This window comes from Kitasatospora sp. NPDC127067, assembly GCF_042724755.1.
Taxonomy (GTDB): Bacteria; Actinomycetota; Actinomycetes; order Streptomycetales; family Streptomycetaceae; genus Kitasatospora; species Kitasatospora lactacystinica.
The window spans coordinates 1-55002 of the sequence record NZ_JBHXEM010000031.1; the positions used below are offsets into that span (position 1 = coordinate 1).

Below are 55002 nucleotides of genomic sequence, written 5' to 3' on the forward strand. Positions count from 1 at the left end.
AGATGGCGGAGCGTCACCTCCCGGTCTTCGTGGAGCCGTTCCTCAGCCGCCGCACGCCGGAGGGCAGGCTGGTCAACGACCTGAGCGCCGAGGCCGTCATCAAGTCCATCGCCATCGCCAGTGGCCTGGGCGGCAGTTCGGCGTACACCTGGCTGAAGGTCCCCGTCACCGACAACCCGGACGACATGGCGTGCCGCAGGTGGTGCCCAGGTGGTGGTCGGCGGGTGTGCAAGCCGTGTCGGAAGCCGCCCGCCGGGGCTGGGGGCGGGCGGCCGCGGTCAGTACGGCCGCCCGCCCGGGACTCAGGACAGCCGCCGCCCGAGCGGGATGCGGGAGCGGGTGAACAGCGCCGCGAGCAGCCCCGCGACCACCGGCAGCAGCAGCACGATCAGCAGCAGCTCGCCCCAGGGAGCGGTGATCAGCGCGGGCTTGGCCCCGAACCCGCCGGCCCGGGACTTCAGCAGCCCCACCGCCGGCACGAAGCCGTTGACCGCGCCGAGCAGTGCGCCCAGCAGGGCGATCAGCGTGCACTGGAGGCCCGCCATGCTCCGCCGGATCCGCGGTGGCGCGCCGACCGCGGCCAGGGTGGCCTGGTCCTGCCGGGAGTCGGCGGCCGCCAGACCGGTGGCGATCCCGGCCGCGCCGAGCACGACCAGTCCGGCGAAGCCGGTGAGCGCCAGGGTGAGCGCGTCGCTCTTCGGCTGGTAGCCGCGTTCCACCTCCAGCGTGGAGAAGCGGTCCAGCCGGGCGGCGGCCGCCTCGGCCCGTTGCTGCGCCTTGCGGTCGGGCGGGGTGGCGGGCAGCCAGACCGAGCCGGTCGGCCGGGCGGCGAGCCCGAGTCCGGGCAGCGCGGAGGGCAGTGCCAGGCCCTGGGCGAAGTCGGCGGCGGCCGGGTTGTCCACCAGCACCGCGTCGACCGGGACCTCCTGCAGGTCAGGCTTGGGTATCTCGCCGGGCTGCAGCGGAGCGCCGCCCCCGCCGCGCAGGATCATCACGGCCTTGCCGTCGGCGCCCACCAGGGCCCGGTCGAAGACCAGCAGCTTCCCTGCGGCCAGCGCCTGTTCGGCGGCCGGGTCATGGATGCCGAACAGGTTGTGCAGCACGGTCGCGTCACCGGTGGCGAGGTGCGGCGGTGCGCCCAGGCCGCGCCGCTCCGGCGGGCCCTTGAGCTGGACGGTGCTGGCGCAGTTGTCGCAGAAGCGGTACTCCACCTGGCCGAGGTCGCCGCGCGGGCCGAGCCCGGACAGCTGCTTCTCCAGCTCGGCGCGCTCCTCGGCGAGCCGGGGCCCGTCGACGTGGCTGGTCAACTGGACGGCGCCGTACGGGGCCTGGGGCCGGTAGTCGCGCCGGTTCTCGGCGTCGGTGCTGGTGGTGTAGACGCCGATGGCGACGGCCCCGGCCACCGCGGCCATCACCGCGGCCACCGCCGGAGCGGTGCGCGAGCGGTGCCGGGCGGAGTCGCGCAGAGCCAGCCGGGGGCCGAGCGGCAGCCGGCCGGCGGCCCGGCCGATCAGCGCGATCAGCATCGGGGTGCACAGCAGCAGGCCGAGTTCGGCGATCACCGAGCCGCCGAGCACGGTGAGGGTACGGGTGTCGTAGCCGCCGACGCCCGGCCGGTCGCGCTGCACCGAGGCCGCGCCGTACATCGCGAGCACCGCGCCGAGGGCGAGCAGCGCGACGCCGGACACGGTGACCAGGCGGTTGGGTCCGCGGACGGTGTCCCGGCCGGTCAGCCCGGCGGTGACGCTGCGCCGGGCGGCCTGCAGCGCGGGCAGCGCGGCCGCGAGCAGCGCGGTGGCCAGGCCGATGCCGGCGATGGCGATCAGGTCCACCGGCGGTACGGCGAAGTGGCCGAAGCGCGCGCCGCCGATCTGCTCGATCCACGGCCGCAGCACGGCGACCACCGCGGTGCCGAGCACCACGCCGACCACCGCCCCGGCCGCGCCGAGGACCAGGCCGCCGCCGAGCACCACCGCACCGACGTGGGCACGGCTCCCGCCGGCCGCGCCGAGCAGGGCGAGCTGGCGGCGCGAGCGGCGGGCGCCGACGGCGAACGCGGGCCCGGCGAGCAGGGCGACCTCCAGCAGCGCCAGGCCGGTGACGGTGGCGACGACCATCCTGGTGTTGTTGGCGGCCGTCGGGTCGCTGTAGCGGTGGGCGTCCCGGTAGTAGGGGACGGCCTGCTCCGGCGGCGGGGAGAGCGCCACCGAGCGTGCCGTGAGGGTGTAGCCGTGGGCGTTGAACCGCTGGACCTCGGCCCAGCCGAGCGGGGCGCCGGACGGCAGCCGGACCAGCCAGGCGGACCGGGCGGCCGAGGGCTTCTGCGCGGTGGCTCCGGCGCCGGCCAGCGCGGTGCTCAGCGGGGCGACCAACTCACCGGGCCGGGCGACGAGTTCGACCCGTCCCAGCTCGCCCGGGTGCTCCACGACACCGGTGATGGTGAAGGTGGTGCCCTCCAGGCCCTGGACGGTGGTGGTGGCGCCGGGCCGGAGCCCGGAGCGGTCCAGAAAGGCCCGGGTGACGGCCACCTCGTGCGGGGCGCCCGGGGCGCGGCCCTCGACCAGGTCGAGCCGGCCGCGCCAGACCGGGTCGCCGAGATCGGCCTCGGTGGTGAGGGTGCGGACCAGGCCCTCGGGCGAGGTCGCGCCCGCCTCCGGACCGGGCCGGGCCGGGGTGAGCACGCTGCCGGGCGGCAGCAGCGAGGCGACCAGGGCGGCCGGGTCGGTGCTCGCGCCCTTCTCCTGCTCGGCCGTCGGCTGCTCCCCGGGGCGGGGCTGGACGGAGAAGGCGCCGTCCTCGGCGATCGGGGCCTGCTCGACCGTCTGGCCCGGGTCGAGCGAGGTGACCAGGGCGTCCGCGCCGCCCACCACCCGCTCGACCCGTTCGGCCGGGGTCAGCTGCCCGCTGCGGTGGACCACGTCGGCCCCGGTGACGCCGAGGACGGGCAGCGCGATCATGGCGGCGATCAGCGCGCTGCGGCCCTTGGCCCGCAGGGCGTCGCGGCGGGCGATGCGCAGGGCGACCCGCCAGGCTCCGATCCTCACGGTGCCACCTCGCCGAGCACGCCGGTCGGGTGCACCGCGGCGAGGCGGGCGGAGGACCGGCGGCCGGGGGTCTCCGAGGCGACCGCGCCGTCCCGCAGGTGGACCACCCGGTCCGCCCAACTGGCGTGGGCCGCTTCGTGGGTGACCATCATCGCGGCGGCGCCGGCGTCGCAGCGGGCGCGCAGGACGGCGAGCACCGCCTCGCCGGTGGCGGAGTCGAGGGCGCCGGTCGGCTCGTCGGCGAGCACCAGCCGGCGCTCGCCGATCAGGGCCCGGGCGATGGCGACGCGCTGCTGCTGGCCGCCGGACATGTCGTCCGGGAAGCGGTCGGCGAGTTCCCCGATGCCCAGCTCCTCCAGCGCGGCCAGCGCCTCCCGGCGGGCCCGGCGTCCCGGGACGCCGTCGAGTTCGCGCGGCAGGGAGATGTTCTCGGCGGCGGTCAGGGCCGGGATCAGGTTGTAGTCCTGGAAGACGTACCCGATCGAGCGCCGCCGCAGGTCGGCGAGCCTGCCGCGGCCGAGGCCGCCGAGCGCGACCCCCTCCACCAGCACCTCGCCGTCGCTGGGCTGGTCCAGCCCGCCGGCCAGGGTCAGCAGGGTCGACTTCCCGGAGCCGGACGGGCCCATCACGGCGACGAACTCGCCCGGGTGGACGGCCAGGTCGATGCCGCGCAGGGCGTGCACCTCGGCGGCGCCCCGCCCGTGCACGCGGGTGACGCCCGCCAGGCGCAGGACGGGTGCGGGCCGGGTCGGATCGGTGTGGGACACACTTCCCCCTCGTGAGCTGCTCAACTGCATATGTCGGTGAACTATATATGCCGGAGGACGTGCTGCGCGGCGGGATGGTTCCCGGATGGCTTCCGGATGCTTCTCCGGCGGGGGTGATCGGATTCGGTCAAACTTCTACAAAGCTGTCGAGGATGTGGGCGGAAACCGGCCCGGGTCGTTCGGGGGCGGTCTATGCTCGGGGCGGCTCGCGGCTCGCGGTTCACCGCTCGGGGGGGCCGTGCCGTGCCGCGTCGCCGAGCGCGTCACCCGACGCGCGGTCGGCCCCGTGTGCGGCAACCGGCGGGGGGTCGGTACGACCGCCCTGCGCGCCTACCCGTCGGCCGCGGGGGCGATGGCCATCATCGAGGTCGTCAAGACCGCGCGCCGAACCGCCGGCCGTGCCGACCGCACGTCACCGCCCGCCCCGCACGGACGGTCGGTGGGCGGCGGCTCGCCACCCGTCCGTACCCTCCTCCCGTGAAGGAGGTGCCGTCGTGCACACCCTGACCACCGTCGACTTCCTCGTCCGGCTCGCCACCGGCGTCGCCTGCGGCGCGCTGATCGGCGTCGAGCGCCAGTGGCGGGCCCGGATGGCCGGCCTGCGCACCAACGCCCTGGTCGCCGCCGGCGCCACCCTCTTCGTGCTCTACAGCGAGGCCGTCGGCGACACCGGCAGTCCCACCAGGGTCGCGGCGTACGTCGTCTCCGGCATCGGCTTCCTCGGCGGTGGCGTCATCCTGCGCGACGGCGCCGGCGTGCGCGGCCTCAACACCGCGGCCACACTGTGGTGTTCGGCCGCCGTCGGGGTGCTGGCCGCCGCCGGCAAACTGCAGCTGGCCGTCCTCGGCACGCTCGCCGTGCTCGCCGTCCACCTGGTGCTGCGCCCGGCCGGCCGACTGCTCGACCGGGCCCCGCAGTCCGGCAGCGACCCGGACTCCACCAGCCGCGCCACCATCCACCTGGAGTGCGACCGCAAGTCCGAGACCCACATCCGGGCCCTGCTGCTCCAGGCCCTCGCCGCCTCCGGACTCGCCCCGACCGGTCTGCGGGCCCGCCGCACCGACAGCGGGGACGCCACCAGCCTGCGGGCCACCGTCGCGATCACCGGGTCGGTCGCCCCGGCGCTCGAACAGGTCGTCACCCGGCTGTCGTTGGAGCCGGGCGTGCGCGACCTGCACTGGCACCTGGAGGACGAACCGGAGGACCCCGGCAACCCGGCGCTCGCCTGAGGCCGCAGTGCCGCAGCGCCGCAGCGCCGTCGCCGTGCCGCCGTGCCGCCGTGCCGCCGTGGCGCCGAAGGCCCGGCACGCCCCGGAACCGCCGCCCGATCCCATCCGAACCGACTGGAGGCCCGATGCCGACCCCCGATCCCGAGCACGGGCCGCTGGTGCCGATGCTGCTGGTGCTGACCGTGGTCACCGGAGTGGTGGACGCGGTCAGCTACCTCGAACTCGGCCACGTCTTCGTCGCCAACATGACCGGCAACGTGGTGTTCCTCGGCTTCGCCCTGGCCGGCGCGGCCAACCTCTCCGCCACCGCCTCGCTGGCCGCCCTCGCCGCCTTCCTGCTCGGCGCGCTGGCCGGCGGTCACCTCGCCCGGCGCCTGCCCGGCCACCGCGGTCACCTGTTGACCGTCGCCGTCGCCGTCCAGTCGGCGCTGGTCGCGGCGGCCACCGTGCTGGCGGCCGTGGCCGGCCACACCGGCGACCCGGCCCGCTACACCCTGATCGGGCTGCTCGGCTTCGCCATGGGCGGCCAGAACGCGGTGGTCCGCGCCCTGAAGGTGCCCGACCTCACCACCACCGTGCTCACCATGACCATCACCGCCCTGGCCGCCGACCGCACCGGCCCCCGCCGTCTCGCCTCCGCCGTCTGGATGTTCGCCGGTGCCCTCCTCGGCGCCGTCCTCGTCCTTCGCGCGAACGTCCCCCTCGCCCTCGCCCTGGCCCTCGCGCTGCTCCTCGCCGTCGCCGCCCTCACCCACCGCGCGGCCGGGCCCACCCCCGCCCCGGTCTGGACCCGCCCCCGCTGACCGGCGACGACGGCCCCCGGAGCCGCAGTCCTCCCGGTACGCTGTCGTCCCGGCAGGCCGCGGCCTACGGATCGTCGTGAGGGACAGGTGAGTTGCATGGGCGCCGGCGCCTGGTCGTACGCGGTTCCCCACCGGGAGGACCTCCAGGCCGCCCTGGACGCGCTGAGGGAGAAGGTCTTCAGCGAGGACGAGTTCTACCGGGAGGAGGGGCTCGGATCGCTCGCGGAGCTCATGGTCTCCGGCCGGCTCGACGAGCAGGGAGCCCACTCCGTGCTCGACGTGGTCACCGTGGTCCACTGCGCCGTCGACGAGGAGGACCACGGCGACGTCCGGGTGGTGGAGGGTGCCGAGGTCGTGGAGCTGTTCGGCACCGGCCGGCCTTCGCTGGACATCGTCCGCGCCGCCGAGGAGAAGGGCGTGGGTGACATCGACTTCCCGCCCTCCTTCCGGGGCTCGGGCTGCTGCACGGTCACCTACGGGCCGGACGGCGCTCCTGACGGCCTCTACTTCTGGGGCGTCACCGGCGACTGACGGGCCGGGCCCCGGCCCCGGTCAGTCCTCGCTTCGGTGGCCGGCGCGGCCGCTCCAGCGGGGTTCGAGGCGGGCCCAGCCGGTGCTCCAGGCGGTCTCGGCGCGGCGGTCGAGGGCGTGGAGGCGCAGCCGGAGGGCGAGCGCGAGCAGGGCCAGGAGGGCGAGGAGGGCCCCGGCGCCCGTGCAGGCGGCGGAGACGGCGAGGGCGACGCGGTCGGCCGGGGGAGCGGAGACGGCGCCGGCCGGGTCGACCCAGACGGGGACGTGGCTGGCGGTGACGGCGGAGCGCGGGGCCTGGACGGTGCCGACGTGCCGGGTGCCGTCGGGGGCGGTCCAGGCCGCGTCGACGTCGATCCGGTTGCTGTAGCCGCCGGCGAAGCGGCTGCCGGCGGCGGTGGCGCGGTCCGGGACGCCGCGGACCACGGCGTCGACCTGCTGCAGCCGTGCGCGGTCGGTGTCGGCCAGGTGGGCGGTGGAGCGGTAGAGGAGCAGGGAGCCGCCCGCGGCGAGGGCGAGCGCGAGCACCGCGCCGAGCAGGGCGGACAGCCAGGCGCGGGCCCGGGAGCGGTCGAGGGGGCGGACGAGCGGCTCGTGCCGGGCACCGAGGGCCCGCCGCAGCTGTCGGCCGGCGCGTCGGGGGAGCGACGCGGGCCGGGCCGGACGGGGTGTGCTGGACACGGTGAGGGCTCCTCAGGGACGCGGGGGCGCGGGGTGGTTCCCGCCCCAATCTCCCCCCGACGGGCCTCCGCGCACAAGACTCGTGCGCGCCCGGAGGATCGCCAGGGCCGCTCGGCCCCGCGGTCGGGACGTTCGGCCCTCGGCATCCGCCGGGCGGTCCGGGCAGGCTGGGGAGCGGCGGCGCCCTCCCGGTGCTTGGGCGCGGCCGTGGCCCGGTTCGGCCGTGGGGGCGCCGGGTCGAGGTATGGGGCAGGGGGTGGTCGTGGGGTCACCCCCTGCCTGTGCCGTGCCCGGCACCTGCCCGCTCTCCGCCCCTGCCCCGCAGGGAAGCTGACGACGTCCCAGGTCATGGCCGTATTCTGCCCGGATATACACTCGGAGTATACGCCGGGTGTATGTTTCCCTCCATGAGTGTTCCTTTGACCCTCCTGGGGCTGCTGGAGCGTGAGCCCAGCCACGGCTACGACCTCAAACGCGACTACGACGCCCTCTTCGGCCTCGGCAAGCCCCTTCCGTACGGTCAGGTCTACGCGACCCTCGGCCGACTGGCCCGCGACGGCAAGGTGATGGCCGGCGAGGCGGAGCCCGGCGACGGGCCCGAGCGCAAGCGGTACGTCATCACCGAGACCGGGGCGACCGAGTTCGAGACCTGGCTGCGGGAACCGGTCGCACCCGAGCCCAACCTCCAGTCCGTGCTGTTCACCAAGGTGGTGCTGGCCCTGATGCTGGGCCGCGACGCCGAGCACTACCTGGACACCCAGCGCGCCGCCCACCTGCGCCGGATGCGCGAACTCACCGAACTGCGCCGCACCGGCGCCCTGGTGGACGCCCTGCTCGCCGACCACGGCCTGTTCCACCTGGAGGCCGACCTGCGCTGGATCGACCTCACCGCCGCCCGACTGGACGCGCTCGCCGCGGAGGTGAACGCATGACCGCGGTCATCGAGGCCCGGGACGTCGCCCTCGCCTTCGGCGAGACGCCGGCGCTGCGCGGGGCGAGCCTGTCCGTGGAGGCCGGCGAGGTGCTCGCCGTCATGGGCCCCAGCGGCTCGGGCAAGTCGACGTTGCTCCACTGCCTGGCCGGCATCCTGGTGCCCGACGCGGGCGAGGTGCTGTTCGGCGGGAAGCGACTGGACGCGATGCCGGAGGCGCAGCGCAGCGCCCTGCGCCGCGACAAGTTCGGCTTCGTGTTCCAGTTCGGCCAGCTGGTGCCGGAGTTGACGGCCGAGGAGAACGTCGCCCTGCCGCTGCTGTTGAACGGCGTGCGCCGTTCCGCCGCGCTGGCGGAGGCCCGCCCGTGGTTCGCCCGGCTCGGCCTGGACGGCCTGGAGAAGCGCCGATCCGGCGAGCTGTCGGGCGGTCAGGCGCAACGGGTCGCGCTGGCCCGCGGGTTGGTGGCCCGCCCACAGGTGCTGTTCGCCGACGAGCCGACCGGCGCGCTGGACTCGCTGACCGGCGAGCAGGTGATGGACCTGATGGTCGCCTCGGCCCGCGAGCAGGGCACCACCGTCGTCCTGGTGACCCACGAGCCCCGGGTCGCCGCCTTCGCCGACCGCGAGGCGATCGTCCGCGACGGCAAGGCCCGTGCGCTCTCGGCCGGAGCCGGAACGGTGGCCCCGTGATCGCCTTCTCGCTCCGCCTGGCCGTCAGCGGCGGCCGGGAGGCGGTGGCCCGGCTGCTGATGATCGCGGCGGCGGTCGCGATCGGCGTCGGGCTGCTGCTGTCCACGCTCGCCGGCATGAACGCGATCGAGCGGGCCAACCAGCGCCAGGTCTGGCTCGACACCGGTGCCGCGAGCCGGACCGGGACCGCACAGGTCGATCCGCTCTGGTGGCGGCCGCACCAGGACTACTACGACGGCTCGGACATCCGCGAGATCGACCTCGCCGCCACCGGGGCGACCTCGCCCGTCCCGCCGGGGCTCGACCGCCTGCCGGCCCCCGGGGAGTACTACGCCTCCCCGGCCCTGGCCGAGCTGCTGCGCAAGGTCCCGGCAGCCGAACTCGGTGACCGCATCCCGGGCCGGATGGTCGGCACGCTGAACGACTCGGCGATGCCGTCCCCGGACACCCTGGCCGTGCTCGTGGGTCGGACGGTCGACGAGGTCAAGGGCGCGCACGGGGCCGTCGCCGTCACCACCATCGCCACGATCCGACCCGAGTGCGGGAACGGTGACTGCCTGAGCCGGGGCATCCGGGGCGATGCGATGACGCTCATCCTGTCCGTCGTGGGCGGTGCGATGATCTTCCCGGTGCTGATCTTCATCGGCACCGCGACCCGCCTGTCCGCCGCCACCCGGGAGCAGCGGTTCGCCGCGATGCGGCTGGTCGGCGCCACCCCGCGGCAGATCGCGGTGATCGCCGCGGTCGAGTCCACCGTCGCCGCGGTGGCCGGTACGGTCGCCGGCTTCGGCCTCTACCTCGCGCTGCGCCCGCTGGCGGCCGACGTGCCCTTCACCGGCGGCCGCTTCCACCTCGACGACCTGACCCTGACCGGGCTCCAGATCCTGGGCACCGCCCTGGCCGTGCCGTTGGCCGCAGCGGTCGCGGCCCGGTTCGCGCTGCGCCGGGTCGCCATCTCCCCCCTGGGCGTCAGCCGGCGGGTCACCCCGCGGCCGCCCCGGGCCTGGCGGCTGATCCCGCTGCTGGCCGGGCTCGCGGAACTGGTGTACTTCGTCGGCCGCCGCCCGGCCACCGGCAACGGGCAGGCCGCGGCCTACCTGCCCGGGTTCCTGCTGGTGATGCTGGGCCTGGTGATCGCCGGGCCGTGGCTGACCATGGTCGCCGCCCGTACGGTCGCCCGCCGCACCGGCCGCCCGGCCACGCTGATCGCGGTGCGCCGGCTCGCGGACGACCCGAAGACCGGGTTCCGCGCGGTCAGCGGCCTGATCCTGGCGCTGTTCGTCACCACGTCGACGGTTTGCATCATCGGCACGATCAACGCCAACCGCGGTTCGCTGGGCGGCGATCCGATGTCCCGGGCGTCCGTGGTGCAGGGCGAGTTCCGGGACGGCCGGCCGCCGCTGGCGGGCTCGACGCCGGAGCGGGTGCTGGCCGAGGTGCGGGCGGTGCCGGGCTTCACGGGCGTCGCGGTGGTCCACAGCAATCCGGACGGGCTCGCGAAGCTCCCCGTGAACCCGCGCCCGGACGCCCCGCTCATGACCCCCGGCCTGGTATCCTGCGCGGACCTCGCCCGGATCCCCGTGGTCGGCCACTGCGCGGCCGGGGCGAGCGTCGCCGCCGTCCCTCCGCGCGACTTCCTCAACCTCACGTCGCACCCCGACACCGAGTGGCCCGCCGCCCCGATCTCCGCGGAGGAGGTCGCCGGGCTCCCGGTCCAGGCGCTCTACGCCACGACCGACGGATCGGCGGCGGCGAAGGAGCGGGTCCGGACGGTCTTCACCGCGGCATGGCCGGACCACGACGCGCACACGGTCGGCGACTGGGCCACCGAAGGGCAGCAACAGCTCGCCGGATGGCGGCAGTTGGCGAACGTCGTGCTGCTGACCACGCTTCCGATCGCCGGGTGCAGCCTCGCGGTCAGCGTGGTGGCCGGGCTCTCCGACCGCAGGCGGCCGTTCGCGATGCTGCGGCTCACGGGGTCGCCGCTGCGCCTGCTGCAGCGGGTGATCGCGCTGGAGAGCGTGCTGCCGCTGCTGGCGGTGGCGGTGATCTCGCTCGGCGCGGCCTTCGCCGCCGCGGCCCTGTTCCTCTCGTCCCAGATGGACTACGGCCTGGTGTCGCCCGGGGCGGTGTACTTCGGCGTCGTCGCCCTCGGCATCGTCGCCTCGGTCGGGATCATCGCCTCCACCCTGCCGCTGCTGAGGCGGATCACCGGGCCGGAGGCGGCCCGCAACGGCTGACCATCCCGGCCCGGAGGCCGCCCCGCCGCCCGCCCTCAGCGGGCGACGGGGTAGCCGTGCGTCCCGGCCCGCACCTGCGGGGACAGCCCCGGCAGCCAGCTGCCGAGGACCAGCGCGGACGGGTAGAACATCGGCTCCGGCAGCGCGTCCACCGGGAAGCGCTCCCAGCCGGCGCAGGCGTGCGGCTCGGTGACCACGGCCTCGGCCAGGCTGGGCGGCGCCAGCACGGCCGCGGTCAGCCGGGGCCGGCCGAGCTCGTGGTCGAGGTGGACGGCGAGCACCCGCATCTCCTCGGCGGGCAGCACGATGCCGGTCTCCTCGGCGAGTTCGCGGGCCGCGGTCCGCTCGAAGGACTCGCCGAGGTCGACCTTGCCGCCGGGCAGGCTCCAGGTGGGCGGCTCGCCGGCGGTGGTCCGGCGGCCGATCAGCACCCGGCCGTCCCCGGTGGGCACGATGATCCCCGCGCCGAGCAGCGGTGCGGTCGGTGCTGTGCTCAACTCGCCATCTCCTTCAGCAGGTCACCAGTTGGCGCGGTCGTAGTCCTTGAGGAAGCAGCCGTACAGGTCCTCGCCGGCCTCGCCGCGCACGATCGGGTCGTACACCCGCGCCGCGCCGTCGACCAGGTCGAGCGGGGCGTGGAAGCCCTCGTCGGCGAGCCGCATCTTGTCCGGGTGCGGCCGCTCGTCGGTGATCCAGCCGGTGTCCACGGCGGTCATCAGGATGCCGTCGGACTGGAACATCTCCTCCGCGCTGGTGCGGGTGAGCATGTTGAGCGCGGCCTTGGCCATGTTGGTGTGCGGGTGGCCGGCGCCCTTGTAGCCGCGCGCGAACACGCCCTCCATCGCGGAGACGTTGACCACGTACTTGCGGCGGGACGAGGAGGCGGCCATCGCCGGGCGCAGCCGGCTGATCAGGATGAACGGCGCGGTGGAGTTGCAGAGCTGGACCTCCAGCAGCTCCATCGGGCCGACCTCCGAGACGGTCTGCACCCAGCTGTTGGTGTCCGCGAGGTCGGGCACCAGGCCGCCGGCGTCGATCGCGGTGCCGGCCGCGATCCGGGCGGGCGTGGCGGAGCCGGTGACCAGGGCCAGCGAGGTGACGTCCTCGGCGGTGATCCGCTGCACGTCGCCGCCCGCCTGGTGGGGGAGTGCGGGCAGGTCGACGCTGCCGCTGCCGAAGCGGCCGATGGTGGTGGCCTGCGGCAGCTCGCCGGCCGGCAGCGGCGCGGACTCGGCGTTCACCAGCTCGCGGTAGGACTCCGGCGGACGGCGCACGGTCTGCGCGGCGTTGTTGATCAGGATGTCCAGCGGGCCGTCGGCGGCGACCTCGTCGGCCAGCGCCAGCACCTGGGCCGGGTCGCGCAGGTCGATGCCGACGATCTTGAGGCGGTGGATCCACTCGGCGCTGTCCGGCATCGCCTTGAAGCGGCGGATCGCGTCGTTGGGGAAGCGGGTGGTGATGGTGGTGTGGGCGCCGTCGCGCAGCAGCATCAGCGCGATGTACATCCCGATCTTGGCGCGGCCGCCGGTGAGCAGCGCGCGCTTGCCGGTGAGGTCGGCGCGGGCGTCCCGGCGGGCGCGGTTCTTGACCGCGCAGCTCTGGCAGAGGTTGTGGTAGAAGGCGTCGACCTCGACGTACCGCTGCTTGCAGGTGTAGCAGGAGCGCGGGCGCTCCAGGATGCCGGCGATCTCGGTGGTGGTGACGGTGGTCAGGCCGAAGGCGCCGGCCGTCTCGTCGTCGATCCGGCTCGGCGCACCGGTGGCGGTGCGGGCGGTGACCTCGCGGTCGTTGGCGGTCTTGCGGGCCCGGGTCTCCTGGCGGCGACGCTGCTTCAGGGTGCGGAATATGCCGCCGACGGCCTGGCGGACGGTGATCGCGTCCGGGTGGTCCACGTGCAGTTCGTCGAGCTCGGCGATCACCTCCAGGCAGAGCTTCAGCCGCTCGGGGTCGAGGCCGGGACCGTAGTCGACCTCCTCGGCGTCCCCGATCCCGTCCGGCGCGACGTCCGGCCGCGCGATGTCCGTCTGTTCGATGTCCGTCTGCCCGATGCTCACGCCTGCTGCCGCTTTCCCGTTCGCCACGCCCACACGCGTGAAGCCATGCCCGTTACCGCGTGAATGCTACGGGAGCGGTCCGGACCGGGGCGAAAACCGGACGTCGGAGGGGGTCTTTGGATGATCCTCCATGTCTACGCGCGGAGCATTGATCACGGTTTGTGGACAGCCCCAGCAAAGCTCCTCGAACTGGCTTTTGACCCCGCCCTCACGGAGAATCGAATGCTGGGTGCCGGGCGCCCGAGTGCGCTCCGGCGGCATCGCCGCAACCGCACCCGAGGTGTATCCCCCAGCCAGAGAGCCCTTCTTCATGCGCTTCCTGAACGACCTCAAGCCCTCGTACGACCTGACGTACGACGACGTCTTCATGGTCCCCAGCCGTTCCGCCGTGGGCTCCCGGCAGGGCGTGGACCTCTCCTCGAACGACGGCACCGGCACCACCATCCCGCTGGTCGTGGCCAACATGACCGCCATCGCCGGCCGCCGGATGGCCGAGACCGTCGCCCGCCGCGGCGGCCTGGTCGCCATCCCGCAGGACATCCCCACCGAGGTCATCGCCGAGGTCGTCTCCTGGGTCAAGCAGCGCCACCTGGTCTTCGACACCCCGATCACGCTCGCCCCGGGCGCCACCGTGGCCGAGGCCATCTCGCTGCTGCCCAAGCGCGCCCACGGCGCCCTCGTGGTGGTCGAGGACGGCAGGCCGGTCGGCGTGGTCACCGAGTCCGACTGCCAGGGCGTGGACCGCTTCACCAGCCTGGCCGACATCATGTCCCGCGAACTGCTGGTGCTGGACGAGGGCATCGACCCGCGGACCGCCTTCGACAGGCTCACCGAGGCGCACCGCAAGCTCGCCCCGGTCGTGGACGGCGAGGGCCGGCTGGTCGGCCTCCTCACCCGCAAGGGCGCGCTGCGCGCCACCCTCTACACCCCGGCCGTGGACGCGGCCGGCAAGCTGCGGATCGCCGCCACCGTCGGCATCAACGGCGACGTCGCGGGCAAGGCCGAGGCGCTGATCGAGGCCGGCGCCGACGTGCTGGTGGTCGACACCGCGCACGGCCACCAGGAGTCCATGATCAGCGCACTGCGCGCGGTGCGCGGACTGGACCCGCAGGTCCCGATCGTGGCCGGCAACGTGGTCTCCGCCGTCGGTGTCCGCGACCTGGTCGAGGCGGGCGCCGACATCCTCAAGGTCGGCGTCGGCCCCGGCGCCATGTGCACCACCCGGATGATGACCGGCGTCGGCCGGCCGCAGTTCTCCGCCGTCCTGGAGTGCGCCGCCGAGGCGCGCCGGCTCGGCAAGCACGTCTGGGCGGACGGCGGCGTGCGCCACCCGCGCGACGTCGCGATGGCGCTGGCCGCCGGCGCCTCCAACGTGATGATCGGCTCCTGGTTCGCCGGGACCTACGAGTCCCCGGGCGACCTCCAGACCGCCGCCGACGGCCGCCAGTACAAGGAGAGCTTCGGCATGGCCTCGGCCCGTGCGGTGAGCAACCGCACCGCCCAGGACTCCTCGTACGACCGGGCCCGCAAGGCGCTGTTCGAGGAGGGCATCTCGCACTCCCGGATGTTCCTCGACCCGGCCCGCCCGGGTGTGGAGGACCTGATCGACTCGATCATCGCGGGCGTCCGCAGCTCCTGCACCTACGCGGGCGCCGCCAGCCTGGAGGAGTTCCACGAGAAGGCGATCGTGGGCATCCAGAGCGCGGCCGGCTACGCCGAGGGCAAGCCGCTGCACTCCAGCTGGGCCTGATCGCCGCCGGCGCCCGCCGCGCCCGCGTCCGTACCGTCGGCCGTCCGGTTCCTCGCCTCGGGGAGCCGGGCGGCCGCGGCCGTCACGGGGGCCTGCCGCCCGGTGTCCGGCCCGGTGCCCGGCCCGGGTGGGAGCAGTGCTCCGAGCGGGAGCAGCAGGGCGCGGCCGAGCAGTCCGACCGAACCGTCCAGGGCGGCGGCGAAGGCCCGGGCCGCGCCCGGCAGGTACCGCAGCTCCCACAGCGCCTCCACGGCGCTCCAGGCGCCCTCCCGGGCGGCCCCGACCGACCAGACGCCGAGCAGGTGGGGGAGCGGCTCGGCGAGCTCCAGCAGGTCGGGGCCGGGCATCAGCTGCTCCCGGACGGCCGTCTCCACCTCGGCCAGCACCCGGTTGATCCGGTGGTAGTCCTCTTCGACGGCGGCGGGATCGCAGCCCCGGCGGCGGCAGGTGTCCACGACGGCCAGCGGCAGGTCGTGCTGGATGTGGGCGTTCATCCCGGCCAGTGCGAACTGCAGCGGGTGCACTCCCGGGTGGGCGCGCAGCGCGAACAGCGGCCGCCAGCAGGCGGGCGGCTCCCGTCCGGCCGCGTCGGCGGCCACGGCCCGCAGGTAGTACCCGGCGAACACCACGTCCAGCTCGGCCGTCGCCCGCGGGTCGACGAAGCACCCGCGGTCCAGCCGGTCGCGGACCGCCTGCGTCACGGTGAGGTAGATCCGGTTGAAGACCGCCACCCCGTCGGCCGGGGGCAGCTCCGCCCCGATCCGCCGCAGCCGGTCGATCACCCGCCCGACCGCGGCCGTCCTCGTGGCCGCCCGCGCCCCCGCTGCCGTCGTACGATCCACCGCCGTGTCGGGCATGCGCCACCCTCCGATGCCGATCGTGCACTGATCGCATCATCGTGACAGCGCGGGCGGGTGCCCGGTGGACGCAGCACGAGCCCGTCGAGCCGGTGTCACACGGTCAGGCTGATTCCGTCCGTGGCACGGCACGTATTCGGTCATGACGTTGCAGGGGCTTTGCCGTTCCCCCACCTCCTGCCATCATCCCTGCCGTGATCAACCGACGAACCCTCATCGCCGCGTTCGCCGCGGCCCCGGCCCTCGGCACCCTCGGTGCCGTCGTGGGAAGCACCCCCGCGAGCGCCGCCGCCGACCTGTACCCCTCCAACACGGCCCTCTACGCCAGCCCGACCGTGGTCGAGGGCGTGGACTACGGCCGCCGCTACCGCCGGCACCTGATGGACGACCAGAGCCTGCAGGGCCGCACGTCCGTCGTCCGGACGACCGTCATCGCCCCGCACGGCGGCGGCATCGAGGTCGGCACCTCCGAACTCTGCCTGGCCGTCGCCGGCTACCACCCGGCCGACCTCGCGCCGACCCCGGCCGCCGGGCCGACGCACGACTTCTGGATGTTCGAGGGCCTGCGCTCCTCCAACAACAGCGAGCTGCACGTCACCTCGACCCACTGCGACGACGGCGTGGCCCGGGCGATGTGCGGCGGCAGCCTCAACGTGGTGTCGTTGCACGGCTGCACCGCCGCCCAGGCCGGCCTGGAGGCCGGTGCCCAGGCCGTGCTGGTCGGCGGCCTGAACGCCACCCTCCGCCAGTACCTGATGGAGGAGTTCGCGGCGGCGGGCATCCGGGCGGTGACCGCCTCCGGCGAGGAGGAGATCGCGGGCATCTCCCCGGAGAACATCTGCAACCGCAGCCTGCTCGGGATGGGTGCCCAGCTGGAGATGACCACCGAGCTGCGGGCCGCGATGTTCGCCCCGGGCAAGAACACCCGCGCCGACCGGGCGACCAACACCCTGCCGCTGTTCTGGAGCTGTGCGACCGCGGTCCGGGCCGCGATCCGGCGGCTGGAAGCGGGCCAGCCCGTCCTCTGACGGGCCGGCAGCCGGACAGCCGGACAGCCGGACAGCCGGTCGCGGCGCGCGCGGCCGGCGTCAGCCCGGCTCGTACTCCAGGACGTGGCGTCAGCCCAGCTCGTACTCCAGGACGTAGGTGTGGGCGCCGGACCCGTCGACGGTCAGCCGGAACTCCCCGGTGATCCCGGCCAGCTCGCCCGCGCCCGTGCCCGGCACCACGCGTATCGTCGTGCCGGTGGTGTCCCAGGCCGTGTGCTGGAGCACGAACGAGCCTTCGCGCCCGTCCAGTTCACCCGTCACGTGCTCCACCGCGACGTACGAGGCCGGGCTGCCGGAGGGGCCCGTGACGGAGAGCATCCGCACCTCGCTCGCCCCGCTCAGCCCGCCCGTGAAGGTCTTGGCGATCCGGACCCGCCCGAAGGCCGCGCCCTCCCGCTCCTCCGTCTCCACCGGCTCGAACGCGGTGAGCTCGAACGACCCGCTCGCCCTGTTCCCCATGGCACCGTCCCCTCGTCGACCGTCCACTACTGGGCGGCCGGCTCCCCGCCGACCGCGAACCGAGCCTTGCACACCCCACTGACAACCGCGTCCGGGCCGCTCGCCGGAACCGCCGGAACCGCCGGAACCGCCGGAACCGCCGTGCCGCCGACGCGGCCCGGTCACGGCTCCCAGCGGATCGCCAGCACCGCCGCGTCGTCGGCCAGCCCGGTGGCCCCGACCCAGTCGCCGACGTCCTCCAGCACGGCGTCCAGCAGGTCCGCCGGCGAGCCGCCGTGCAGGCCGGGCAGCCGCTCCGCGATCGGGTAGAACCGGCCCCCGGCGTCCCGGGCCTCCGACACCCCGTCGGTGTGCAGGAGCAGGACGTCACCCGGCTCCGGCTCGAAGCGCCGGTCCGGGTACCCGCCGCCGGTGAGCCCGAGCAGCCCCAGCGGCGGCGCCGGGAACGGCGGCTCCAGCTCGCTCACCCGGCCCGCCCGGCGCAGCAGCGGGGGCGGGTGGCCGCAGTTCACCAGCCTCACCGGCCCCCGGTCCGCCGCCACGTCGAGCAGCAGTGCGGTGGCGAACCGCCCCTCGTCCGACGGCCGGGCGGCGAGCGCCGCGTCCAGCCGCTCGGCGAGCCGGCCGGGATCGGGTTCGGTCCGGGCGGCCTCCCGGAACACCCCGAGGACGTCCGCCGCCGTCTCCACCGCCGGCAGTCCGTGCCCCTGGACGTCCGCAAGCAGGATGCGCACCCCGAAGCGGGTCTCCACCACGGCGTACAGGTCCCCGCCGATCCGCGCCTCGGCGGCCGCCGCCACGTACCGCACCGCCACGCGCAACGGCCCGATCCGCTCCGGCGGCGGGCGCAGCAGGGCCCGCTGCGCCGCCTCGGCCACCGTCCGGACCTGGAACAGCTCCCGCTCGCGGGCCGCCACCAGGACGACACTGGCGGCGCTGGCCAGGGTCGAGGCCAGGACGGTGACCGGCACGCTGATCCGGACCGAGAGCGGCAGCTGCGCGTTGGCCGACTCCAGCAGCCCGACGGTGAGCAGCGCCACCGCACCGACCAGCAGCGGCACCCGGGCCCGCCGGGTGGTCGCGCCGGCCAGCACCGGGGCCACCGCGAGCAGTGGGGCCAGGGTGGTTCCGGGCCCGATCGCCAGTGCGGCCACGACGGCGGCGACCAGCAGCAGGAGCGCGCCGTAGAGCAGCAGCCGGGTCCGCCTCGGCAGGTGCAGCGGCGGCACCCCGTCCGGGCCGTCGGCGGTCACGCGTCCTCCAGTGGTGCCGGTCGGTCGCTCCGGCGGGTCGATCCCGGGGGTGGTCCGGCCGGTCGGTCGGTGTGCAGGTCGGTCGGGGCGGGTCGGGTCCGGCCGGGTCGGGTCCGGCCGCACCCCGGTCCGCCGGCCGCCCGGCGTACGGTCGGAGGCCCCCGGCGGAACGAGGGCCTCCGGTCCACTGTCCCTGCCCGGCCCCGGGTCAGCACCTCGGCCGCGGGTCGCGCGCCGGCGCGCACTACGCTGGGCCGGGAGATGAGACGCAAGAGCCGCCGACCGGCCTCCCCCCTTCCGCAGCGCCACGGCGTGGACCCGGTGCACCTCCGGCTGCCGCTCGAAGGCCCCTGGCCGACGGTGCGGGACCACCTGGTGGACCGGCTGCCCGCCGTCCCGGCCGAGCGGATCGACGCGGCCCTGCGGGACGGCGAGATCGTCGGCGAGCACGGCCCCGTCGCCCCGGCGGAGCCGTTCCGCCCCGGCGCCCACCTCTGGTTCCACCGGGACCGGCCCGAGGAGGTGCCCGTCCCCTTCGAGCTGGTCGTGCTGCACCGCGACGAGCACCTGGTGGTCGTCGACAAACCGCACTTCCTGGCCACCACCCCGCGCGGCCGGCACGTGGCCGAGACGGCGCTGTCCCGGCTGCGGCACAGCCTCGACCTGCCCGCGCTCAGCCCCGCCCACCGCCTGGACCGGCTCACCGCGGGCCTGGCCATGTTCGTCGTCCGCCCGGAGGACCGCGGCGCCTACCAGACGCTGTTCCGGGACCGCCTGGTGCGCAAGGAGTACCGGGCGATCGCCGCGTACGACCCGGAGCTGAGCCTTCCGCGCACCGTGCGCAGCCACATCGTCAAGGAGCGCGGGGTGATCGCCGCACGGGAGATCGACGCCCCGCCGAACAGCGAGAGCCGGATCGACCTGCTGGAGCGCCGCGACGGCCTGGCCCGCTACCGGCTGCGGCCGCTGAGCGGGCGCACCCACCAGCTGCGGCTGCACATGTGCGGCCTCGGACTGCCGATCCTCGGCGACCCGGTCTATCCGGTGGTGCTGTCCGAGCCGGCCCCGGACGACTTCCGCGGCCCGCTGCAGCTGCTCGCCTCGACCGTCGAGTTCACCGACCCGCTGACCGGCCGCGAGCGCCGTTTCGAGTCCCGCCGCACGCTGGCCGCCTGGACCGACCCCCAGGGCTGGGCCGACGGTGCCGCGACCGGGTCCCAGGACGTTCACAGCCCCTGAGGGGCGGTCCGCGCGGAGCGGGCCGCGGTCAGGCCAGCAGCGTCCGGGCCACGTGGTCGGTGTCCAGGTACTCGCGGACGGCGGTGATCAGGCCGTCCGTCACGGTGAACACCCCCAGGCAGCGGTTCTCGTACGCGGCGCCGTTGGCGGCCGTGCCGACGGTGGTCCACTCGGCCACCGCCTGCGGGCCGTCGGCGAGGACGTGGGTGAGGGTGATGACCGGCAGGCCGTCGGCGGCGAACAGGGCACCGACCCGGCCGAGGAAGTCCCCGAAGATCTCCTGCTTGCCGTGCCAGGTGCGGGAGAGCGGGAGGCCGCCCGGGTAGCTCCAGGTGGCGTCCTCGGCGAACAGGGCGATCGCGGCCTCGCGGTCGCCCGCCGCGAGGAGGGTGACGTAGTCGGTGACGACGGTGCGGGCGTCGGGGTGCTGCACGGTGGGCTCCTGCGGTTCGTCCGGGCGGGGCCGTCCCGCTCGTGGCACCAGACAACCGCCGGGGCGGCCCGCCGGGCCAACAACCGCGGCGGCGGCCCGACAACCGTCCGTTGTCCATAAAGGCGGGGCGGCCGCCCGGGCAGGTGGGGAGGCCGTTCAGGCGGGTGGGGCGGTCCCCGGGGGCAGCTCCAGCTCGAACCAGACCACCTTGCCGTCCTTGGTCCGGCGGCTGCCCCAGCGGTGCGCGAGCTCGTTGACCAGGTGGATGCCCCGGCCGCCCTCGTCCTCGCTGCGGGCACGGCGGATCCGCGGCACCTCGGACTCCTGGTCGGCGACCTCGACGGTGAGCACCCGGTTGCAGTACAGCCGCAGCTGGGTGGGCGATCCGGCGTGCACCAGGGCGTTGGTGATCAGCTCGCTGGTGAGCAGTTCGGCCCAGTCGGCGAGCGCGTCGAGCCCCCAGGCGGTCAGCGTCTCGCGGGTGAAGCGGCGCGAGTGGGCGACCATGGCGTGGTCCCCGGTGAGCGGGAGGGTGGCGATCCGGTCGGCTCCCCGCGGGCGGACCTGCGCCATGATGACGGCGATGTCGTCCTCGCCGGTGGTCTCGGTGAGCCGGCTCAGGACGGCCTCGCAGGTCTGCTCCAGCGAGTCGCGCCGGTCGGCGACGGTCCGGCAGAGCAGCTCCAGCCCCTCGTCCAGGTCCTGGCCCCGGCGCTCGACCAGGCCGTCCGTGTAGAGCGTGAGGATGCCCTCCTCGGGGAGGGTGAACTCGGCGTTCTCGAAGGCGACTCCGCCCACCCCGAGCGGAATGCCGGACGGCAGCTCGACCAGGTGCGCCCGCCCCTCGGTGTCGGCGACCACGGGCGGCAGGTGCCCGGCGCTGGCCGCGGTGCAGTGGCGGTCCACCGGGTCGTACACCACGCAGACGCAGGTGGCGAACTGGCCCTCGCCGACCGTCGCGGTCGCCTCGTCCAGCCGGTACAGCACCCGCGCCGGGTCCAGGTCCAGGGTGATCAACGTCCTTGCCACCGTGCGGAGCTGGCCCATCGTGGCGGCGGCCCGGATGCCGTGGCCCATCACGTCGCCGACGATCAGCGCGACCCGCCCGGAGGACAGCGGCACCACGTCGAACCAGTCGCCGCCGACCTCGCTGACCACGCTGCTCGGCAGGTAGCGGTAGGCGAGGTCCAGCCCGAGGGTGCGGTGCACCTCCTGCGGCAGCAGACTGCGCTGGAGGGTGAGCGCGGTGTCCCGCTCGCGGCGGTAGAGCCGGGCGTTGTCGATCGCCAGCGCGGTGCGGGCGGCCAGTTCCTCGGCCAGCGAGCGGTCCTCCGGGCCGAACGGTGCCGGGTTGCGGGTGCGGACGAACTCCGCGCCGCCCAGCACGTTTCCGCGCGCCACCAGCGGCACCATCAGGTACGAGTGCACCCCGGCGTCCAGGCTCGGCTGCACCCGGTCGGGCGAGGCGACGATCCGGCGCAGCTCCTCCTCGGTCACCTCGGCGACCAGGATCGAGCGCCGGGTGCGCAGGCTCTGCGCGTACAGGCCGGCCGACTGCGAGGTCTCGCCCACCTCGTCGGCGGCCTCGTGCATGGCGCCGTCCGAGCCGGTGTCGCCGACGGCGACCGCCCGCATCAGCACCGGTCCCTCCGCCGGGACGGCCCCGGGCTCCTCGCCGCTGAGCACCGCCTCGCGCAGGTCCACGGTGACGAAGTCGGCGAAGCGCGGGATCACCACCTCCACCAACTCCCGGGCCGTGCGGTACAGATCGAGCGTGGTGCCGATCCGGTTGCTGGCCTCGTTCAGCAGCGACAGCCGCTGCTGGGCGGCCCACGCCTCGTCCAGCGCCCGCTGCCGGGCGGCGGCCGCGTCGCGCTCGCGGGTGAACAGCAGCGCGTTGTCGATCGAGACGGCCGCCCGCAGCGCCAACTCCCCGGCCAGCGCCACGTCGGCCTCCTCGTAGGGGCGCTCGACCAGGGTGCGGTAGAAGCCCGCCACGCCGACCGGCGTGCCGCGCGCGATCAGCGGTACCGCCATGAACGACTGCACGTTCTGCTCCCGGACGGCGGCCCGGCGCACCGGGTCCTCGGCGAACCAGGCCATGCCCTCCTCGTCCATCCGCGGCACCAGCACCGGCTTGCGGTGCGCCAGGCACCACGCGTACGGCGAACCGGGCAGGAAGCGGTGCAGGTTGCCGGTGCGGTCGATCGGGGACAGGGTCGAGCCGCGCACCGAGTGGAAGGCCATCCGCCGCAGCAGCGCCGAACCGTCCACCGGGGCGGTCGCCTCGCGCTCGCCGCGGACCAGTTCCTCCAGCACCTCCACCACCACCGTGTCGGCCAGCCTCGGCGTCGCGACCTCGGCCAGCTCCTGGGCGGTCTGGGCGAGATCGAGCGTGGTGCCGATCCGGGTGGAGGCCACGTTGACCAGCGCCAGGCGCTCCTGCGCGGCCTTGGCCTCGCGCAGCGCCTGCTGCCTTGCCAGCACCGTCCGGTGCTGGCGCAGATACAGCCGGGCGTTGTCGATCGCGACGGCGGCGCGCGAGGCCAGCTCGTCGCCGAGCGTGATGTCGGCCGCCGCGAAGGACTCCCGCGAGCCGCGCCGCGAGTACACCACCATGCCGAGCGTCGTGCCGCGCGCCACCAGGGGGGTGATCCGCACCGAGCGCGGGCGGTCGCCGAAGAAGGCCTGGCGGCGGCTCTCGTTGAGGCGCTCGCTCAGCGCCGGCAGCTCCCAGGACGGCACCACCACCGTGCGCCCGCCGGTCAGCGCCCGGGCGTACGGGGAGTCCGGCGGCAGCTCGTACACGGCGTCCAGCGGCAGCGCCTCGGCCGGGTACTGGTGGTCGGCGGAGGCGATCGCCAGGCGCCGTACCAGCAAGGGGGCGTCCGGCGGGGACGGTTCGACGCTCCGGCCGGCCACCAGTTCCTCCAGCCCGAACACCGCGCTGATGTCGGCGACCCTGGGCACCATCGCGTCGACCAGTTCCCGGGCGGTCTGCCGCAGGTCCAGCGTGGTGCCGATCGAGGCGGTCGCGTCGACCAGCAGGGACAGCCGCTCCTGGGCGCGGGCCGCCCGGGCGTCGGCGTGGAACCGCTCGGTGATGTCGATGACGGTCGCGCACACCCCGAGCACCCGGCCGCCGCGGTCCCTCAGCCGGAAGTAGGAGGCCGACCAGGCGTGGTCGTGGCTCGGGTCGCCCGGGTTGCGGCCGTGCGCGAGGTCGTCCATCACCGGCTCGCCGCTCTCCAGCACCCGGCGCATCACCGCCTCGGACTCGGGGCCGTTGATCCTGGGCAGCACCTCGGTGAGCCGTCGGCCCAGCGGGCCTTCGACGCTCAGGCCGTTGGCGTCCGCCAGTGCCTCGTTCAGCCGGACGAAGCGCAGGTCGGTGTCGAACACCGCCATGCCCACCGGGGACTGGGTGAAGAACCCGTCGAGGAGGGCCAGGTCGGCCTGGAGCCGGTGCAGCGTGGTCACCTCGGAGGCGACCGCCAGCACCATCGGGGCGCCGCCGGGGCCGAGGATCGGATGGGTGCGGAACTCCAGGTCCACCAGGTGCCCGTCCCGGTGCCGGACCGGGAAGACCCCGGACCAGGGCCGGCCCGCCAGGATCTGCCGGAACAGCTGGAGCACCTCCGGCCGGTGCTCGTCGGAGGTCAGCAGGGTCGCCGCCCGGGCACCCACCGCCTCCTGCGCCGGGTGTCCGAGCAGTGCCTCCGCGTCACTGCTCCAGTGCAGGATGCGTCCGTCGGCGTCGATCAGCGCAGTGGCGATCGGCACCATCAGCAGGGCGTCCTGCCGAGGCTGCCCCGCGCGCTGCGCGTAGTGGTCCACCATGGCCAGAGAACCGTCCCAGAAACCGTCCGGAGATCGTTCCCACCAGCAACTGCCATCTTCGCACGCGCTCCCGGGCGGCCGCTCACCGTGGCAGCGGGCGCTCGGGACGTCCTCCCGGGCCGACGTCGGGTGCGTCACCGCAGGGCCGTGGGCCGGCGGCCGGCCGTGCGGCGTCGGTCTCCGCGCCCGAGCGGGCTTCGGTGGCGCGGGCGGCGAGGGCGAGCAGCGCGCCGGCCAGGCAGAGGGCGGCCGCGACCAGGACGGCCCGGTCGGCGCCCGCCGCCAGGGCGCGGGCCGCCGCCCCGGGGCCGGGCGAGTCGGGCCGGGCGGATCCGGCGACGGCGACCGTGACCGCCACGCCGAGGGCCGAACCCAGGTAGCGGGAGGTGTTGTTGGCGCCGGAGCCCATCGCCGCCCGGTGCGCCGGGACGCTGCCGATCGCCAGCCGGGCCAGGGCCGCGTTGAGCACGCCACTGCCGACGCCCGCGACCGCGAGTCCCGGCACCAGCCGCAGCCAGGACGAGCCGGGCGCGAGCCCGTACAGTCCCAGCTCGCCCGCGCCGCAGACCAGCAGGCCGAGGGAGACCTGGGTGGTGGCGGACAGCCGGGCGGCCAGGCGGCGGGCCTGGAGCGCGGAGACCACCGACAGGCCCGACCACAGGGCCGGCACGCCGGCCGCGGCCGGACCGGACAGGCCGAGCACGCCCTGGAGCAGGGTGGGCAGGTAGCTCATGAAGCCGACCAGCGACAGCCCGGTGAACAGCGCCCCGCCGGTGGCCGCGACGAAGCCGGGCTCGCGGAACAGGGCGAGGTCCAGCATCGGCTCCCGGGTCCTCGCCTCGACCACCGCGAACGCCGCCAGCAGCAGCACCCCGCCGGTCAGCAGTGCCACCGCGGTGGGCCGCCCCCAGCCGTCGCGGCCCTCGGCCAGCCCGGCGATCAGGCAGGAGGTGCCGGCGGCGAGGGTGAGCACCCCGTACGGGTCGAGCGCTCGCGGCCGCTCGGCCCGCGACTCGGTGAGGACGGCGACGGCGAAGCCGGCCACCACGGCCGAGCCCGCCGCGATGCCGCCGCCGACCGCGCGCCACCCGGCCCACTGCTGGACCAGCGCGCCGTACACCGGCCCGACCGCGATGCCGAGGCCGACCGCCGCGCCCCAGACGCCGAGTGCCCGGATCCGGTCGGGCCCGGGCGGGTGGGCGTGGCCGATCAGGCCGAGCGCGGGTGCCAGGACGGCCGCCGAGGCGACGCCGAGGAGCACCCGGGAGGCCAGGTAGACGGCGCCGCCGGGGGCGAGTGCGGCCAGTGCCTCGGCGGCCGTGAACAGCAGCATGCCGAAGGTGAAGACCCGCTTGCGGCCGTGGTCGTCGGCGGCGCTTCCGGCGGTGAGCAGCAGCGCGGAGATGCCGACCAGGGTGCCGGTGAGGATCCAGGTGCGGCCGGCGGCGCCCAGGTGGGCGGCCTGGGCGGTGGCGGCGAGCGAGGCGGTGGGGGCGGTGTACGCGACGGTGGTCAGGGCGGTCGCCGCCGCGGTGGTCGCCAGCGTGGCGGCGGGTCGGAGGCGCGGGCCCGGGGCGGTGGGTGAGGCGGGTGAGGAGCCAGGTGGTGCGGGGGACATGGGTGTTCCCTCCGGGGGCCGGACCCGTTGGTCTGGTGAATGAACCTTCTTCTCGGGCGGCACGCTACCACCGTCAGTCTGTTCATTGAACCCTCAATGGGGGTGGACTAGGCTGACGTCCATGGCCCTGGGAACCGACTACGAGCTGCAGGAGTGCGCACTGGCCCGCGCCCTGGAGGTGGTCGGCGAGCGCTGGAGCCTGCTGATCGTGCGCGACGCGTTCTACGGGGTGCAGCGTTTCAACGACTTCCTCGCCCACCTCGGCATCCCGCGCGCCGTCCTCACCTCGCGCCTCAACGCCCTGGTCGCGGCCGGGGTGCTGCGCAAGGAGCCGTACCAGCGGGCGCCGCTGCGCCACGGCTACCTGCTCACCGGGACCGGCCTCGAACTCTGGGGCCCGCTCTACCAGCTGAGCCGCTGGGGCGGGCGGCACGCCACCGACGGCGGCTCGTACCACCTCTTCGCGCACGCCGACTGCGGCACCGACCTCGACCTGGTCGGCGTCTGTCCCGCCTGCGGCGGCGGGCCCGTCCCGCCGACCGCGGTCGTCATGCGCCCCAACCCCGCCCGCGCCGGCTCCCACCGGGAGGACCCGGTTTCCCGCGCCCTGGTCCGCCCCCACCCGCTGCTCGAACCGATCGCCTCGGCGGCGCCCCCGACTGGCTGACCCGCCGGCCCGAACACCGACGGGCCCGAACACCGACGGGCCCGAACACCGACGGGGCCGCCGGCGTCGCGCCGACGGCCCCGCCCGGGCCGCTGTCACCCGGGAGCGGCGACCGGGGACAGCCCTCAGGGGGTGAAGCGCACCTCCGGGTTGGCGGCGCTCGGCCCGTCGAGCAGCGGCTGCGGGACGCCCTTCAGCTGGAGGTCGAAGAAGGCCCCGACGTACTGCCGGGTGAGCGCGAGGGCGCGCCCGCTCCCGAGGGTGGTGTACGGGCCCTTGGGGAGGCCGAGCCCCTCGATGAAGACCGGGAGGTCGGTGAAGCTGCCGTGGTCGGAGCCGTCGACGGTCAGCAGGCGCTTCCAACCGTCCAGCCGGGCCCAGCTCGTGACCCAGGACGGGTCCTCGGTGCCGTCGGACAGCGGGTGGCCGATCATCATGAACGGCTTGCCGCCGAGGCCGGACTCGGGCACCAGGTAGTGCATGGTGCCGTCCATGTTCACCCCGGCCCGGATCCGGTCGTCGGTGAGCAGGGCGGGGACGGTGGAGGCGCCACCGGCGGAGTGCCCGGCCATGCCGATCCGGTCGCGGTCGATCAGCCGGGCGTAGCGCCAGGCCGGGTGCGGGCGGTCGGTCAGCCGGTCGATGACGAAGGAGACGTCCTTCGCCCGGCCCGCCTCCAGGCGTGCCGCGGCTTCGTCGCCGACGACGGTGCCGCACGCCGCGCAGGGGAGCGTCCGCCCGTCGGGGAAGGTGGTGCCGGTGTTCTCGTAGGTGTGGTCGATCACCGCGACGACGTAGCCGTGACTGGTCAGGTCCTCGGCGAGGCCGCTGAGCGTGGCGCGCGGCATGGTGAAGCCGGGCGACAGGACCACCAGCGGGTAGTGGCCGCCCTGCGGGCGCGCCCCGGACTCCGACCACGTCCGGGCTCCGGACACCGCCTCGGTCGGGATGGTGTTGCCCGCCACCTTTCCGTCCAGCAGTGCCCGGGCGGCCGCGGGCGTCATGTACGGGGCGGGGGTGCCCGTCCCGGCGTGCGCGGGGTAGTACATCGAGACCATCAGCTGACGCGGACCGGAGGCGGGCACCCACGGGTCCGGACGGTTCCGGTCCACCAGGTGCAGGACCTCCTGCCCGACCGCGTACGGCCCGGTCGGGCGGGGGAGTTCGATCCGGGCGGCGGCCCGGTCGGCCGGGCCGGCGGCAGTGAAGACGGCAGTGTCGGCGGCCGCGGTGCCGGAGTTGACGGGCGGCGCGGCCAGGGCCGGCGCGGCGGCGGCGACGGACAGCGATAGTGCGAGCAGCAGGGCCGCCGCGGCGGCGGTCGTACGAAGTCGGCTCATGCCAGCGACGGTAGGTCGTGGGCAAGGGAACTGACGTCCACTCAGCGGCGTACTGATCCCTTCCGGGAAGGGCTGCCGGCGCCCCTTAGGGGTGGGCGCCGGAAGGGCGGGCGGGTGCCCGCCCGACGGCGGTCGACCGACGGGGGTCAACCGGCGGCGGCCGCCCGGAGGTCCTCCAGGAAGTCCGCGGCCGCACGGGCGTTGGGCACCGCGAGGGCCAGCGGGAGACCGGCCGAGTGGGTCCGGATCTCCAACTCGCCGAGACCGGACGCCCGGGCCGAGCGCACCTCCGCCCACCGGTGGGCCTCCGTCGCGGCGAGCGGGTGCGGCGGCCGGTGGACCAGCCCGCCGGCCGTCACCGTCAGCCGCCCCCGGACGAAGCGCACGCTCCCCTCGGTGCGCAGCGTCTCGTGCAGCGCGGCCCGGAACCCGGGGGAGAGGCGCTCCTCCAACTCCCGGAACAACGCGCCCAGGCCGCGCAGGTACGCCAGCTCCAGCGGCTCGTCCGCGCCCGCCGGCCATATTCGCCCGTGCTCGGGCACCCCGCGCGGCCCGCCCGGGGAGTACTCGGTGGCCTCCACGGCGCCCCAGGGCAGCGACCTCTCCCCGCCCTCGGCCGGGACCAGCACCAGCCCGCCCTCGTGGACCCGGACGGAGCGCAGCCCGGGCGCGGGGCGCAGCCGCTCGTACCCGCTCACCGCCACCACCGCGGCGGCGGCCAGCACGGGTGAGGGCCACCACCCGCCGAGTGCCACGCAGACCGCCACGGAGACGACCACCCCGCAGGAGTGCAGCCACACCCGGGCCGGCCAGGACAGCGGCCGGCACCTCCGGTGCACCCGCACCACCGGGCCGAGCCGACCGGCACCACCGCTCGTCCCGGTGGTGGTGCGGGAAGCGCCGGTCGCACCGGCCGAACCGGATGCGCCGGCCGACCGCACGCGCGTCGGCGACCACGTCACCGCCATGGCGACCCCCTCTCACTCGGCGGAATCCCCCGTCGGAACCGCGACCGCCGGATCCCAGCATCAACCGCTCGTCGCCGCTGGCGACAGTGCCAATCGGCACCTTTTGGCCCGAATCGGCCCCGCCATCATCGCGCCCCGGCCGGGGCCGCCCACCGGCGGGGGTGCGAACGGGGCGGGCCCGCCCTCACCCCGCCGTCGCGAACCCGTTCTGCAGCCCGCGCAGCAGCGCCGTCCCCGCCGGATCGGCCGACCGGCGGGTGTTGACCAGCACCACCACGCCCACCTGCTTCTCCGGGTCGAAGGCGACGAAGGAACGGAAGCCGCCCGTGCCCCCGTTGTGCCAGATCTGGAGGTGCCCGCCCTGCTGGGCGCGCAGCCGGTGCCCGAGCCAGCCCAGGTGCGTCCAGGCGAACGGGTTGACCCGGTGGCGGGTCTCCCGGGTGAGGGCGATCGCCGGCGACAACGGCGCGTCCGGCTCGCGCGCGGCGGCCAGTTGGGCCCGCAGGAACACCGCCAGGTCGGCGGCGGTCGAGCGGAGCCCGCCCATGCCGGGCACGGCCGCGAAGGTCCAGGGCGGCACCGGCCGGCCGCCCGGCGTGTGACCGTGCGCCAGGCGCGCGGACCGTTCCCCGTCCGGCCGCAGACCGGTGTCCGTCAGGCCCAGCGGCGCACCGACCTCGCGCGCCACCAACTCCTCGTACCCGAGGCCGGACCGCTGCGCGAGGGCCAGGCCGAGCAGGCCCGCGCCGAGGTTGGAGTAGCGGAATCCACGCCCGGGCGCGGACCGCAGTCGCGTCCGCGCGAGCCCGTCGAGCACCCGCTCGGCGGTGCAACCGGCGTACGGATCGGGCATGTTGGGGGACAGCAGCGACTGCAGCGCCATGCCCCGGGGCAGTCGGGGGAGCCCCGAGGTGTGGGTGGCGAGGTGCCGCAGGGTGATCGGTTCCCGGCCCTTGGCCGGGACGACGGCACGACCGCCCGAGGGCCCGGTGAGCACCTCGGCGAGCGGGTCGTCCAGCCGGACCGCACCGTCGAGGGCCAGCCGCGCGAGCACGAGCGAGGTGAACACCTTGGTGACGGAACCTATCTCGAACAGGGTGCGGGGCCCGGGCACGCCACCACCCGGACCGGTCCGCCCGGCGCCGCGGATCTCCACGTCACCGCGGGCCAGCCCGGCGACCACCGCGCCGACGTGGCGGCTCGCGAGCCGGTCGGCCGTCTGCTGCACGAGGCAGGCGAGTTCGTTCATGGTCGCGAGCCTAGACACCCTCACCGGCCGGATCGTCCGCCCGGAAAACGATATCGACCCCCGCCGGTGCTCCCGCAGGCGTACGTCCGCCGGTGCTCCCGCAGGCGTACGCCCGGCAGTGGCCCGCACGCCGGCGACGTCCTCGACCCGCCGCGCCGCTCAGTCCTCCAGCGCCTCCCGCAGCCGGCCCGCGACCTCCGCCGCCCCCGCCTCGTCCGGATACCGCCGCCGCGGCCAGAAGAACCCGCGCAGCCCGTCCTTCGGATTGCGCGGCACCACGTGGACGTGCAGGTGCGGCACCGACTGGCTGATCCGGTTGTTCGCCGCGACGAAGCTGCCCGCCGCGCCCAGCCCGCGCTCGACGGCCGTCGCCACCCGCTGCACCCGCAGGAAGAACGGTCCCACCTCCGCGCCCGGCAGGTCGGCCAGGGTCGGGTGGTGGGCGCGCGGCACGACCAGCACATGCCCGGGGAACAGCGGCCGGCGGTCCAGGAAGGCCACCGCGGCCTCGTCGTCCAGCACGCGGTGCGCCGGCTCCTCGCCCGCCACCACCGCACAGAAGACGCAGTCCATCCGTCCATTCAATCCACCGGCGGCCGTCCCGGCACTCCCGCCGATCCCCGCGGATCCGGCTTCACCCGTCCGGCTCCCGCCCGGGTGCGGCCGCCCCGGCGCCGGGCGCACGGTGGCGCCGGGGGCAGGACGGCGGGCGCATCGAGCGTTCCGCGAGGAGGCCCCGCGAGGAGGTGGCCCGGATGTCGGGCAAGTTCGAGGTCTATCAGGACGCCGGCGGCAAGTACCGGTTCCGGCTCAAGGCGGGCAACGGCGAGATCGTCGCCACCGGCCAGGGCTACGCCAGCAAGGACGCCGCCCACAAGGGCGTCGAGGCGGTCCGGCGGGCCGCCGACGGTGCGGCCGTGGAGGACCTTCCCAGGGCGGCCTGAGCGCGCGCCGCCCGGCGATCCGGTCCGCCCCCGGACCGGTCGCCGGGCGTCCCGCGCGGAGCGGGGTCCGTACGGAGCGGGGTCCGCGCGGCCCCGGCACCTCACTCGCATCACTCGTACCGGTACAGCAGCGCCTCCCGCTCGTACTGCTCGATCATCTCCACGGTCAGCGACTCGTCCCGCAGGTGCGAGAGCGTGACCTCCGCCGAACTCGGCTGCGCGTCCTTGGCGAGCCAGTTCTCCGGCTTCCACGCCGAGGAGCGCAGGAAGGCCTTCGGGCAGTGCCCGTACACCTCCTCGACGGCGACCACGATCGCGCTGCGCGGCGGCTTGCCGACGGCGGTCAGCTGCCGCAGCAGCTCCGGGTCGGTCGAGACGCAGGCCCGCCCGTTGACCCGCAGCGTGGCGTCCCGGCCCGGGACGACGAAGAGCAGCCCGACCCGGCCGGTCTCCAGGATGTTGTGCAGGGTGTCCAAGCGCTTGTTGCCGGTGGCGTCCGGAATGGCCAGGGTGTACGGGTCGAGCACCGAGACCAGCCCGGCCGGCCCGCCGCGCGGGGAGACGTCGCAGCGTCCGGCGGCGTCGGTGCTGGCCACGAACACCAGCGGGGAGCAGGCGATCAGGCGCTGGGCGACCTCGTGCAGGCGGTCGACCTGCTTGCGGCGGGCCTGGTCGCCGGGCTGCTCGTAGATCTCCCGCAGCTGGGCGGGATCGCTGAGCGCGCCCGCGTGGAGGGCGTCGAACAGGCCGCCCGGCCGGTCCGGCGCGGAGGTTGACGAAACGGCAGATTCCGGTGTGGTCGTCATACCGGGAATGTAGCCGAGGCCGCTCGGCGCACCCCGCCCCCCGCACTGCCGCGGCCCTCCGTGAAATTCCGCCCCCACCCCTCCCCACCAGCGGTTCCACGCTCATAATGGGGGCCAGGGAGCACTGGGACAAGGCCCGCCGGGCAGCCGGAGGTGGTGGTCGTGATCGTCAGAATCTGGGCCGGGCAGGTCCTCGCCGATCGACTCGATGAGTTCTGCGCGCACCTGGCCGCCCAGGTGATCCCGGAACTCGGGCGGACCGAGGGCTGCCTCGGCGGCGAGCTGCTGCGCTCGGTGTCCGAGGACCGGCACCGGGTGCTGGTGCTGAGCCGCTGGCGCGACGAGGAGGCCCTGCGCGGGTACGCGGGGCCGATGTGGCGGATCCGGCCGGTCTGGTCGGAGGGTGAGCTGAGCTACCTCGCCCACCCGCCGGAGGTCACCCACTTCTTGCAGATTGCCGCACCGGCCACGCTCTGAACCGGGCTCTCACACCGACAGCGGCACCGAATGGATCTCGTCCGCCGGGTGCCCGGAGCGGTCGTGGACCCGCTGCACGGCCTCCTTGGACGGTGCGTCGGAGAGGCAGTACACCGTGCCCGATTCCGGGTCCGCCCAGGCCTGCTGGAAGTGGACGCCCTCCTCGCCCTGGATCGCCAGGTCGGCCGCGTGTGCCTGCTTGAGCTGCTCGGCCGTGATTCCGGCCATCCCGTGGTGGACGTCCATGAACTTCGCCATCGCCCTCGCCTCCGTAGCTTCGATGTGTCATCGGCAGGGCCCCGACTACCAGCCTCGCCCCCGCCGTCCGCCTGCGCCACCAGACCGCCGGGCCCGCGCCCGCGGACCGGATCGCGCGAGCCGCGGACGGCACCCCGCCGCGCATTCCCCGCACGCCCGTGAAACAGACCACAGGCACGGGGCCTCCCTGCCGTTGCGCCGACCGTGGCACAATGACGGCATCAAGCAGTGACGTTCAGCGCACTCCGGGGTCGGTGAAAATCCGAACCGGCGGTTACAGTCCGCGACCCGTCCGCAGCCAGCGGCCGGTTGACCAGGTGAAATTCCTGGACCGACGGTTAAAGTCCGGATGGGAGGCGTGCGCGGGCGGACGAAGAGCAGTACCCGTGGGTCCAGTGGCGGAGAACCGTCCTCCGGGCCCCGGTCAGGTGAACGACGGGAGCGGTGTCTCCCGTGCCGGGCGAGCGATCTCCCGGCGGCCTCGGCATCCCCGGCGACGGGTGGTGTCCCCGGTCCGTACGCCGGTGCCCGTCCGTGTCATCTCCCATGCCGCCCCGGAGTCCGCGCCCCAAGCGCGAGGAGAACCCGGGTGTTCACCGGCATCATCGAAGAGCTCGGCGAGGTCGTGTCGATCCAGGAGATCGGCGACTCCTCGCGGATCCGCCTGCGCGGCCCGGTGGTCTGTACGGGTGCCCGGCACGGCGACTCCATCGCGGTCAACGGCGTGTGCCTGACCGTCGTCGACGGCCCGGCGGAACTGGCCGCCGGAACCGGTGAGTTCAGCGCCGACGTGATGGCCGAGACGCTGCACCGCTCCAGCCTCGGCGAACTGGCGCCCGGCTCCCGGGTCAACCTGGAGCGCGCCATGGCGCTCGGCGACCGGCTGGGCGGTCACCTCGTCCAGGGCCATGTCGACGCCACCGGGCGGCTGTTGAGCCGCGAGCCCGGCGAGCGCGACGCGGCGGGCGACCTGCGCTGGGAGGTGCTGCGGTTCTCGCTGCCCGAGACCGTCTCCCGCTACCTGGTGGAGAAGGGCTCGATCACGGTCGACGGCGTCAGCCTCACCGTGGTGGAGGCCGCGCAGGACAGCTTCACCGTCAGCCTCATCCCGGCCACCCTCGCGCTCACCACGCTCGGCGCCAAGGGCGTCGGGGAGAGCGTCAACCTGGAGGTGGACGTGCTGGCGAAGTACGTCGAGCGGCTCCTGGAGTCCCGCACCCTCCCGAACCTCCCGAACCTGCCGAACCTCTCCAGCCCGTCGGGCCTGTCCGACCCGTCCGAGCTGTCGTACCTGTCCAACCCGTCCGGCCGGCCGGTCGACGGAACCCCGGGGGAGTCCAAGTGAGCTGGCTCAGCGGCGAGGCGTTCACCGTCCTCGGCGAACACGTCAAGTGGGCCGACATGTTCGGCAACATCCTCGGCCTCGGCGGGCTCGCGCTCGGCTGGCGCCGCTCGGTCTGGAGCTGGCCGGTCCAGCTGCTGTCCGGCGCGGTGCTGATCGCGGCCTACTTCGGCGGCCACGTCCCCGGCCTGATCGGCAAGCAGCTGATCGTGATCGCCACCGCCGCCTGGGGCTGGGCGCAGTGGCGGCGGGGCCGCCGCGACAGCGGCACGATCGCCGTACGGTTCGCGAGTCGGCCCGAGCGGCTCGTGCTGGCGGCGGGCACCGCGGCCGGCACCGTCGCGCTCGCCCTGCTCTTCACGTCCTTCCCCAGCCTGTCCTGGAGCCCCTGGTCGGACGCCTACATCTTCGTCGGCACGCTGGCCGCGATGGTCGCCCAGGCCCGCGGCTGGGTGGAGTTCTGGTTCGCCTGGATCGCGGTCGACGCGGTCGGCGTGCCGTTCGCCTTCAACAGCGGCTACTCCTTCTCCGGCCTCACCTACTCCGTCTACTTCGTCCTGGTGCTGCTCGGCCTGCGTTCCTGGTGGCTGAGCACCCGTGAGCCGCGCGCCAAGTCCGCCACCGTCCCGCAGGGAGCCACGGTATGACCGAGATGACCGAGAACCAGTCCAGCAGCGGCGCCACCGGGTCCGAGCCCGAACTCGTCCTCGACCCGGTCGAGCGGGCGATCGCCGACATCGCCCTCGGCCGCGCCGTGATCGTGGTCGACGACGAGGACCGCGAGAACGAGGGCGACATCGTCTTCGCCGCGTCCGCCGCGACCCCCGAGCTGATGGCCTTCACCGTCCGCTACAGCTCCGGCGTGATCTGCGCCCCGATGACCGGCGAGGAGCTGGACCGCCTCAAGCTCCCGCCGATGACCCAGGTCAACGAGGACCGCAAGGGCACCGCGTACACCGTCTCGGTGGACGCCCGCGAGGGGGTCGACACCGGCATCTCCGCCGCCGACCGCGCCCGCACCGTACGGCTGCTCTCCTCGTCCGGCACCCAGCCCGGCGACCTCACCCGCCCCGGGCACGTCTTCCCGCTGCGCGCCGTCGAGGGCGGCGTGCTGGTCCGCCCCGGGCACACCGAGGCCGCCGTCGACCTGGCCCGGCTGGCCGGGCTGCCGCCGGCCGGCGCGATCGCCGAGGTGGTCAACGACGACGGCAGCATGGCCCGGCTGCCCGAGCTGGTCGCCTTCGCCCGCGAGCACGGCCTCGCGATCATCTCCATCGAGGACCTGATCGCCTACCGCCGCCGTACCGAGCTGCACGTCGACCGGGCCGCCGTCACCGCCCTGCCCACCGCGTACGGGGAGTTCACCGCCGTCGGCTACAGGGGCACCATCGACGGCGTCGAGCACCTCGCGCTGGTGGCCGGCGGTCTGGACGCGCAGGGCCGGCTGCCGGACGACGAGGACGTCCTGGTGCGGGTCCACTCCGAGTGCCTGACCGGTGACGTCTTCGGATCGCTGCGCTGCGACTGCGGCCCGCAGCTGCAGGCCTCGCTGCAGCGGGTCGCCGCGGCCGGGCGCGGCGTGGTGCTGTACCTGCGCGGCCACGAGGGGCGGGGGATCGGCCTGGCCCACAAGCTGCGCGCGTACGAGCTGCAGGAGCGGGGGCGGGACACCGTCGACGCCAACCTGGACCTCGGCCTGCCCGCCGACGCCCGGGACTACAGCATCGCGGCCCAGATGCTGGTGGACCTCGGCGTCCGCTCGCTCACCCTGCTCACCAACAACCCGCAGAAGCTGACCGCGCTCACCGAGCACGGGCTCAAGGTCAAGGGGCGCGAAGCGGTCGAGATCGCGCCCGGCGAGCACAACCTGCGCTACCTGCGCACCAAGCGCGACCGGATGGGCCACGAGCTGCCCGGCCTCGGTTCCTGACCCCCGGCCCCGGGCCCTGACCACCCGCATCCGCACGACAACCACCCGCACGACAGCCACCCGCACCCGCACGACAGACAGAACGGACGAAGAGACATGAGCGGCCACGGAGCCCCCGAGCTGACCATCGACGGCGCCGCCGACCTCAAGGTCGCCGTCGTCGCCGCCCAGTGGCACGACACGGTGATGAACGGCCTGCTGGACGGCGCCCACCGCGCGCTCAAGGAGCTGGGCGTCGCCGAGCCGACCGTGCTGCGGGTGCCCGGCACCTTCGAGCTGCCGGTCGCCGCCAAGCGCCTCGCCGAGCGCGGCTACGACGCCGTGGTGGCCCTCGGCGTGGTGATCCGCGGTGGTACCCCGCACTTCGACTACGTCTGCCAGGCGGCCACCGTCGGCCTCACCCAGGTCAGCGTCGACACCGGCGTCCCGGTCGGCTTCGGCGTGCTGACCTGCGACAACGAGGAGCAGGCGATCGACCGCGCGGGCCTGCCCGGCTCCGCCGAGGACAAGGGCCACGAGGCCGTCACCGCCGCCGTCGCCACCGCCGCGGTCCTGCGCGCGGCGCTCTGACGACGAACCGCCCGGTCCCGGAGCACGGACGTCCACTGGACTGTCCACGCTCCGGGACCGTTTACCGTCCGTCCGCCCGCACGCCGTAAGGTGGCCCCATCATGGCTTCGAAGACATTCGAGGAGCTCTTCGCCGAGCTCCAGCAGAAGGCCGCCACCGGCGACCCCTCGTCCTCCCGCACCGCGCAGCTCGTCCAGCAGGGCGTCCATGCGATCGGCAAGAAGGTCGTCGAGGAGGCCGCCGAGGTCTGGATGGCCGCCGAGTTCCAGTCGGACGAGCAGACGGCGGAGGAGGTCTCGCAGCTCCTCTACCACGTTCAGGTGATGATGATCGCCCGCGGACTGACGCTCGACGACGTCTACAAGTACCTCTAGACACCCGCTCCCCAGAGCACACCCATCCTCCCAACAGGTAAGGAAGCAACCTCCCATGCTGCGCATCGCCGTCCCCAACAAGGGTTCTCTCTCGGGTCCCGCGGCGGAGATGCTCCATGAGGCCGGCTACCGCCAGCGGAAGGACCCCAAGGAGCTCGTCCTCGTCGACCCGAACAACGAGGTGGAGTTCTTCTTCCTCCGCCCGCGGGACATCGCCGTCTACGTCGGCTCCGGCCGCCTCGACGTCGGCATCACCGGCCGCGACCTGCTGCTGGACTCGCACTCCAACGCGGAGGAGGTGCTCGCCCTCGGCTTCTCCGGGTCGACCTTCCGCTTCGCCCGCCCCGAGGGCGTGGACGTCGAGGACGTCAAGGGCCTGGAGGGCCTGCGGATCGCCACCTCCTACACCGGCCTGGTCGAGCAGCACCTCGCCGACCACGGCGTGAAGGCGACGGTCACCAAGCTGGACGGCGCGGTCGAGACCGCGGTGCAGCTGGGCGTCGCCGACGTGATCGCCGACGTGGTGGAGACCGGCACCAGCCTGCGCAACGCGGGCCTGGAGGTGTTCGGCGAGCCGATCCTGATCTCCGACGCCGTGGTGATCCGGCCCAAGGGCGCGGGCGAGGACACGCGGGTGGAGCAGTTCCTGCGCCGCCTCCAGGGCGTGCTGGTGGCCCGCCGCTACGTGCTGATGGACTACGACATCCGCGCCGAGAACGTCGGTTCCGCCGTCGCGCTCACCCCGGGCCTGGAGTCGCCGACCGTCTCCCCGCTGCACACCGAGGGCTGGGTCGCGGTGCGTTCGATGGTGCTCCGCAAGGAGGCCCAGCAGATCATGGACGACCTGTGGGGCATCGGCGCCCGGGCCATCCTGGTCACCAACATCCACGCCTGCCGCCTCTGACCCGGGGGCCCGCCGCCCTCGAACCGCGTGTCCGGGTGACCTGCCCGCCGGCCCGCGGGTAAAGAACGGTTCAATGGGGGTGGGGACGCCGACCGCGTCCCCGCCCCTCGTGCTGCCGCAACCAGAACCACCCCGGAGACCCCACGTGTCCACGCCGCCCGTCCAGTTCCCCGTCACCTGGGCGCCGCGCCGCACCCGCGCCGTGCTGCTGCCGGTCTGCGTGCTGCTGGTGGCGCTGTTCTCCGCGATGGCCGTGCTGCTCCCGGAGAACTGGCAGCTCAACGACCGGATCATGATGATGGCCAGCGGCGTCCTGTTCGCCGGCGTCGGCCTGATGCTGGCCCGCCCCCGGGTGAGCGCCGACGCGGAGGGCGTGACGGTGGTCAACTTCGTCCGCCGCCGCCGGCTCGCCTGGGCCGAGATCGTCCGGGTCAACTTCCGCCAGGGCGACCCGTGGGCCACCCTCGACCTCGCCGACGGCACCTCGCTCGCCGCGGTCGGCATCCAGTCCGGCGTCGGCAAGGACCGGGCGATCGCGGACGCCCGCGCGCTGCGCGACCTGGTCGAGCAGCACGCCCGGGTCTGAATCCGGACCCGCCCCCACCGGGGGTTCTCCGTTCCCGGCGGGCCGAACAGGCTCCTTACCCCCATCCGGGTATGGTCTACGCTGGTAAAAGTAGGGCAAACTTCGCCCTGCCCGAAATCGAGTGCCCGAACCCGACCAGAGGAGTGACACTCCCCCTCGATGGACGATCCGTCCGGTAGTACCTGCGCCGCCTCGCTTCCCGACCCCGGAAGGCAGGCGGCACTGTGATCACCGCTTGGCTGCTGTTGCTCGCGGCCGTTCTCCTGATCCTCGCCAACGGCCTCTTCGTGGCCGCCGAGTTCGCCTTCGTGACCGTGGAGCGCGGAGAGGTCGACCGGTCCGCCGAGGCGGGCGACGCCAAGTCCCGCCGCGTCGCCGGGGCCCTGCGGCACCTCTCCTTCGAACTCTCCGGCGCCCAGCTCGGCATCACCGTCACCTCGCTGGTGGTCGGCATGCTCGCCGAGCCGGCGCTGTCCACCCTGCTCGCGCCCGTGATGTCCGCCATCGGCGTGCCCGACTCGGCCGCCCGCGGCGTCTCCGTGATCGTCGGCATGGTGCTGGCCACCGTCGTCCAGATGGTGATCGGCGAGCTGGTTCCGAAGAACTGGGCGATCTCCCGCCCGCTCCAGGTGGCCCGCGCGGTCGCCGCCCCGCACATGGCCTTCTCCTTCGCCTGCCGCCCGCTGATCAGCTTCCTGAACGGCGCCGCCGACCGGACCGTCCGCGCCTTCGGCATCGAGCCGCAGGAGGAGCTGGCGCACGCCCGCACCCCGGACGAGCTGGTCTCGCTGGCCCGCCACTCGGCCAGGGCCGGCGCCATAGACGAGGAGTCGGCGACTCTGTTCGTCCGGACCCTGGGCCTGCGCGAGCTGACCGCGGAGTCCGTGATGACCCCGCGCGTCGACGTGGCCGCGCTCCAGCGCGACGCCACCGCCTCCGACGTCATCAACCTGACCCGGGCCACCGGCCTGTCCCGCTTCCCGGTCTACACCGACAGCCTGGACGAGGTCACCGGCACCGTCACGCTCAAGGACGCCCTGGCCGTCCCGGCCGCCCGGCGCGGCCTGGTGCGGGTCGGCGAGCTGGCCTCGCCGCCGCTGCTGGTGCCCGAGACGCTGCCCGCCGAGCGGCTGCTCGACCAGCTGCGCCGCCTCCAGCCGATGGCCATCGTGGTCGACGAGTACGGCGGCACCGCCGGCGTCGTCACCGTCGAGGACATCGTCGAGGAGATCGTCGGCGAGGTGCAGGACGAGCACGACCCGGACGACCACCCCGAGCTGTTCGCGCTGCCGCCGGTCAACGGCCTGCCGGTCTGGGAGGCCGACGGTCGCGCCCGGATCGACCAGCTGGAGCGGATCGGCCTGAACGCCCCCGACGGCCCGTACGAGACCCTGGCCGGTCTGGTCTCCGACCTGCTCGGCAAGCTCCCCGAGGTGGGCGAGCAGACCGAGCTGCCCGGTTGGCGCTTCACCGTGACCGGTGTCGACCGCCACCGCACCACCGAGGTCCGGGTGGAGCGCACCACCGCGCCCGCGCAGTTCGACGAGGACCGGGAGGAGGGCCGATGACCGCCCTGCAACTGGCCGTCGCGCTGCTGCTCCTGCTCGGCAACGCCTTCTTCGTCGGCGCCGAGTTCGCCGTGGTGTCGGTGCGCCGCAGCCAGATCGAACCGCTCGCCGAGGCCGGGCACAAGCGCGCCCGCACCGTGCTGCACGCGCTGTCCAACGTCTCCGCGATGCTGGCCGCCGCCCAGCTCGGCATCACCGTCTGCTCGCTGGGCCTCGGCGCCCTCGCCGAGCCGACCATCGCCTCCCTGCTGGAGGGCCCGTTCCACGCGATCGGCGTCCCGTCCACCCTGATGCACCCGCTCTCGTACGGGATCTCGCTCGCCGTCGTGGTCTTCCTGCACATGGTGATGGGCGAGATGGTGCCGAAGAACATGGCCATGGCCGGCCCGGAGCGGGCCGCACTCTGGCTCGGCCCGCCGCTGGACCGGCTGGCCCGCTGGCTCGCCCCGGTGATCCGGGTGCTGAACGCCCTCGCCAACGGCATCCTCAAGCTGTTCCGGGTGGACGCCAAGGACGAGGTCGAGTCGGTCTTCACCACCGAGCAGCTGATGTACCTGCTGGCGGACTCCCGGGACGCCGGGCTGCTCGACGAGGGCCGCCAGGAGCGCCTGGAGGACGCGCTGGAGCTGGGCCACCGCCCGGTCACCGAGGTGCTGCTCAAGCCCGAGCAGCTGGTCACCGTGGACACCAAGGCGACCGCCGCCGAGGTCGAGGAGCTGGCGCTGCGCACCGGCTTCTCGCGCTTCCCGGTCACCGACGGCGACCCGGCCGGCCACGGCTACCTCGGCTACATCCACCTCAAGGACGTCCTCGACGTGGAGGACGCCTCGGCGCCCGTTCCGGCCCGCCTGTGGCGGCCGATCACGGTGCTGCGCGGCAGCCTCCCGCTGGACGACGCCCTCGGCGCGATGCGCCGGGCCACCTGCCACCTGGCCGCCGTGCTGGACCAGGACGGGCGCACGCTCGGCGTGGTCATGCTGGAGGACGTGCTGGAGGAGCTGGTCGGCGAGGTGCACGACCCGGACCACCGCGCCACGGCCTGACGCCGGCCCGGCAGGTCCGGGCCCCGCTGACGGCGTGTTCGCTCCCGGCGATTTCGCCCAGAGCATGCAGCCGTTCCATGCCGGCCACCCTGGGAGCAGGGTGGTCGGCATGAGACTTCTCCTGCTGGGTGGAACCGAGTTCGTCGGACGGGTCGTCGCCGAAGAGGCGCTGGCCAGGGGATGGGAGGTGACGGCCCTCAACCGCGGCACGCGGCCCGCGCCCGAGGGCGTCCGGACACTGCTGGGCGACCGCACCGCCGAGGGCGGCCTCGCGGCGCTCGGCACCGGGGAGTGGGACGCCGTGGTGGACACCTGGTCCTGGGCCCCCGCGGCGGTGCGCGACAGCGCCCGCCTCCTGAACGGCCGGGTCGGCCACTACGCGTACGTCTCCAGCCGGTCGGTGTACGACTACCCGCTGCGGGCCGGGGCCGGCGAGGCCGCGCCGGTGGTCGCCTCCTCCCCGGACCTCACCGGCGAGGTGCCCTACGCCGAGGCCAAGCGCGGCGCCGAACTGGCGCTGGAGGCGGAGTTCGGCGGTCGGGCGCTGCTGGCCCGGGCCGGGCTGATCCTCGGCCCGCACGAGAACATCGGGCGGCTGCCGTGGTGGCTCAACCGGATCGCCGAGGGCGGCCCGGTGCTCGCCCCGGGGCCGCGCGGGCTGGCCCTGCAGTACATCGACGTCCGCGACCTCGCGGCCTGGACCCTGGACGCCGCGGCGGCCCGCCTCGCCGGCCCGTACAACCTGGTCGGTCCGTCCGGCCACGCCACCATGGGCGAGCTGCTGGAGGCCTGCGTACGGGCCACCGGTTCGGACGCCGAGCTGCGCTGGACGGACCCGGAGCGGATCCTCGCGGCGGGCGTCGAGCCGTGGACCGAGCTGCCGATCTGGCTGGCGCCCGGCGAGCTGTACGACTTCCTGCACACCGGCTCGGTCGAGCGCGCGCTCGGCGCGGGGCTGCGCTGCCGCCCGGTCGCCGAGACCGTGGCGGACACCTGGGCCTGGCTGCGGTCGATCGGCGGCAGCGCGCCGCGGCGGTCCGACCGGGTCACGGTGGGGCTGGACCGGGAGCGGGAGGCGGCGCTCCTCAACGGCTGAACGGGCGGGCGGGCCGGTCCCCGGGCGGGCGGGGGCCGGCTTCCGCCCGCCGCCCGGCTCCGCCCACAGATCGGCTCCGGCCGCCGCCCGCCGGTCAGCTCCGGCCGTCGATCAGCTCCCCGTACGCCTGGACCAGGTCCGGCAGCCGCAGGGTGGCCAGGTCCTCCCGGCCCGGCGGCTCGCGCAGCAGCGACAGCCGCAGGTCCCGGTAGGCGCAGGACTTCTCGTACAGGGTGCGGATGAACCGGCCGTTGCCCAGCTCGTCGATCCAGCCCTCGCGGACCACGTGGGTGCAGATGCTGGCCAGCTCCTCGACGGCGTCCTCGTCCCAGCCGTCGCCGTCCCGGCCGGCCAGCGAGGCGCCGATCGCGGTCAGTTCGCTCGGGCGGTAGCTGGGGAAGTCGACCCGGGTGGTGAAGCGGGAGTTGAGGCCGGGGTTGGTGGCGAGCAGCCGGTTCATGCCCTCGGGGTAGCCGGCCAGGATCACCACCAGCCGGTCGCGGTTGTCCTCGGCACGCTTGAGCAGGACCTGAAGCGCCTCGTCGCCGTACGCGTCGCCCTTGGTGTAGCCGGAGTTGGAGAGGCTGTACGCCTCGTCGATGAAGAGCACGCCGTCCAGTGCGGAGTCGATCAGCTCGTTCGCCTTCACGGCGGTCTGGCCGAGGAACTCGCCCACCAGGTCGGCGCGTTGGGCCTCCACCAGGTGGTCGCCGGAGAGCAGCCCGAGGGCGTGGAAGACCCGGCCGAGGATGCGGGCCACGGTGGTCTTCCCGGTGCCCGAGGGGCCGGAGAAGACGAAGTGGCGCTTCGGCGGCTGGACGGGCAGGTCCTGCTCGGCCCGCAGCCGAGACATCCTCAACTGCGCGGACAGCGCCCGCACCTGGCGCTTGACCGGCTCCAGGCCGACCATCAGCGAGAGTTCGGCCAGGGCCGCGTCCAGCTCCCGTTCGTCGCCGGTGGACCGGGGCTCGGGCACGGCGGCGGTCCGGGGCTGCGCCCGGCCGAGGGCGGGCAGCGGCGGGGGCGCGGCGGAGGCCGGCGGCGCGCCGGAGCCGGAGCGTTCCCCGGCGGCCTGCGCGGCGCCGTCGGCCGCACCGCCGTCCAGCAGGGCGCCGCCGGCGGTCAGGGCGCCGTCCGCCGGGGGCACGTCCACCAGGCCGGCGTCCACCAGCCCGGCGTCCACCGAGGGCCCGCCGCCCGACGGGAAGCCGCCGGACAGGGTGCCGGTCGACACCCCGTCGCCGGAGACGGTCGGCCCGCTCGGCCCGCCCGCGTCCCCGAACTCCTCGCCGTACCCGGGCAGCTCGCCGTACCCGGGCAACCCGGCGAACCCGGCCTCGTCCGGGTACTCGGCGTCGAAGCCGGGGGCGTCCGGCAGGGCGGCGTCGGCCGCTCCCGGGCGCCCGCCGGCCGGCAGTCCGTCCGCGAGTCCGTCCGTGAGCCCGTCCGCGAGCGCGTCCTCGGCCGCGATGGCCGTCAGCCGGGTCGCGGTGTCCATGAACGCCGGGTCCGCCCGGTGCACCGCCCGGTAGAGCGGCAGTGCCGCGGCGCTGCGTCCGGCGCCCTCGTACGCCCGGGCCAGCCAGTACCGCAGCTCCTTGCGCTGGGGCTGTTCGGAGCGGCAGCGGGCCAGCGAGACGGCCAGCGGCGCCTGCGCCTGGGCGCACATGTCGAGGCGCACCCGCGCCATGCCGGCGAACAGCCCGGCCTCGATGCCGAGCAGCGGGTCGTCCAGCAGGCGGTCGGTGTCCCTGATCAGCTGCTCCCAGTCCTTGAGCAGGTAGGAACGGCAGGCGTACAGGAAGCGGGCACAGGGGTCCTCGCCGGGCGCCGGGCACTGTTCCAGCGCCCGGTCCAGCTCGGCCAGGTGGCGGCCGTCCAGCCAGTGCGAGGCGTGCGCCAGCGCGAGGTCGCGGGCGTCCTCCAGTACCGGCTGCACCCACCAGCCCAGCCAGTACCAGGAACTGAGCGGCCGTCGGTGCAGCCGCCGCTGTTCGCCGAACCGCTTCTGGTGGCGGTACATGGCCAGCAGTGCGGCCGAGGTGTCGCTGCGCAGCGCGTGCAGTCCGAGCCAGGCGTCGGCCATTCCCGGGTCCAGCCGGACGGCGGCCCGGAACTCCTCCTCGGCCCGGGTGTACGCACCGGCCGTGTAGGCGTCCATGGCGCGCAGCCAGGCGCGGTCGGCGAGCCGGTCGGGCCCGCCCGCCGTGCTGTCGGAACTGTCCACCGTCGTCACTCACGCCCCCCGCGGTGCGGCCCGGGGCTCGGCCGGCGGGTTGCCTGCGCCTAGCCTGGCCGGTGGTCGTCGACCCCCTTGCGGCGCATCTGCGCCTGCCAGGAATCGTACCGGCGCGGCGCTGATCCGGAAGGGTGCCGAACAGGGTCAAATGCGATCGCGCGAGCGGCCGTTGAGCGGCCGGGCGACGAAACGGGCTGCCGGGGAGCGAGTTTCGGAAGGGGACCGGACGGCGTCCCCGGCTCACGGGGGAACAAGCCGGGGGCGCCGGGTCCGAGGCAACCGGAAGCTTTCGTTCCGGCGGCTGAGGAGAACCTAGATCCTGGCGATGTCGCAGGTCAAGGCGATGGTTGAAGTTTCACCGACGGTGCCCGGGGCGATCCGGCCGGTCACCCCGTCGACCCGCGTCGCGGCGTACGGACGGCTCGGATCGGCGGCGAAATGCGCCGATTCGGCCCGGGCCCAGCCCGCCCAGAACTCGGCCAGTTCCGGACCGTCCCGCTCCTCCCCGCGCCGCCGGGCCGAAGCGGCGTCCAGCTCCATCCAGATCACCCGGGCCAGCCACGGCCGCACCGCCCGCCGGCCCGCGCCGACCCCCTCGACCAGCACCACCGGGGCGGCCGGCACCGCGGCCGTGCCCGCGAAGCGGCGCAGCGTCCAGTCGTACACCCGGTACTCGGCGTCCCGCCCGGCCGCCAGTGGCTCCAGCACCTGCCCGCGCAGCCGTCCGGTCCACCCGAACGGCTCGCGGTGGGTGGCCAGGTCGTCGAGGTGGACCACCGGGGCCCCGCCGAGCGCCGCCGCCAGCCGGCCCGCGAAGGTGGTCTTGCCGGACCCCGCGTGCCCGTCCACCGCGACCAGCCGCACCGGCCCGCAGGAGGGCGGCAGTGCGCGCAGCTCCGCCGCGAGCGCGGCCGGCAGGTCGTCCGGAGCGGGCCGGTGCGGGGGCGGGAAGGGTTCGGATGCAGCCACAACGTCAACCCTACGGTGCCGTAGCCCGCCACTGCGGACAGTTCATCTGTGCAGGTCGTGACGGCAGCGCGGGTTTCGGGCATACTCGCCTTCGCCACGACTGTGAACGGCCGTTCACCGCAACCCGGTGCCGGTCGGTCCGACAAGCCGCACCCCCGCCGGGTCAGCCGACACCTCGGTCCGGCGCCCGATCGAGGAGGCGACCACCGCCATGACCCCCTCCCCTGTGAAAGCCGTGGAGCGCCAGCTGCCGAGCGAGGAGGCCCGCGAGCTGCTGAGCCTCACCCGTGACCTGGTCCAGCGCGAGCTCCAGCCGCGTGCGGCGGAGGACGAGGCCGCCGACCGCTTCCCGCGCGACGTCTTCCGCACCCTCGGCGAGGCCGGCCTGCTCTCCCTCCCGTACGACGAGAAGTACGGCGGCGGCGAACAGCCCTACGAGGTGTACCTGCAGGTGCTGGAGGAGCTCGCGGCCGGCTGGCTGGCCATCGGCCTCGGCGTCAGCGTGCACACCCTCTCCTGCCACGCGCTGGCCACCTTCGGCACCGACGAGCAGCGCGACGCGTGGCTGCCCGCCATGCTCTCCGGCGAGCAGCTCGGCGCCTACTGCCTCTCCGAGCCGCAGTCCGGCTCGGACGCGGCCGCGCTGCGCACCCGCGCCGACCTCGACGGCGAGGCGTACGTGGTGAACGGCACCAAGGCCTGGATCACCCACGGCGGCCAGGCCGACTTCTACAGCGCCCTGGTGCGCACCGGCGTCGACGGCCCCAAGGGCATCAGCTGCCTGCTGGTCCCCGGCACCCAGCAGGGCCTGTCCGCGGCCCCGCCGGAGCACAAGATGGGCATGCGCTCCTCGCCGACCGCGCAGCTGCACTTCGACGGCGCGCGCGTCCCGCGCGAGCGGCTGATCGGCGAGGAGGGGCAGGGCTTCCAGATCGCGCTCGCCGCGCTGGACTCCGGCCGCCTCGGCATCGCCGCCTGCGCGATAGGCGTGGCCCAGGCCGCACTCGACCTCGCCGTCGACTACGCCCGCACCCGGCGCCAGTTCGGCCGCCCGATCGCCGAGTTCCAGGGCCTGTCCTTCATGCTCGCCGACATGGCCACCCAGATCGAGGCCGGGCGCTCGCTCTACCTGTCCGCCGCCCGACTGCGGGACGCCGGCCGGCCGTTCTCCAAGGAGGCGGCGATGGCGAAGCTGTTCTGCACCGACGCGGCGATGCGGGTGACCACCGACGCCGTCCAGGTGCTCGGCGGCTACGGCTACACCCAGGACTTCCCGGCCGAGCGCTACATGCGCGAGGCCAAGGTGCTGCAGATCGTCGAGGGCACCAACCAGATCCAGCGCCTGGTGATCGGCCGCCACCTCACCAAGGGCTGACGCCCGGGGGCCGTCCGGCGGGGGAGCCGCCGGACCGCCCCGATCCCCCCGCACGGCCTCCGGCCGTCACTCCAGGGTGCGGAGTGACGGCCGGAGGCGTTCCCGGCGGAGCGTCAGCTCGCCTTGGCGGTGCGGCCGGTCAGCGCCGGACGACGGCGGCGCTGCTCCGGGATGGCGGCCCGCAGCGCCGCGACGGCCGGGACGGCGGGCGCCACCGGGGCGGCCCCGGGGACCGCGGCGAGCCGTACCGGGCAGTGCGCGACGGCGTGCGAGAACGGCTGGGTGCGCCAGTCCAGCCCGCTCGGAAGCTTGAACAGCGCGTCGAAGCCGGCCGGTTCGGCGTCCTCCTGGGCCTCGACCTCGGCCAGGTCGTCCGTCGGCGTGCCCGAACCCGGGCAGATCGCGGGGGAGAAGGGGTTCCAGGCGGTCGGCAGCAGCGCGTGTTGCGGCAGCCGCTCCTCGTCCGCCACCAGGGCGATCGGGCGGCGGCACTCGGGGCAGTCGACCCGGAAGATGTCCCAGGTCTCCGCCTCGCCGGGGTCGGTGCCCGGCAGGTGGCCGACCGCGAGGTCCTCGCGGTCGGCCATATCGTCGGTCTCGTCGGAGCCCAGCACACGCTGGTCGGTAGCAGGCATGAGGATCCCCCTAGGATCGGGCCCGGCGTGGTCGTCCAGGGCCACAACCAGCACTTCCCTGTGATCCGGACTCATAATCCTGCGGTCCCGTGCACCGTGATGCACCGGGTGTGTCCTTGGCCACACCGGATGCCACATTCGCCCGGCATGTGCCCGCCCGGCACCTGCGAACCCGTCCTGTGCCACCGCGTGCGCCCCCCGTGCTCCCGACCGGGTAGGTTTGCGCACTGTGGAGGATCTCGACCAACGCATCGTCCAGCTGCTCCTCGAAGACGGCCGGATGAGCTACACGGACCTGGGCAAGGCCACCGGCCTGTCCACCTCGGCGGTGCACCAGCGGGTGCGCCGCCTCGAACAGCGCGGGGTGATCCGCGGCTACACCGCGATCATCGACCCCGACTCCGTCGACCTGGCGCTGACCGCGTTCATCTCGGTCAAACCCTTCGACCCGAGCGCCCCGGACGACACCCCCGAGCGGCTGGCCGGCCTGCCCGAGATCGAGGCCTGCCACAGCGTCGCCGGCGACGAGAACTACATCCTCAAGGTCCGCGTCGGCGCCCCCGGCGACCTGGAGGACCTGCTCGCGCGCATCCGCAGCGCCGCCGGTGTCTCCACCCGCACCACCGTCGTCCTGTCCACCCCGTACGAGGCACGCCCCCCGAAGCTCTGACCGCGAACCGGTGGGGTGCAGACTTGGCGGCATGACCGAACGCACCTCCTGGACCGTCCTGCTGCGCGGCGGCGCCGTCTACAGCCCCGCCGACCCCTTCGCCACCGCGATGCTCGTGGAAGGCGGGCACGTCGCCTGGGTCGGCAGCGACGGCGCCGCCGAGGCGTACGCCGCGACCGTCGACGAGATCGTCGAGCTGGACGGCGCCCTGGTCACCCCCGCCTTCGTGGACGCCCACGTGCACGCCACCGCCACCGGCCTGGCGCTCACCGGCCTCGACCTCACCGGCAGCCCCTCGCTGGCCGCCGCCCTGGCCGCCGTCACCGCCTTCGTCGACACCCGGCCCGAGCCCGGCGGGGTGCTGATCGGCCACGGCTGGGACGAGACCGGCTGGCCCGAGGGCCGCCCGCCCACGCTCGCCGAACTCGACGCCGCCGCCCGTGGCACCGCGCTCTACCTCTCCCGCACCGACGTGCACTCCGCGCTCGCCACCACCGCGCTGCGCACCCTCACCGAGGGCCTGGCCGAGGCGCCCGGCTTCGACCCCGAGGGCCCGCTCACCAAGGACGCCCACCACGCAGTGCGGCAGACCGCGCTGGCCCGCCTCACCCCCGGGCAGCGCCGCCGGGCCCAGCGCGCCACCCTGGCCCGCGCCGCCGAACTCGGCATCGGCGCCCTGCACGAGTGCGCCGGCCCGGAGATCTCCTCGGAGGCCGACCTGGCCGCCCTGCTGGCCCTGGCCGCCGAGGGCGAGGGCCCCGAAGTCTTCGGCTACTGGGGCGAGTCGGGCGGAGTCGAGACCGCCCGCAGGCTCGGTGCGGTGGGCGCCGGAGGCGATCTCTTCGTGGACGGCGCGCTCGGCTCGCACACCGCCTGCCTGCACGCCCCGTACGACGACGCGGAGCACACCGGCACCGCCTACCTGACCGCCGAGCAGGTCGCCGACCACGTCGCCGCCTGCACCGAGGCCGGGATCCAGGCCGGGTTCCACGCCATCGGCGACGCGGCGGTCACGGCGGTCCTCGACGGCGTCCGGGAAGCCGGCGCCCGGGTCGGCGCCGCCCGGGTCAAGGCCCTGCGCCACCGCGTCGAGCACGCCGAGGCCCTGGACGACAAGGCCGTCGCCGCCTTCGCCGAACTCGGCCTGACCGCCTCCGTCCAGCCCGCCTTCGACGCCGCCTGGGGCGGCCCGGAGGGCATGTACGTCCAGCGCCTGGGCGCCGAGCGGGCGGCCGCCCTCAACCCCTTCGCCGCGCTGCTGCGGGCCGGCGTCCCGCTGGCCTTCGGCTCGGACGCCCCGGTCACCCCGCTCGACCCCTGGGGCACCGTCCGCGCGGCCGCCTTCCACCGGACCCCGGAACACCGGATCTCGGTCCGCGCGGCCTTCACCGCCCACACCCGCGGCGGCTGGCGCGCGATCGGCCGCGACCAGGACGGCGTGCTCGTCCCCGGCGCCGTCGCCAGCTACGCGATCTGGGCGGCCGGCGAGCTGGTCGTCCAGGCCCCCGACTCCCGGGTGGCGGGCTGGTCCACCGACCCGCGCTCCGGCACCCCCGGGCTGCCCGACCTCACCCCGGGCCACCCGCTGCCGACCTGCCTGCGCACCGTGGTCCGCGGCCGCACGGTGCACCAGCGGTAAACCCCGTGGAACATCGGGCGGGCACGCCCTAGGTTGATCGGCATGATCGAACCAGTGCCCGCCGACTTCACCGTCCCGCGCGAGCTGCTCGCCCCGGAGTTCCGCCTGGAGCCCCTGGGCGAGCGGCACAACGCCTCCGACCACGCCGCCTGGACGAGCAGCATCGACCACATCCGCGCCACCCCCGGCTGGGCCGGCCGCGGCTGGCCGCCCGCCGACGGAATGCCCCCGGAGCGCAACCTCGACGACCTGCGCCGCCACGCCGCCGACTTCGAGGCCCGCACCGGCTTCACCTACACCGTCCTGGAGCCGGACCGCGACGAGGTGATCGGCTGCGTCTACATCTACCCGGACCGCGAGGACCCCTCGGTGGTCTCGGTCAGCTCCTGGGTCCGGGCCGACCGCGCCCACCTGGACGAGCCGCTGCACCGGGCCGTCTCCGACTGGCTCACCGGGCACTGGCCGTTGCGGGATTTCCGCTACGCCCCGCGCTGACCCCGCCGTCACCCTCACCTCACGGGCCACCGACGTTCCGGGGTACCTTCTTCGCACAGCGTCCGAACAGCAAGCCCCAGGAAGATGGTGCGCCGGTGGCCACTCCCGTCACCCAGGAACGGCCCGAGGCCGTACCCGAGCCGCAGGAGCCGGCGCCCCGACCGAGCCGCGGAGCCCGCGCGCTCGCCAGGATCCGCGCCGGGCTCCCCCGCACCGGCCTCGCCGTCCTGGCCGGCCTGCTGCTGGCCCTCGCCTTCCCGCCGTACGACCTGTGGCCGCTGTCGCTGCTCGGCGTCGCCGCGCTCTCGCTGCTGACCCGGGGCCGCACCTTCCGCCAGGGCCTGTGGACCGGCTTCGCGTTCGGCCTGCCGTTCTTCCTGATGCTGCTCAGCTGGCTGCGGGTGGTCGGCTGGGACGCCACGATCGGCCTGTCCGTCGTGGAGGCGCTGTTCCTGGCACTGCTGGGCGGCGCCCTGGCCGTCACCTCCCGGCTGCCGGGGTGGCCGCTCTGGGCGGCCTGCCTGTGGGTCACCCAGGAGTGGGCCCGCGACCGGCTGCCGCTCGGCGGCTTCCCCTGGGGCCGGCTCGCCTTCGCCAACACCGCCAGCCCGTTCACCCCGCTGGCCGCGCTCGGCGGCGCACCGCTGGTGACCTTCGCGGTCGCCCTCTGCGGCGCCCTGCTGGGCTGGGCCGCGCTGCGGGTGCGCGGGCCCGGCAGGGCCCCGAGGGCGGCCGCGCTGGCGGCGCTCGGCGCGGTGGCCGCGCTGCTGGCCGGCTACCTCGTCCCGGTGCCCACGGCCGCGGACGACACCGTCAAGGTCGCCATCGTCCAGGGCAACGTGCCCAACCCGGGCATGGACTTCCTGGGCCGCCCGATGATGGTCCTCAACAATCACGCCTCGGCCACCGAGCGGCTCGCCGCCGACATCAGGGCCGGCAAGGTCGAGCGCCCCGACATCGTGATCTGGCCGGAGAACTCCTCCGACCTCGACCCGTTCAGCGATCCGCTGGCCCGCCAGCGGATCGACCAGGCGGTCAAGGCGGTCGGGGTGCCGACCCTGGTCGGCACCCTGGTGGACGGCCCGGACGCGCAGCACGTCCAGAACGAGGGCATCGTCTGGGACCCGGTCACCGGCCCCGGCGCCTCCTACACCAAGCAGCACCCCGTCCCGTTCGGCGAGTACGTGCCCTTCCGCGCCCAGCTGATGACGGTGATCACCCGCCTCCAGCGGGTCGCCCGGGACTTCTACCCCGGCGACCACAACGGCGTGATGCAGCTCGGCCCGGCCAGGATCGGCGACGTCATCTGCTTCGAGGTCGCGTACGACGAGATCGTCCGCGACACCGTGGACAGCGGCGCCCGGGTCCTGGTCGTCCAGACCAACAACGCGACCTACGCGAAGACCGGGCAGCCCGAGCAGCAGCTGGCGATGAGCCGGCTGCGGGCCGTCGAGCACGGCCGGGCGGTGCTGATCGCCGCCACCAGCGGCATCAGCGCGGTGATCGCCCCGGACGGCAGCGTCCAGCAGCGCACCGAGGAGCTGACCGCGGCCGAGCTGTCGGCGACCGTCCCGCTGCGCGACGGCACCACCGTCGCCGACCGGGTCGGCGCCGCCCCGGAGTGGACGCTGGCCGTCGGCGGCCTGCTGGCCTGCGGCGCGGCCCTGCTGGTCGGACGGCGCCGGAAGGCGTAGGGCGCGGCAGCCGAGCCCGGCCGCCGGAACACCGGCGGCGCGGGAATCGTTGGAGCAGGTGGTGCCGTAGCCGGCCCGGACCTCCCGTGCGGCGCGCAGAGCACCGCTTGGAGTGGATTCGCACCGTGACCCAGCAAGCTACCCCCACCCGTCCGGCCCCGCGCAGCAGGCTCCGCCGGGTGCTGCCGCTGCTGATCACCGCCTGGCTGGTGCTGGAGATCTGGCTGCTGGTCCAGGTCGGCTCCTGGCTGGGCGGCTTCACCGTCGTGCTGCTGCTCGTCGCGGGCGCCCTGATCGGCGGCTCGCTGATCAAGCGGGCCGGGCTGAAGGCGCTGTCGGCGGCGATCGAGCAGAGCAAGAACCCGCAGTCCCAGCAGCCGCAGACCGGCACCAGCATGACCGTGCTGGCCGGCCTGCTGCTGATCGTCCCCGGCTTCCTGTCCGACCTGCTGGCCCTGACCCTGCTCCTCCCGCCCACCCGGGCCCTGTGGCGGGTGCTCGGCCGCCGGGTCGCGGACAAGGCGCTGCGCAGCGCCTCCGTGGCCGGCGCCGACCCGTTCGCGGACGCGATGCGGCTGCAGGAGCAGCTGCGCATCCACCGCCCGGACGGCAAGGTGATCCAGGGCGAGGTCGTGGACCCGGAGGCCGGTCCGCGCGGCCCGCAGGGCCCGGACACCACCTACCGCCCGCCGATCGCCGGCTGACCCGCCCGTTCCGACAGGAGCCCCCGGGGGCGCGGAGAACCCGCCCCCGGGGGCTCCTCGCGTGCCCGGCACGGTCCGGCGGACGGTGCCGGGCACGCGGGCGGCGCCGGACAACGCGAAAGGGACCCTGGTGACCAGGGTCCCTTTTCGCGTCCTCCCGCTCGGGGCGGGAGCGAGGTGTCAGGCGCTCTTGCGGGTGTCTCGCGGGTGCACCGCGAGGTTCATCCCACCGGAGCGGAGCACGGCCAGCCGTTCGGCCAGCACCTCCTCCAACTCCTCGCGCGTCCGGCGCTCCATCAGCATGTCCCAATGGGTGCGCGTCGGCTTGATCTTCTTCTCCTCCGGCTCGTCGCCGTCGAGAAGTGCCGCCTCCTGGCCACAGAAGCGGCATTCCCAGGTCGCGGGGATCTCCGCCTCGACCGAGAAAGGAACCTCGAAACGGTGTCCGTTCTGACATGCGTACTCGACGGTCTGGCGGGGAGCCAGATCGATACCACGGTCGGTCTCGTAGCTAGTGGCCCCGAGTCGCGTGCCGCGGAGAGCTCGCTCGCTCATGAATCGTGCCTCCCGGGCTTATGGCCCACAGGACTAGTGGTCGCTGTTCTTCGTCGTTCGGTCAACGCTCGGCTTCCGACGAAGATTCCCGTCCCGGGACATGCGTCGTCTTGTAGTGCCGCCCCTGTTTGTACCCACCCGCGCCCGATTTGTCACATCTGGCCGGTGATATCACCCCAGGTGTCACCTATTTCACATCTGGTGATCGTGCGGACTTTCTGTGACGAGCGTACCGGGACGGGATTCGGCACGGGGCGCCGACCCCTGCCGGGAGCCGAGAACCGGCCGGGGAGGCGGCCCGGGGAGGCGGCCCGGCCCGGCCGTCAGGAGATCGGCCGTGAACGGATCATCGGCTCGCCCTTGGCCAGGTCGACCGGACGGGCCGGATCGGCCGCGGGTACCACCGGCGGGCGATCCGGGCGGGGCGGCTCGGCGGCGGCCGCCTCGGTGCGGGTGTCCCGGTGCGGCAGCAGGGCGATCACCGCGTCCCGCAGCGCGGCCGGGGCCTCGTCGTCCAGCGGATCGACGGTGGCGGGCACCTGGAGCCGGAGCGGGGCGCCGTTGCCGATCCGGGCGTAGCCGCGCCCGATCGGGGCGTGGGCGGCGGGCACGATGTCCAGCGGCGCGCCGAGCGCTTCGCGCCCCTCGTCCGGGCCGGCCGGGCCGAGCACCACGCGGGCCCGGGTGGTGGCGCGGACGGTGGCGGTGATCCGGTCCCGGGCCTCCAGGTCGTCGGCGACCACCACGGTGACCCGGGCGGCCCGGCCGTGCCGCAGCGGGAGCTCCAGGAGGTCCTGCGGGTCGGGGCGGCCCTCGGCCCGGGCGAGCTCGCTCAGCTCGGTCGGGTGGTCCAGCAGCAGCCACAGCGGCCGGGTGACGTCCTCGGGCGGGGCGGTTCCGGCGTGCCGGGCGGCGTTGAGCGCGGCGAGCCTGCGTTCGGTCTCGCCGACGGCCCAGTCCAGGGCGGCCAGCGCGCCGTGCAGGCTGGTCTCCACGGTGTGCACGCCGGGCCGGTTCACCAGGCAGGCGTGCTCGCCGGTGCCCGCGCCGTCGACCACCACCAGGTCGGCGTACGGGAGGGCCTGGAGCGCCACCGAGCGCAGCAGGCTGGAGGTGCCGTAGCCGGTGACGCCGAGCACCAGCAGGTGCGGCTCGGCGGAGCGCGGGCCGGTGCGCCAGACCACCGGCGGCTGCTGGACGGTGGTGCCGCCCCGGACGACCGGGATGGTCCGGGCTGTGCCGCCCTCGTCGGTGAAGCCCAGCACGATCTCGCCGGGGGCCGCCACGAAGCGCTGGGCGGCGATGTCGGCGGCCAGCGGGGCGAGGGCGGTGATCCGCAGCCGGTTGGACTCCTCGTCCCAGTCGAAGCGGTACTCGCGGGCCCGGCCGGCCTTGCCCTGGACGACCTGCTCGATCCGGGCCCGGGCGGCGGGCTCGGTGTCGGTGAAGTAGGCGGGGTAGGTCATCTCCAGCCGGGAGAGCCGGCCCTCGCCGTCGAAGTCCCACGCGCTGAAGGCGTTCTTGTGGCTGCCCTCGAAGTGGTACAGCGGGTTGGCGTCCTCGGGTCCGCACAGGTAGGGGGTGAGCGCCGCGTAGAGGGCCGCGAGCTTGACGTCGGCGACGTCCGGGGCGGGCGGTGCGGGCGTCGCCCTGGGGGTCCGGCCGGCCCAGGCGGCGCTGGCCATCAGGGTGATCAGGGCGAACAGCAGGCCGTGCGGCAGCAGGTAGACGCCGATCAGCAGGGCGGCGGTCAGGAACAGCGTCGGCCCGCGGCGGTCCTTGGGGGTGGCCTGCCAGCGGGACTTGGCCCAGTCCGCGTGGTGGCGCAGGCCGCGGCCGATCACGGAGAGCGGGGCGAACATGTCGGAGGCGTGGTCCCCGGCGGTCCGGGCGATCGCGCGGCCCTTGGTGAGGTGGCGGTGGAGCGGCATTCCTTGACTCCCCAAACGGTGGGACGGGTGGGGTGGCGCGGGTGGGCAACGACGGGGCCCGGGGCGGTGGGATCCGCGCCCGGGCCGGTACGGAGGAGATCTGGACGCGGTCAGAACTTGATGCCGCTGAGCAGGCTGGCGAGGCTCGCGCCGCCCGCGGTGATGCTCGGTGCGATCGAGGAGCCCGCGATGTAGAAGCCGAAGAGGGCGCAGACGATGGCGTGGGAGACCTTTAGTCCGTCCCGGCGGAAGAAGAGAAAGGCGATGGTGCCGAACAGGACGATGCCGGAAATCGAGAGGATCACGTTCCGCTCCTCAGGAAGGGGGGACAAGCGGGGGTGTTACGGAAAGTGCACCAATCGTGACAAAAAGTAATAGATGATGGAACGGTGCAAATGGGTGGTTCTGCCGTCCAATACCGTTCCGGTGGCCGGGTGGCGGTATGCGAACCGGCCGGGGTGGGGCCGGGCGCCGAGGGGATTCGATGTGCCGAGGCATTCCCGGGCGGA

Annotated in this window: 51 protein-coding genes, 1 pseudogene and 1 riboswitch; of the genes and pseudogenes, 29 read left to right on the forward strand and 23 right to left on the reverse strand. The window is 74.7% G+C overall.

The window, feature by feature from the left end:
* Positions 1–191, forward strand: a pseudogene (locus ACFWJ4_RS15635) (deoxyribose-phosphate aldolase); the annotation flags it as partial.
* Between the two features lie 111 nt (positions 192–302).
* Here the strand turns inward: ACFWJ4_RS15635 and ACFWJ4_RS15640 are convergent.
* Positions 303–3044, reverse strand: a complete 2742-nt coding sequence (locus ACFWJ4_RS15640) for an FtsX-like permease family protein (RefSeq protein WP_380543894.1) — start codon at positions 3042–3044, stop codon at positions 303–305.
* Positions 3041–3841 (reverse strand): ABC transporter ATP-binding protein, encoded by an 801-nt coding sequence (locus ACFWJ4_RS15645; RefSeq protein ID WP_380349624.1) that lies wholly within the window; start codon positions 3839–3841, stop codon positions 3041–3043. The genes ACFWJ4_RS15640 and ACFWJ4_RS15645 overlap by 4 nt, the downstream gene beginning before the upstream one ends.
* A gap of 464 nt (positions 3842–4305) precedes the next feature.
* Between ACFWJ4_RS15645 and ACFWJ4_RS15650 the strand changes: the two genes are divergently transcribed.
* The 3 genes from ACFWJ4_RS15650 to ACFWJ4_RS15660 all read left to right on the forward strand — a co-directional run bounded on the left by ACFWJ4_RS15650 (position 4306) and on the right by ACFWJ4_RS15660 (position 6374).
* The gene (locus ACFWJ4_RS15650) at positions 4306–5040 is read left to right on the forward strand and encodes an MgtC/SapB family protein (protein ID WP_380543897.1); all 735 of its coding nucleotides are present in this window, start codon (positions 4306–4308) and stop codon (positions 5038–5040) included.
* A gap of 125 nt (positions 5041–5165) precedes the next feature.
* A complete protein-coding gene (locus ACFWJ4_RS15655) occupies positions 5166–5843 on the forward strand; it encodes a YoaK family protein (protein WP_380543900.1) in 678 nt (225 codons plus the stop codon).
* 96 nt (positions 5844–5939) lie between these two features.
* The gene (locus ACFWJ4_RS15660; protein WP_380543903.1) at positions 5940–6374 is read left to right on the forward strand and encodes a hypothetical protein; all 435 of its coding nucleotides are present in this window, start codon (positions 5940–5942) and stop codon (positions 6372–6374) included.
* Positions 6375–6395: 21 nt separating this feature from the next.
* On the opposite strand, the gene ACFWJ4_RS15665 is transcribed toward ACFWJ4_RS15660, so the two are convergent.
* Positions 6396–7052, reverse strand: coding sequence for a hypothetical protein (locus ACFWJ4_RS15665; protein WP_380543906.1), 657 nt, complete (start codon positions 7050–7052; stop codon positions 6396–6398).
* A 407-nt stretch (positions 7053–7459) separates the two neighbouring features.
* Here ACFWJ4_RS15665 and ACFWJ4_RS15670 point away from each other — a divergent pair, with 407 nt between their 5' ends.
* From ACFWJ4_RS15670 to ACFWJ4_RS15680, 3 genes are read left to right on the forward strand one after another with little or no spacing between them, the layout of a single operon-like run.
* A complete protein-coding gene (locus tag ACFWJ4_RS15670) occupies positions 7460–7984 on the forward strand; it encodes a PadR family transcriptional regulator (protein ID WP_380543909.1) in 525 nt (174 codons plus the stop codon).
* The gene (locus ACFWJ4_RS15675; protein WP_380543912.1) at positions 7981–8673 is read left to right on the forward strand and encodes an ABC transporter ATP-binding protein; all 693 of its coding nucleotides are present in this window, start codon (positions 7981–7983) and stop codon (positions 8671–8673) included. Before ACFWJ4_RS15670 ends, ACFWJ4_RS15675 begins: the two co-directional genes overlap by 4 nt.
* Positions 8670–10913, forward strand: coding sequence for an FtsX-like permease family protein (locus ACFWJ4_RS15680; protein ID WP_380543915.1), 2244 nt, complete (start codon positions 8670–8672; stop codon positions 10911–10913). Before ACFWJ4_RS15675 ends, ACFWJ4_RS15680 begins: the two co-directional genes overlap by 4 nt.
* Positions 10914–10948: 35 nt before the next feature.
* Here ACFWJ4_RS15680 and ACFWJ4_RS15685 read toward each other — a convergent pair whose 3' ends face one another.
* Together ACFWJ4_RS15685 and ACFWJ4_RS15690 are read right to left on the reverse strand one after the other, a co-directional pair.
* Positions 10949–11410, reverse strand: coding sequence for an NUDIX domain-containing protein (locus ACFWJ4_RS15685; protein ID WP_359898714.1), 462 nt, complete (start codon positions 11408–11410; stop codon positions 10949–10951).
* 21 nt (positions 11411–11431) lie between these two features.
* The gene (locus ACFWJ4_RS15690; RefSeq protein ID WP_380544053.1) at positions 11432–12901 is read right to left on the reverse strand and encodes an SDR family NAD(P)-dependent oxidoreductase; all 1470 of its coding nucleotides are present in this window, start codon (positions 12899–12901) and stop codon (positions 11432–11434) included.
* Between the two features lie 376 nt (positions 12902–13277).
* On the opposite strand from ACFWJ4_RS15690, the gene ACFWJ4_RS15695 reads away from it, so the two are divergent.
* Positions 13278–14717 carry a GuaB1 family IMP dehydrogenase-related protein gene (locus ACFWJ4_RS15695; protein ID WP_359898712.1) on the forward strand — a complete coding sequence of 480 codons (1440 nt, stop codon included), beginning with the start codon at positions 13278–13280 and terminating at the stop codon, positions 14715–14717.
* Here ACFWJ4_RS15695 and ACFWJ4_RS15700 read toward each other — a convergent pair.
* Positions 14678–15574, reverse strand: a complete 897-nt coding sequence (locus ACFWJ4_RS15700; RefSeq protein WP_380543919.1) for a DUF5995 family protein — start codon at positions 15572–15574, stop codon at positions 14678–14680. The genes ACFWJ4_RS15695 and ACFWJ4_RS15700 overlap by 40 nt on opposite strands.
* 197 nt (positions 15575–15771) lie before the next feature.
* On the opposite strand from ACFWJ4_RS15700, the gene ACFWJ4_RS15705 reads away from it, so the two are divergent.
* On the forward strand, positions 15772–16602 hold the full coding sequence (locus ACFWJ4_RS15705; protein ID WP_380544056.1) for a poly-gamma-glutamate hydrolase family protein: 831 nt from the start codon (positions 15772–15774) through the stop codon (positions 16600–16602).
* 90 nt (positions 16603–16692) lie between these two features.
* On the opposite strand, the gene ACFWJ4_RS15710 is transcribed toward ACFWJ4_RS15705, so the two are convergent.
* Positions 16693–17082 carry a DUF3224 domain-containing protein gene (locus tag ACFWJ4_RS15710; protein WP_380543922.1) on the reverse strand — a complete coding sequence of 130 codons (390 nt, stop codon included), beginning with the start codon at positions 17080–17082 and terminating at the stop codon, positions 16693–16695.
* A 161-nt stretch (positions 17083–17243) separates the two neighbouring features.
* Positions 17244–18335 (reverse strand): PP2C family protein-serine/threonine phosphatase, encoded by a 1092-nt coding sequence (locus ACFWJ4_RS15715; RefSeq protein ID WP_359898707.1) that lies wholly within the window; start codon positions 18333–18335, stop codon positions 17244–17246.
* Positions 18336–18596: 261 nt separating this feature from the next.
* Between ACFWJ4_RS15715 and ACFWJ4_RS15720 the strand changes: the two genes are divergently transcribed.
* Positions 18597–19574 carry a pseudouridine synthase gene (locus tag ACFWJ4_RS15720; protein WP_380543924.1) on the forward strand — a complete coding sequence of 326 codons (978 nt, stop codon included), beginning with the start codon at positions 18597–18599 and terminating at the stop codon, positions 19572–19574.
* A 28-nt stretch (positions 19575–19602) separates the two neighbouring features.
* On the opposite strand, the gene ACFWJ4_RS15725 is transcribed toward ACFWJ4_RS15720, so the two are convergent.
* The 3 genes from ACFWJ4_RS15725 to ACFWJ4_RS15735 all read right to left on the reverse strand — a co-directional run bounded on the left by ACFWJ4_RS15725 (position 19603) and on the right by ACFWJ4_RS15735 (position 25465).
* Positions 19603–20007 (reverse strand): nuclear transport factor 2 family protein, encoded by a 405-nt coding sequence (locus tag ACFWJ4_RS15725; protein ID WP_380543927.1) that lies wholly within the window; start codon positions 20005–20007, stop codon positions 19603–19605.
* Between the two features lie 156 nt (positions 20008–20163).
* Complete coding sequence (locus ACFWJ4_RS15730; RefSeq protein WP_380543930.1) at positions 20164–23847, reverse strand: SpoIIE family protein phosphatase; 3684 nt, start codon at positions 23845–23847, stop codon at positions 20164–20166.
* An 82-nt stretch (positions 23848–23929) separates the two neighbouring features.
* Positions 23930–25465, reverse strand: coding sequence for an MFS transporter (locus tag ACFWJ4_RS15735; protein WP_380543933.1), 1536 nt, complete (start codon positions 25463–25465; stop codon positions 23930–23932).
* Positions 25466–25586: 121 nt separating this feature from the next.
* Between ACFWJ4_RS15735 and ACFWJ4_RS15740 the strand changes: the two genes are divergently transcribed.
* Positions 25587–26132: a winged helix-turn-helix transcriptional regulator gene (locus ACFWJ4_RS15740; protein WP_380349656.1), complete on the forward strand. Its 546-nt coding sequence runs from the start codon at positions 25587–25589 to the stop codon at positions 26130–26132.
* Positions 26133–26257: 125 nt separating this feature from the next.
* Here the strand turns inward: ACFWJ4_RS15740 and ACFWJ4_RS15745 are convergent, their stop codons facing one another.
* The 4 genes from ACFWJ4_RS15745 to ACFWJ4_RS15760 all read right to left on the reverse strand — a co-directional run bounded on the left by ACFWJ4_RS15745 (position 26258) and on the right by ACFWJ4_RS15760 (position 30262).
* Positions 26258–27472 (reverse strand): alpha/beta hydrolase family protein, encoded by a 1215-nt coding sequence (locus ACFWJ4_RS15745; RefSeq protein WP_380543936.1) that lies wholly within the window; start codon positions 27470–27472, stop codon positions 26258–26260.
* 146 nt (positions 27473–27618) lie between these two features.
* Positions 27619–28440: a hypothetical protein gene (locus tag ACFWJ4_RS15750; protein WP_380543939.1), complete on the reverse strand. Its 822-nt coding sequence runs from the start codon at positions 28438–28440 to the stop codon at positions 27619–27621.
* Between the two features lie 184 nt (positions 28441–28624).
* Positions 28625–29689 carry a serine hydrolase domain-containing protein gene (locus ACFWJ4_RS15755; RefSeq protein ID WP_380543942.1) on the reverse strand — a complete coding sequence of 355 codons (1065 nt, stop codon included), beginning with the start codon at positions 29687–29689 and terminating at the stop codon, positions 28625–28627.
* Positions 29690–29848: 159 nt separating this feature from the next.
* Positions 29849–30262, reverse strand: coding sequence for an HIT family protein (locus tag ACFWJ4_RS15760; protein WP_380543945.1), 414 nt, complete (start codon positions 30260–30262; stop codon positions 29849–29851).
* A 182-nt stretch (positions 30263–30444) separates the two neighbouring features.
* Here ACFWJ4_RS15760 and ACFWJ4_RS15765 point away from each other — a divergent pair, with 182 nt between their 5' ends.
* Positions 30445–30633 carry a YegP family protein gene (locus ACFWJ4_RS15765; protein WP_380543948.1) on the forward strand — a complete coding sequence of 63 codons (189 nt, stop codon included), beginning with the start codon at positions 30445–30447 and terminating at the stop codon, positions 30631–30633.
* Between the two features lie 110 nt (positions 30634–30743).
* Here the strand turns inward: ACFWJ4_RS15765 and ACFWJ4_RS15770 are convergent, their stop codons facing one another.
* Positions 30744–31439 carry an MSMEG_1061 family FMN-dependent PPOX-type flavoprotein gene (locus tag ACFWJ4_RS15770; protein WP_359898686.1) on the reverse strand — a complete coding sequence of 232 codons (696 nt, stop codon included), beginning with the start codon at positions 31437–31439 and terminating at the stop codon, positions 30744–30746.
* A 162-nt stretch (positions 31440–31601) separates the two neighbouring features.
* On the opposite strand from ACFWJ4_RS15770, the gene ACFWJ4_RS15775 reads away from it, so the two are divergent.
* Positions 31602–31916 (forward strand): antibiotic biosynthesis monooxygenase family protein, encoded by a 315-nt coding sequence (locus tag ACFWJ4_RS15775; protein ID WP_380543951.1) that lies wholly within the window; start codon positions 31602–31604, stop codon positions 31914–31916.
* A 9-nt stretch (positions 31917–31925) separates the two neighbouring features.
* Here the strand turns inward: ACFWJ4_RS15775 and ACFWJ4_RS15780 are convergent, their stop codons facing one another.
* The gene (locus tag ACFWJ4_RS15780; protein WP_380543954.1) at positions 31926–32174 is read right to left on the reverse strand and encodes an SCO4226 family nickel-binding protein; all 249 of its coding nucleotides are present in this window, start codon (positions 32172–32174) and stop codon (positions 31926–31928) included.
* 237 nt (positions 32175–32411) lie between these two features.
* Positions 32412–32539, forward strand: a riboswitch (FMN riboswitch).
* A gap of 224 nt (positions 32540–32763) precedes the next feature.
* On the opposite strand from ACFWJ4_RS15780, the gene ACFWJ4_RS15785 reads away from it, so the two are divergent.
* The 10 genes from ACFWJ4_RS15785 to ACFWJ4_RS15830 all read left to right on the forward strand — a co-directional run bounded on the left by ACFWJ4_RS15785 (position 32764) and on the right by ACFWJ4_RS15830 (position 41587).
* Positions 32764–33519, forward strand: coding sequence for a riboflavin synthase (locus ACFWJ4_RS15785; RefSeq protein WP_380543956.1), 756 nt, complete (start codon positions 32764–32766; stop codon positions 33517–33519).
* 56 nt (positions 33520–33575) lie between these two features.
* The gene (locus ACFWJ4_RS15790; RefSeq protein WP_380544058.1) at positions 33576–34163 is read left to right on the forward strand and encodes a nicotinamide riboside transporter PnuC; all 588 of its coding nucleotides are present in this window, start codon (positions 33576–33578) and stop codon (positions 34161–34163) included.
* Between the two features lie 5 nt (positions 34164–34168).
* Positions 34169–35446, forward strand: a complete 1278-nt coding sequence (locus ACFWJ4_RS15795; protein WP_380544061.1) for a bifunctional 3,4-dihydroxy-2-butanone-4-phosphate synthase/GTP cyclohydrolase II — start codon at positions 34169–34171, stop codon at positions 35444–35446.
* A 96-nt stretch (positions 35447–35542) separates the two neighbouring features.
* Positions 35543–36016, forward strand: coding sequence for a 6,7-dimethyl-8-ribityllumazine synthase (gene ribH / locus ACFWJ4_RS15800; RefSeq protein WP_380543959.1), 474 nt, complete (start codon positions 35543–35545; stop codon positions 36014–36016).
* 101 nt (positions 36017–36117) lie between these two features.
* On the forward strand, positions 36118–36390 hold the full coding sequence (locus tag ACFWJ4_RS15805) for a phosphoribosyl-ATP diphosphatase (RefSeq protein ID WP_280685086.1): 273 nt from the start codon (positions 36118–36120) through the stop codon (positions 36388–36390).
* 55 nt (positions 36391–36445) lie between these two features.
* On the forward strand, positions 36446–37294 hold the full coding sequence (gene hisG, locus ACFWJ4_RS15810) for an ATP phosphoribosyltransferase (RefSeq protein ID WP_380543962.1): 849 nt from the start codon (positions 36446–36448) through the stop codon (positions 37292–37294).
* A 145-nt stretch (positions 37295–37439) separates the two neighbouring features.
* Positions 37440–37880 carry a PH domain-containing protein gene (locus ACFWJ4_RS15815; protein ID WP_359898675.1) on the forward strand — a complete coding sequence of 147 codons (441 nt, stop codon included), beginning with the start codon at positions 37440–37442 and terminating at the stop codon, positions 37878–37880.
* Between the two features lie 224 nt (positions 37881–38104).
* A complete protein-coding gene (locus tag ACFWJ4_RS15820) occupies positions 38105–39448 on the forward strand; it encodes a hemolysin family protein (protein WP_380543965.1) in 1344 nt (447 codons plus the stop codon).
* The gene (locus tag ACFWJ4_RS15825; RefSeq protein WP_380543968.1) at positions 39445–40491 is read left to right on the forward strand and encodes a hemolysin family protein; all 1047 of its coding nucleotides are present in this window, start codon (positions 39445–39447) and stop codon (positions 40489–40491) included. The genes ACFWJ4_RS15820 and ACFWJ4_RS15825 overlap by 4 nt, the downstream gene beginning before the upstream one ends.
* A 109-nt stretch (positions 40492–40600) precedes the next feature.
* Positions 40601–41587: an NAD-dependent epimerase/dehydratase family protein gene (locus tag ACFWJ4_RS15830; RefSeq protein ID WP_380543971.1), complete on the forward strand. Its 987-nt coding sequence runs from the start codon at positions 40601–40603 to the stop codon at positions 41585–41587.
* A 94-nt stretch (positions 41588–41681) separates the two neighbouring features.
* Here the strand turns inward: ACFWJ4_RS15830 and ACFWJ4_RS15835 are convergent, their stop codons facing one another.
* Both ACFWJ4_RS15835 and ACFWJ4_RS15840 read right to left on the reverse strand, forming a co-directional pair.
* On the reverse strand, positions 41682–43748 hold the full coding sequence (locus ACFWJ4_RS15835; protein WP_380544064.1) for an AAA family ATPase: 2067 nt from the start codon (positions 43746–43748) through the stop codon (positions 41682–41684).
* Positions 43749–44138: 390 nt separating this feature from the next.
* Entirely contained in the window at positions 44139–44795 is a 657-nt protein-coding gene (locus ACFWJ4_RS15840; protein ID WP_380543974.1) for a uridine kinase, read from the reverse strand.
* A gap of 211 nt (positions 44796–45006) precedes the next feature.
* Between ACFWJ4_RS15840 and ACFWJ4_RS15845 the strand changes: the two genes are divergently transcribed.
* Positions 45007–46170 carry an acyl-CoA dehydrogenase family protein gene (locus tag ACFWJ4_RS15845; RefSeq protein WP_359898668.1) on the forward strand — a complete coding sequence of 388 codons (1164 nt, stop codon included), beginning with the start codon at positions 45007–45009 and terminating at the stop codon, positions 46168–46170.
* Positions 46171–46283: 113 nt separating this feature from the next.
* Here the strand turns inward: ACFWJ4_RS15845 and ACFWJ4_RS15850 are convergent, their stop codons facing one another.
* A complete protein-coding gene (locus ACFWJ4_RS15850; RefSeq protein WP_359909013.1) occupies positions 46284–46805 on the reverse strand; it encodes a hypothetical protein in 522 nt (173 codons plus the stop codon).
* A 229-nt stretch (positions 46806–47034) separates the two neighbouring features.
* On the opposite strand from ACFWJ4_RS15850, the gene ACFWJ4_RS15855 reads away from it, so the two are divergent.
* The 5 genes from ACFWJ4_RS15855 to fxsA all read left to right on the forward strand — a co-directional run bounded on the left by ACFWJ4_RS15855 (position 47035) and on the right by fxsA (position 52007).
* Entirely contained in the window at positions 47035–47475 is a 441-nt protein-coding gene (locus tag ACFWJ4_RS15855) for an Lrp/AsnC family transcriptional regulator (protein ID WP_030243361.1), read from the forward strand.
* A 31-nt stretch (positions 47476–47506) separates the two neighbouring features.
* Positions 47507–49114: an amidohydrolase gene (locus tag ACFWJ4_RS15860; protein ID WP_380543977.1), complete on the forward strand. Its 1608-nt coding sequence runs from the start codon at positions 47507–47509 to the stop codon at positions 49112–49114.
* Positions 49115–49156: 42 nt separating this feature from the next.
* On the forward strand, positions 49157–49609 hold the full coding sequence (locus ACFWJ4_RS15865) for an N-acetyltransferase (RefSeq protein ID WP_380543980.1): 453 nt from the start codon (positions 49157–49159) through the stop codon (positions 49607–49609).
* 95 nt (positions 49610–49704) lie between these two features.
* Complete coding sequence (lnt, locus tag ACFWJ4_RS15870; RefSeq protein WP_380543983.1) at positions 49705–51303, forward strand: apolipoprotein N-acyltransferase; 1599 nt, start codon at positions 49705–49707, stop codon at positions 51301–51303.
* A 125-nt stretch (positions 51304–51428) separates the two neighbouring features.
* Positions 51429–52007, forward strand: coding sequence for an FxsA family membrane protein (fxsA, locus tag ACFWJ4_RS15875; protein WP_380349688.1), 579 nt, complete (start codon positions 51429–51431; stop codon positions 52005–52007).
* 180 nt (positions 52008–52187) lie between these two features.
* Here the strand turns inward: fxsA and ACFWJ4_RS15880 are convergent, their stop codons facing one another.
* The 3 genes from ACFWJ4_RS15880 to ACFWJ4_RS15890 all read right to left on the reverse strand — a co-directional run bounded on the left by ACFWJ4_RS15880 (position 52188) and on the right by ACFWJ4_RS15890 (position 54798).
* Positions 52188–52562 carry an RNA polymerase-binding protein RbpA gene (locus ACFWJ4_RS15880; RefSeq protein ID WP_049655293.1) on the reverse strand — a complete coding sequence of 125 codons (375 nt, stop codon included), beginning with the start codon at positions 52560–52562 and terminating at the stop codon, positions 52188–52190.
* Positions 52563–52885: 323 nt separating this feature from the next.
* A complete protein-coding gene (locus ACFWJ4_RS15885) occupies positions 52886–54493 on the reverse strand; it encodes a hypothetical protein (RefSeq protein WP_380543986.1) in 1608 nt (535 codons plus the stop codon).
* Between the two features lie 110 nt (positions 54494–54603).
* Entirely contained in the window at positions 54604–54798 is a 195-nt protein-coding gene (locus ACFWJ4_RS15890) for a hypothetical protein (RefSeq protein WP_359827363.1), read from the reverse strand.
* Between the last annotated feature and the right edge of the window lie 204 nt (positions 54799–55002).

What these genes read in the sequence shown, in the direction of transcription:
- ACFWJ4_RS15805 (WP_280685086.1), top strand. Translation starts at nt 36,118, where the DNA reads ATGGCTTCGAAGACATTCGAGGAGCTCTTCGCCGAGCTCCAGCAGAAG.
- ACFWJ4_RS15670 (WP_380543909.1), top strand. Translation starts at nt 7,460, where the DNA reads ATGAGTGTTCCTTTGACCCTCCTGGGGCTGCTGGAGCGTGAGCCCAGC.
- ACFWJ4_RS15740 (WP_380349656.1), top strand. Translation starts at nt 25,587, where the DNA reads ATGGCCCTGGGAACCGACTACGAGCTGCAGGAGTGCGCACTGGCCCGC.
- ACFWJ4_RS15700 (WP_380543919.1), bottom strand. Translation starts at nt 15,574, where the DNA reads ATGCCCGACACGGCGGTGGATCGTACGACGGCAGCGGGGGCGCGGGCG.
- ACFWJ4_RS15655 (WP_380543900.1), top strand. Translation starts at nt 5,166, where the DNA reads ATGCCGACCCCCGATCCCGAGCACGGGCCGCTGGTGCCGATGCTGCTG.
- ACFWJ4_RS15675 (WP_380543912.1), top strand. Translation starts at nt 7,981, where the DNA reads ATGACCGCGGTCATCGAGGCCCGGGACGTCGCCCTCGCCTTCGGCGAG.
- ACFWJ4_RS15695 (WP_359898712.1), top strand. Translation starts at nt 13,278, where the DNA reads ATGCGCTTCCTGAACGACCTCAAGCCCTCGTACGACCTGACGTACGAC.
- ribH (WP_380543959.1), top strand. Translation starts at nt 35,543, where the DNA reads ATGAGCGGCCACGGAGCCCCCGAGCTGACCATCGACGGCGCCGCCGAC.
- ACFWJ4_RS15735 (WP_380543933.1), bottom strand. Translation starts at nt 25,465, where the DNA reads ATGTCCCCCGCACCACCTGGCTCCTCACCCGCCTCACCCACCGCCCCG.
- ACFWJ4_RS15825 (WP_380543968.1), top strand. Translation starts at nt 39,445, where the DNA reads ATGACCGCCCTGCAACTGGCCGTCGCGCTGCTGCTCCTGCTCGGCAAC.
- ACFWJ4_RS15770 (WP_359898686.1), bottom strand. Translation starts at nt 31,439, where the DNA reads ATGACGACCACACCGGAATCTGCCGTTTCGTCAACCTCCGCGCCGGAC.
- ACFWJ4_RS15850 (WP_359909013.1), bottom strand. Translation starts at nt 46,805, where the DNA reads ATGCCTGCTACCGACCAGCGTGTGCTGGGCTCCGACGAGACCGACGAT.
- ACFWJ4_RS15710 (WP_380543922.1), bottom strand. Translation starts at nt 17,082, where the DNA reads ATGGGGAACAGGGCGAGCGGGTCGTTCGAGCTCACCGCGTTCGAGCCG.
- ACFWJ4_RS15780 (WP_380543954.1), bottom strand. Translation starts at nt 32,174, where the DNA reads ATGGCGAAGTTCATGGACGTCCACCACGGGATGGCCGGAATCACGGCC.
- ACFWJ4_RS15860 (WP_380543977.1), top strand. Translation starts at nt 47,507, where the DNA reads ATGACCGAACGCACCTCCTGGACCGTCCTGCTGCGCGGCGGCGCCGTC.
- ACFWJ4_RS15760 (WP_380543945.1), bottom strand. Translation starts at nt 30,262, where the DNA reads ATGGACTGCGTCTTCTGTGCGGTGGTGGCGGGCGAGGAGCCGGCGCAC.
- ACFWJ4_RS15830 (WP_380543971.1), top strand. Translation starts at nt 40,601, where the DNA reads ATGAGACTTCTCCTGCTGGGTGGAACCGAGTTCGTCGGACGGGTCGTC.
- ACFWJ4_RS15755 (WP_380543942.1), bottom strand. Translation starts at nt 29,689, where the DNA reads ATGAACGAACTCGCCTGCCTCGTGCAGCAGACGGCCGACCGGCTCGCG.
- ACFWJ4_RS15720 (WP_380543924.1), top strand. Translation starts at nt 18,597, where the DNA reads ATGAGACGCAAGAGCCGCCGACCGGCCTCCCCCCTTCCGCAGCGCCAC.
- ACFWJ4_RS15730 (WP_380543930.1), bottom strand. Translation starts at nt 23,847, where the DNA reads ATGGTGGACCACTACGCGCAGCGCGCGGGGCAGCCTCGGCAGGACGCC.
- ACFWJ4_RS15765 (WP_380543948.1), top strand. Translation starts at nt 30,445, where the DNA reads ATGTCGGGCAAGTTCGAGGTCTATCAGGACGCCGGCGGCAAGTACCGG.
- ACFWJ4_RS15880 (WP_049655293.1), bottom strand. Translation starts at nt 52,562, where the DNA reads ATGAGCGAGCGAGCTCTCCGCGGCACGCGACTCGGGGCCACTAGCTAC.
- ACFWJ4_RS15865 (WP_380543980.1), top strand. Translation starts at nt 49,157, where the DNA reads ATGATCGAACCAGTGCCCGCCGACTTCACCGTCCCGCGCGAGCTGCTC.
- ACFWJ4_RS15750 (WP_380543939.1), bottom strand. Translation starts at nt 28,440, where the DNA reads ATGGCGGTGACGTGGTCGCCGACGCGCGTGCGGTCGGCCGGCGCATCC.
- ACFWJ4_RS15790 (WP_380544058.1), top strand. Translation starts at nt 33,576, where the DNA reads ATGTTCGGCAACATCCTCGGCCTCGGCGGGCTCGCGCTCGGCTGGCGC.
- ACFWJ4_RS15745 (WP_380543936.1), bottom strand. Translation starts at nt 27,472, where the DNA reads ATGAGCCGACTTCGTACGACCGCCGCCGCGGCGGCCCTGCTGCTCGCA.
- ACFWJ4_RS15795 (WP_380544061.1), top strand. Translation starts at nt 34,169, where the DNA reads ATGACCGAGAACCAGTCCAGCAGCGGCGCCACCGGGTCCGAGCCCGAA.
- ACFWJ4_RS15845 (WP_359898668.1), top strand. Translation starts at nt 45,007, where the DNA reads ATGACCCCCTCCCCTGTGAAAGCCGTGGAGCGCCAGCTGCCGAGCGAG.
- ACFWJ4_RS15885 (WP_380543986.1), bottom strand. Translation starts at nt 54,493, where the DNA reads ATGCCGCTCCACCGCCACCTCACCAAGGGCCGCGCGATCGCCCGGACC.
- ACFWJ4_RS15645 (WP_380349624.1), bottom strand. Translation starts at nt 3,841, where the DNA reads ATGCAGTTGAGCAGCTCACGAGGGGGAAGTGTGTCCCACACCGATCCG.
- ACFWJ4_RS15835 (WP_380544064.1), bottom strand. Translation starts at nt 43,748, where the DNA reads ATGGACGCCTACACGGCCGGTGCGTACACCCGGGCCGAGGAGGAGTTC.
- hisG (WP_380543962.1), top strand. Translation starts at nt 36,446, where the DNA reads ATGCTGCGCATCGCCGTCCCCAACAAGGGTTCTCTCTCGGGTCCCGCG.
- ACFWJ4_RS15660 (WP_380543903.1), top strand. Translation starts at nt 5,940, where the DNA reads ATGGGCGCCGGCGCCTGGTCGTACGCGGTTCCCCACCGGGAGGACCTC.